Below are 57,671 nucleotides of genomic sequence, written 5' to 3' on the forward strand. Positions count from 1 at the left end.
AGCAGACATATTCTTTTCTTGCGCCATTACCGAACAAACAGCCATGCGAAGCAGGGCGGTAGCGCGCGATAGCGCGGGTTCGTGAGTATCATGTCCATGCACCAAATGAAGCCAGATCAAAGTCGAAAATTGATTTCGTATTTATTATAATTGACAACAATAATCCGCAAAAAGGAGGTTCCACCATGCCATCCCACATCATCCACCCAATCCCGCCTGTTTTTGACGCCGACTCCCGCATCCTGATCCTCGGTTCCTTTCCGTCGGTCAAATCCCGAGAAAGCTGTTTTTTCTACGGGCACCCACAGAATCGTTTCTGGAAGCTCTTAGCGCGCCTGCGAAAGGAAGACGTTCCATCCTCCATCGAGGAAAAGAAGGAATTTCTGCTGCGGAACCACATCGCCGTCTGGGACACCATCCATAGCTGTTCCATCGAAGGATCCAGCGACAGTTCCATCCGCGATGTTGTTCCAAACGACCTCGCCTCTATCCTGGATCACGCTTCCATCCAGGCGATTTACACAAACGGCGGGCTGTCCGGAAAAATGTACGACCGCTTCTGCCGTAAACAGACTGGCATTGAGGCAATCAAACTGCCGTCCACCAGCCCTGCCAACGCTGCCTGGAACCTCGACCGGCTGACAGATGCCTGGAAATGTATCAACCAGATCCTGGGGAAACCCGGATCTGAAACAAAAAACACTGCTTCCGATGGCAACGCACGCGAGGCAAAAACACGCATCATCTAAACAAACACCATCTGCACCAGAATCGGAACGGTTTTCGGAAATGCGTATGAGAGCGCCATTCTCACTCCCGAGCCATTTATCTTCCCGACTGCTGCCTGTTCTTTCATCGTTTGGGCTGACTCTTTTTTCTTTCTGTTTTTTCCATTTGTTCCTACTCCGCACGTGTAAATTCTTTCATTTCTTTATTTTAGGCAGCTATAACCTATCTGTCAACTAGAGAAATCTGCGTTGCTTCCTTTCCCATTCGGATTTCTTTGATTACAGCAGTATCCTTCAGTGAACTATACTCTGGCATTTGACACTGCTCATCTTTCTTAGTAGAATAAATACATTATAACGATCGATTTTTCAAATTCAACACAGATTTGAAACATGAAAAAAAGCTTTGAAGAAATTACCTTTACAAAAATTCTTATAAAAAAACTGTTGGTTGCCTCGTTATAAATTCGCACTGTAATGATTACTATATAGAAGGAAACAAAACTTATGAACACACATATTCCCATCCCTAACCCAGGTGCCGGCTTACCTGTCCAGTTCTCTGAACCAGCCGCCTATTCCTACGAAAGCTGCCATTGCTGTCCGCGAAATTGTCAGATCAACCGCACAAAAAAGCAGGGCTGGTGTCACAGCCCTGCCGGTATCCGGGCGGCACGCGCGGCGCTTCATCCATGGGAGGAACCGTGTATCAGCGGTCTTCACGGAAGCGGTACCATCTTTTTTTCCGGCTGCACGCTGCGCTGCTGTTTCTGCCAGAACTACCAGATCAGCAGCGAAGGCTTTGGAAAAGATATTTCCGAAACGCGTCTGGAGGAAATTTTTCTGGAACTGCAGACACAGGGTGCGCACAATATCAATCTGGTGACGCCGACTCAGTACCTTCCGTCGCTACTGCCCGTCTTAAAACGGGTCAAACCGCAGCTTTTCATCCCGATCGTCTACAACTGCGGCGGTTATGAGACGCTGGAGGCGGTTGATGCGCTGGCTCCCTATATCGATATCTGGCTGCCGGATTTAAAATATTACTCTTCCGAACTGTCCGCCCGCTATTCCGCCGCCCCGGACTATTTTCCGGTCGCCTCCGCAGCAGTCAAACGGATGATCAAGCACACCGGTCCGCTGGTATTGGAAGATTTCTCCGAAAATGGCCAGGCCTGCCAGCTCATGAAGCGCGGCGTGATCCTGCGGCATATGGTTCTTCCAAAACACAAAGACGATTCCATCCGCCTGCTCCACTGGATTCACGACAACCTCCCGGAGGGGCATTTTCTGGTAAGCCTTATGAGCCAGTACACCCCCTTCTACCAGAGCAGCAAATATCCGGAAATCAACCGTCGCATCACAAGCTACGAATACCAGAAAGTCGTCGATGCCGCGATTGAGCTGGGACTCACACAGGGCTTTATGCAGGAAAAAAGCAGCGCAAAAGAAGAATACACGCCGCCGTTTGAATTGCAGGGGATTTGATATTTATATAAGAAAAGATCCTTCTTGATGCCTTTCCATGAACCAGAAAAAGGGTATCGATAAATTGACATTTTATCGATACCCTTTAAACTATCTCGTCCATTGGATGATACCTCTTTCTTTGAACTTTTCCTTTATTCAATTTTGATTCCTTTTTCAACAATTTCTGAATCGTTCAATCTTATTTTTTTCTTTTTTCACTTATCTATCTCTCTTTTAAAAAACGCTTCTTTTTAATGATACTTTCTCGTCATATCACTAAACCGAATCCTGTTTCTAAATATGTATGATAGATGATTGACTGATTTTTACTTGTTGATTTTGGTTTTCCTTTGTTCAATTTTTTTATTAAAAAATTGAACCAGTTTTATGTTTTCGGTGGAATCAGCTCCCTTCTTTTTTTGTTTTATTTCTTGTTTCTTTTGATGGTTTTATTCTAATACATATGTCGCATTTTGTCAATACTAATTTTGTATTTTCTTGTTATTTTTCAGTTTTATTTCCACCATGAATGCCAGCTATTAGTTTTCATCTCGCAGTCGCGCCATCTTATCTCTTTATTTACCATCGTTCACACATTATGAGCGTCATGCAAACTTTTACTGGGAACGTATGCGTGAACAGCAACAAATCCGCAACCAGAACTTCACTTTTCCCCTGTTATTTTTCTTGCCAATCTTCCCATTTTCCAGTATAATCATGCTATCGGTGCATTTGGCACCTGCTTCTTTATATGCAGGCAATTTTTTCACATCTTACTGGTTCCTGCGATTCTCATGTTCAGTTTTTTCGATGATTTCCATGACCATTTTCATACTTACGCACTCAAAAGGTAAACGCTAAAACTCTGAACTTTTTATTTATTTTTTAATCACTAAGCAATCTTTCTTCACATCTCAAACTTCATGACTGCTTCTTGATTTGATTCCTTAAAACTTATTCACACGGGGAAACTGTTTCTCATTTTGCTGAAATTCATAACCTACATGAGCAAGCGGGCATCCCCTATCTGCAATTTTATTTCAGGAGGTACTCTATGGTCTATGAAACTTTTTTGAAAACAATCCAGTCGATGGTGCAGACGCGCCTCAATAAAAAGGCCAACGTCTCCCTGCGGCGGGTTCTGAAAAATAATGGACTGATGCTCGACGGGCTGAGCTTTACGAAACCCGGCTCACGGTTATCACCGACTGTCTATCTGAACGCCTACTATAATGAAGCGGAGGAAGGGATGCCGCTCTCCATTATTACCGATCAGATCCTGATGGTGTATGAGACAAATCCAGGATTTTCGGAGGATATCTGCGAGGAACTGCGTGATTTTGATGCCGTACGCGGCCGGATTGCCTACAAATTGATCCACGCCGATAAAAATAAGGTGCTTCTCTCCCACATCCCACATATTCCGTATCTCGATCTGGCGATCGTTTTCTATCTGATCCTCACTGACAATGAGGAGGGGCAGATGACGACCCTGGTACACAGCGACCATCTTGCCCTGTGGGATATTTCTCTGGAAGAGCTCGGCATACTGGCGGAAGAAAATACACCTCGCATACTGCCGTACCACATCAGCTCCATCGAATCCACCCTCAATCAGCTCGAAATGGAGGACATCGTTGAAACGGAAGCTCTTCCATCGGTCGCTCTCTACGTTCTGACAAATTCGCGCGGCATCAACGGCGCTGCCTGCATGCTCTATCCCCGCGTCTTAAAAGAATTTGCCGAAAGCCTGGGCGAAGATCTGATTATCCTTCCGTCCAGCATCCATGAAGTGCTTCTCACTCCCAGCAACGTCTCTCTTCCGCCGGAAGAACTCAATGAAATGGTTCAGGCGATCAATCAGTCGGATGTGCCCGCTGAAGACCGCCTGTCAGATCATATTTATTATTTTAGCAGGATTCAGGGCTGTCTCTACCTGCCGCCCAGTTCCACTACGACGCTTTATTCCGGAGCAGACGGAACAGTGAATCCACAATAAAGATGGCAACCGCCATCGCCCCCGCTATCTGGATCGTCTGGATCAGATAAAAATTGTACCATTTTGTCTGTCCCTGTATCAGAAAATAGACGCTCCGGTAGATCGATGCGCCCGGCACCGTCGGCAGGATTCCTGCCACCAGAAAGATCGTGACGGGCGCTTTTAACACGCGTGCAAATACCTGGCTCAGCAGAGCCGCTGCCAGACTGGAAAAAAATGCCGCCGCCACCTGCGAGGTTCCCACCTGCATCGATACCAGGTACGCCAGCCATCCGGCACCTCCGGTAATGCCCGCATAAACCAGATATTTCCGCGGCATATCGACCAGCAGGGAAAAACCAAAAACCGCCAGAAATGCCCCCACGCTCTGGATCATCAATTCTCTTATCATCTCTGTCATACCGATCCTCCCGCCAGCCGGACTGCCACGATCGCCAGACCGACGCCCGACGCAACCGCCAGCGCCACCACGACTGCCTCCGCCATCCGCGCGACTCCCGAACTGTAATCCCCATTCAGCGTATCGCGGATTGCCGCCGTAAATGTGACCCCAGGCACCAGCGGCATGATTGCGCTGATAATCACTACATCCAGGCTCATTCCCAGAAATGCCCCACGGCGCAGCAGATACGCCGCAACCGCCAGTGCAAACGAGCCAAGTGCATTTTGACAGAAATCATTCAGCATAAGGTTGGACGCCGCCCGCAGGACAAACGCAAGAACGACTCCCACGACAGCCGCCACCAGGCATTCGCCCGGACCGCCTCCAAACATCACCGCAAAAAATCCCGTCGTTGCCGCATAGCCAATGCATTTCTTCCAGAATCCGTATAATGTCGTATTAGCAATCCGATCCAGTCGTTCCTGCGCCTCCCCGACGGACAATTTTCCGCTGCAAAATTCCCTTGAAACATTGTTTACCTGATAGATGCGGTTCAAATTCGTTGCCCGGTTTTCCACCCTTTTTACCAAGGTAAGCGGCGGAAGTGATGCATCCGCAATCGTCGCCACGATCCCCGTCGTCACGACAAACACATCTGCCCGTGCAATCCCTGAATGCTTTAAAATACGGTGAATCGTGTCCTCCACACGGTAGACCTCCGCTCCGCTCGCCAGCATGATCTCCCCCGCCCGGACCGCCATCTCCATCAGCGCGCCATATTCCATACCAACCACCCTCTGATTTACGAATTTTCCAAATCCAGCAACATTTTCTTGACCTCTACCATACGGTCACGCAACACGACCGCTTCCTCGAAATTCAGCTCGGCTGCCGCCTGATTCATCTTCTTCGTCAGTTCCTTTACAAGTTTTTCTAATTCCTGGCGATCCATCGATTCCAGATCCTTCGTTACCTTATTCGTAACCGGTTCGGCTGCCTGCGAGATCGTGATCAGATCCCGGACAGCTTTCTTGATCGTCGTCGGCGTAATGTGATGTTCCTCATTGTACGCCTGCTGAATCGCGCGTCTTCGCTCCGTCTCCTCGATCGCCGCCCGCATCGAATCCGTGATCGAATCTGCATACATGATAACATGCCCCTCAGAATTTCGCGCTGCTCGGCCGATCGTCTGAATCAGGGACGTTTCCGAACGCAGGAATCCCTCTTTATCCGCATCCAGAATCGCCACCAGCGCAATCTCCGGGATATCCAGACCCTCACGAAGCAGGTTGATGCCGACCAGCACATCGAAGACATTCAGACGCATATCCCGGATAATCTGGGCGCGTTCCAACGTGTCAATATCCGAATGCAGATATTTGACGCGGATTCCCGCATCGCGCATATAGTCGGTCAGGTCTTCTGCCATCCGCTTTGTCAGCGTCGTAACAAGCACCTTAAACCCTCGATCCACCTCCCGGTTGACCTCCGAAATCAGATCGTCGATCTGTCCCTCGACCGGTCTCACCTCAATCGGCGGATCAAGAAGTCCCGTTGGACGGATCACCTGCTCTGCCCGCAGAAGCTCATGATCTGCCTCATACTCGCCCGGTGTTGCTGAAACGCAGAGAATCTGATCCAGTTTGCTCTCAAATTCTTCAAAATTTAACGGTCGGTTATCCAGCGCCGACGGCAGGCGGAATCCATATTCCACCAGCGTTTTCTTGCGCGACTGGTCGCCCGCGTACATACCGCGCACCTGCGGCAGCGTGATGTGCGACTCGTCCACAATCACCAGAAATTCATCCGGGAAATAATCCATCAGCGTACACGGCGGTTCTCCCGGTTTCGAACCAATCAGATGACGCGAATAATTCTCGATACCGGAACAGAAGCCTGTTTCCCGCATCATTTCCACATCAAAATTCGTCCGCTCCGCGATTCTCTGTGCCTCCAGAAGCTTATCCTCACTCTTAAAGTAAGCGACCTGCTCCTTCATTTCCTCTAAAATATTGTTTGCCGCAATCTCCATCCGCTCTTTCGGGATGACATAATGCGATGCCGGGAAAATCGCGATATGTCCTAACTGCGCCTTGATCTCGCCCGTCAGCGTGTCAATCTCTGTGATCCGGTCTACCTCATCCCCGAAAAACTCAATCCGGTACGCATCGCCGCCCGAATACGCCGGGTATACCTCCAGTACATCGCCGCGCACCCGGAACGAACCTCGCTTGAAATCCATGTCATTCCGGCTGTACTGAATGTCGATCAGCTTGTGAATGACCTCGTCGCGGTCCTTCTCCATGCCCGGGCGTAGGGAAATAACCATGTTTTTATAATCGATCGGGCTTCCCAGACCATAGATACAGGAAACCGATGCCACAATAATCACATCCTGCCGCTCCGACAGCGCCGCCGTTGCTGAATGCCGCAGCTTATCGATCTCGTCATTGATAGAGGAATCCTTCTCGATGTATGTGTCCGTGGACGGGACGTAAGCCTCCGGCTGGTAGTAGTCATAGTAGCTGACAAAGTATTCCACCGCATTATTGGGAAAAAATTCCTTCATTTCCGAATAAAGCTGGGCTGCCAGCGTCTTATTATGTGCAATAATTAACGTCGGCTTATTCAGCTTCTGAATCACATTTGCCATCGTAAACGTCTTGCCAGAGCCCGTTACCCCCAGTAATGTCTGGAACTGATTTCCTTCCTTGAAGCCCTCCACCAGCTTTTCAATCGCCTGCGGCTGGTCGCCGGTCGGGCTGTATTCTGATACCAACTCAAAATGATCCATTGCTTTCTCCTGATTTGATATAATTCACAAATAAAGAATGTGCCTTTTTGTGTAATAGGGGATTCCAAGGAATTTCCTAGTACACAAAAAATCCCATTAAGTATTTCTATTATACCAAATCCACCCATGAATGTATACATAAAAGCAAAACAAATCAGTACAAACGTTCGATTTCAGATAACTGTTCACAGGTAGGAATTTTCTGAATTTTCTAAACTGAAGATTCCGTACGATACAGTTCTGGTTGCAGATTTTGCCGTCATTCCTATTATTGGTTTACTGTATTATTTCTTTCTTCCCGTGACTACTATCAGAACGATTCCTAATACTCCCATCATCCCCGCATACCCCACAAACGGCACGCTCACGCCCTCACTGAATCTTCCCATCCATTTCAGCACAAACGGCGAACACGCCGCTCCCAGATTGCAGCCGACCAGCACGATTGATGTGGCTGTATTGATAGAAGACTGCGGAATCTGCTCGGAAATCTGGTGGAAGGAATAGGTAACCAGAACGGTATAGAAAAATCCAACGATACTAATGCCAATTCCAATCAGCGGCAGATTGCCCGCATATGCGGTCAGAAGCATCCCCGCTCCAAGCATCAGGCATCCAACCCCCGGCAATTTTTCCTTCCACCACATCGTCAGTTTTCCAAAATAAACACCGGCAGCTATTCCCATCAGCATCATGAGCGTGAGAATGATGCTGGCTTCCGACTCCGTTCCAAGTTTCTTCTCCAAAATCAGCATCGGGACACGCAGGGAATTGGAACAGTAGATGCAGATGACAAATCCCGCAAACAGTGCATAAGCAATGGGCAGGACTTCTTTTTTCCAGCATTCTCTTTTTCCATCTGCCTCCGCTTCCAGACTTTCTTTCTCTGCCCCTGCACTCTGTGAGCCCGCACTCTGTCCCATCTCCATATTCCCCGGAACCCATACAAGATACAGAAGTACAATCACAAATCCGAGCGCGTACACCCAAAATGCCAGATTCCACCGGATCAACACCAATTTTCCAGCAACCAGCGTCATAACCGCGCTTCCCAGCACCTCCGCCGATCCGCGGTATCCGAGCAGCGCCGCTTTTTCCCTGCCTTCATAATATTCACTGAAAATGCTGATTGCTTTCGCATTAATGAGCCCAATCCCGATCCCCAGGAAAATCCTGGACGCGAACATCACCGGATATTCCTGTACAAACACCGGTACCATGCCGCTGACCGATAAAAGAAGCAGACCGCCCACAATCATTGGACGGTCTTTCATATAACGCGACAGCCATGCATTCAGCACGATCATGACAGTGATCGCAAACGACGGTGCTGAGATCAACATCTCCACCTGTGCGGTTGTATATTCACTGAAATGCTGCAGCAGCGATGGCAGCACGATCGAAACAGAATACGCCGATGTCAGTATCAATGACAGCGATAGCAGCGCTATTTTCTTCATTTGTTCTTTCATATTAATTTCTCCCCGAATGTAAGTTTTATACTAGAATTCTGATTGCTTCTGTCCTATCCATTCACAATCGCAGGCAACACAATCCATGTATCGTTTCTTAAAACAATACTCCATTCCTTTTATCATAAATGAAATTCATTCAGAAAGAAATACTTAAATTTTTTTTATTCTAAGATTTTTATTCTAAGGTAGATGTTTCACTGTTCACACATGTGTTCCCAGTAACGGGATTTTCAGTTCAGAAAATTCCTGCCTGTGAACGGTTACGTTTCTTCGTTACCTATCCCCGCGCAAACCAGTCTTTCATGCACTGAAGCACCTGCACCAGCTCTTCTTCCTTGATAATATACGGAACCATCGCGTACAGATAATTTAAGAACGGACGGCTGAACACGCCGCGTTTGTACGCATATTCCTGATACCCTTTCAGGACTGCCGGATCATATACCTCGACACAGACACATCCGCCCATCATGCGGACCTCCCTGATTCTTGGATCGGCAAATCCTTCCATCTCCCGACGGGTGATAGCTTCGATCTTCTGAATCTTTTCCATATAGTTCTGCGTCTCAAACAGCTCAATCGAGGCAAGCGCCGCGTTGCACGCGAGGGCATTTCCCATAAAGGTCGGTCCGTGCATCAGCGCATGTTCCGGGTTATCATCGAAAAATCCATCAAATACCTTTTTATTTGCCACAGTCGCCGCATGACCAATGTAACCGCCGGTCAATGCCTTTCCGAGGACCAGAATATCCGGAAGCACCCGATCTGCCACAAAGCGGTTTCCGGTTCTGCCAAATCCGGTTGCCACCTCATCAAAAACCAGCAGCACGCCGTACTTATCACAGAGTTCCCTTGCCTTCTCCAAAAATGAAATGTCGTACATCCGCATTCCGCCAGCACCCTGTAAAAGCGGTTCCACCAGCACGCAGTTCAACTTGTCATGATACTGTTCAAATGCTTTCTCCAGCGCCGGGATCTCAGTCGGAATGTGAACCACATACGGGCTTGCACCATAGGCTTTCAGCACAAAATGGTAGTCCTCATCATCGCCTGCCTCCATCGTCTTAAAAGTATCGCCGTGGTACGCGTGTTCCAGCGCCAGAATCATCGTCCGCTTCTCATCGCCGCGGTTCATATAATACTGCAGCGCCATTTTCAGCGCTACCTCAACCGCCACGCTGCCGGAATCTGAAAAAAAGCAGTAGTCCAGATCGCCCGGCAGCCAGGACGCCAGTTTTTCTGAAAGCCTGCGCGCCGGCTCATGCGTCAGCCCGCCCAGCATCACATGAGAAAATTTTTCTACCTGTGAAATAATTGCCTGATTGATCACCGGATGTTTATATCCATGAATTACACTCCACCAGGACGAAACCGAATCAATCAGCTTCTGATCCTTCGTGTAAAGATATACCCCGTTCGCATCCACGATCTCATAAGGTGCTTTCATTGTTTTTAACTGTTCATATGGATACCAGATCATTTTTCTTCTCCTTTATCTTCTGTCTTACGCATACAGCCCTTTCAGCGTCTCCGCATCCATGGAAAGCTCCGTATCCCCATCCGCTACACAGGCAACCACCGGAATGCCAGTGTAATATTCACACATTTTCCGGTTATCCTCATGAAGCAGATTTCCCGCCTCATAATGGTTGAAAATAATTCCCTTCAGGGCAATTCCCTGTTGTTTCAGATAATAGGCAGTAAGCCCCACGCCATTGATCGTCCCAAGCCCCGCATCCGCAATCAGCAGGCAGCTAAGCCCGCACGCTTTTACTACTTCTGGAAGACGGATATCCACTTCATCTATGCAGAGTGGACAGAGGATTCCGCCGCTTCCTTCCATCGTCACATACTCATATTTTTCACAGACTTTGCGAAAATCTTCCAAAACCCGATCCATCCGAACCGGGGTGCCCTCGAGGCGGGATGCCAGATGCGGCGATACTGCCGTCTCATACACATACGGACACATTTCCTCAAGCGGCTGCCCGATTCCCGACATTGTTTTTACCTGCAGGGCATCTCCTGGAATCAGGCTTCCATCCGCACGCCGCTCATTGCCGCTCATTGCCGCTTTATAATACGCCGCATCCGCGCCGCTCTCCCGCAGTTTTTTCACAATCAAGCCTGTCACATACGTTTTTCCAATATCCGTTCCCGTACCTGTTATAAAAATCCCCTTGCTCATCTTTTATCCAAGTCTCCCTCCCTGAATCAGCGGAATCATCCGTTTTCCTATGATGGCAGCCACAATACAGAGCACGATATCGCCCGGAACTGCCAGAACAAAGCAATATAAAAACAGCGCTCCTACGCCGATCGGCGAATTCAGATAGAAATTGCTGATCACGTAGTAATAAATCATTCCAAATGCATAGACAATAAAAAGTCCCAGAAAATTAGCTCCCAGCAGGCGCCGGTAACTCGGATGCGTCTTGGCATTGGCAATCTTACCATTCACATACGCCGCAACCGCAAATCCGATGATATATCCAAAACTCGGCTGGAAAATATATCCCGGTCCGCCGCCCTGAGTGAAAATCGGAAGTCCAATTAAACCTAATACGATATAAACCACAACCGCCAGCGCCCCGTTGACCGGACCTAAAAGCAGACCCGCCAGCATCGTAAATAAAAACTGCAATGTAAATGGAACCACCGGAACCGGTATCTTGATAAATGCTCCCACTGCAATCAGTGCAACAAACATCGCGCACAAAACTAAATCCTTTGTCTTCATGTGTTTCAAACCTTTTTCCTCCTTGGTTATCTGAATGATTTCAGGCATCCGAAGCCATTCTATTCTCGCACATGTACATAAATTTCTCTCCGCAACCCCTGTTCCAACCATCTAAAACAGCAGCGGCCGTTCCAGATCCCGGGTAGTCGAAACAGATGCAGAACTGATTGCAAGCATAACATAGCCTTTTTCTATTGTCAACCTATTATTTTTATATAGTTAACAATTAGTTTTTTATCTGTTTTTATCTCTTTCCTCCCCATAATCTTGTTTCTTATATCCCTTGATATACATACGTTTCCCGTCCGTCCACACATTCACCGCCCCCGAATCCGCCGTTCTCCAGATCTCCGTCCCCGTCTGTTCCAGACGTTCCACCGCCTCCGGCGCCGGATGACCGTAAGTATTTCCCTCTCCATAAGAGAGCACCGTGAAAGCTGGGGAAAAGCACTCCAAAAACTCCTCTGAGGAGGAACCGTTCGAACCATGGTGTGCGGCTTTTAACAATGTCACTTTTTCCCTCTTTTTGTCCTCTTCCACCGCCAGAATCTTCCTTTCGTCCTCCACTCCAATATCTCCTGTCAGAAGCATACGAAACTTTCCATACGTGACATCAAACACCAGTGAATGACTATTTCGCTCCTCGCCCGGCTTTTCCCCCGCCTCCGGGTACAGGCACCGAAGCGCCAGGCGTTTCGCCCGCACCGTTTCTCCCCGATGCAGATAATAAACTTCCGCCCCCCGTTTTTTGGCAAGAGTTTCCAGTTTTTCATATGCCTCCTGCCCTTTTCCCGCCGCCGGAAGTGCCAGATTCCGCACCCGGATATCTGCCTCCTCCTTCAAAAGCCATTCGATCCCGTTCGTGTGATCCGCATCCGCATGGCTGACCAGAATCCAGTCCAGCGTGCGGATTCCCTGACTTTTCAAAAATGGTTCCAGCACATTTTTCCCGATTTTTTTATCCTGGCTGCTGCCACAGTCCGAAAGAATTGCCTCATCCTGCGTCCGCAGAAAGACGCCGTCGCCCTGTCCTACATCGAGAAACCAGATCTGAAAGCCATGAACAGGCTGAACTACTAAAAAGACTACCGCCACAGCAATAAATACACTATTTTTTCCCGGTGCATTCCATTCTTTTGGAAACAGAAAAATCCCTTTTCTCTCTAAATTATCTCTTGCTTCTCCCACACTCCACACATATCGAATCCCCAACGCCACATAAAACATCCCTATTTTCCACATTTCCGGGCGTCCTGCCACGATGGAATGAAACGGCACGCGTTCCACCTGGATGCAAAGCCATTCATACAACTGAAAAATATAATGCCCCGGGCCCGTACATGCACTTGCCGCTATTCTGAATATTTCTGGTATTTCTGATATTCCTGATATTCCCGATGCTGCACCTCCCAAAGCCGAAAGCGCTCCCACAATGCTGCTGCCTCCGCCCATTCCCCCCATTTTTCCTCCCACAAACGCTATACTGTAAATTCCAAGCGCCAGCAGACCGCTTCCGGCTGCATACGTGAGAAGCGGAATCACGATCAGGTTCAGAAAAATTCCCAACATCGGAAATGTAAAATAGTGATACAGCTGAATCGGCATCGTATAAAGCTGAATTGCCGAGCTGAGCATGAATGTTTCATATCCTTTCTTTTTTTCTTTCTCTTGTTCCTCCTCTTCCCGCTCTTTTCTCTTTTTTCCCACTTTCCGCAGCCGCTCCGTCTCCAGCCCAATCGCGGCAACCGCGCCATAGGAAAGCTGCAATCCCGCCGAAAAGAGCAGATACGGCGACTGCCACGCCTGTAAAATCAAAGACAGCGACAGCGCACTCAGCAGATCGTAACTCCGCCCCAGATATGCCGCCAGACAGGACACCTCTACCATAAATACCGCCCGGAATACCGATGCTCCAAATCCGGTTACTAAACCATAAAAGGTAAGAAGCGCTGAAGCACCCAGCCCCGCCCATCCATACGATATGCCCCAAAAACGCAGTGCGCTGTAAACGCTCATGCCAATCAAAGAGACATGAAGCCCGCTGACTGCCAGAATATGTGCAATACCATTATCCTGAAACCGTTCGCGCAGCTCTTCCGATAACCCGGATTTATCCCCCAGCAAAATTGCCTGGAAAATCCCTGCATCTTCTGGAACACAGATTTCCTGAAAAACAGCCGTCGCGTACGCCCGGAAGCATTCTGCCTGACTTCGGAGAGGGGAACTTTTTCCTTCTGAAATAAAAATCCGATCCGCCGTTACCCGGTTTCTGATTCCTAGTCCCCGATAATACATCCGATACGAAAACTGCCCCGGATTGCGCGCTTCTTCCAGAAACTCAGCAGTTCCCGTCAGATGAATCTGACTTCCGCAGGGTGGCAGAACTTTTTCTTCATACTTCTCCAGTAAATCTCTTTTACACGATATCAGTACCTTTCTTACACTTTCATCCTCTACCTCCACCTCCGTCAAAATCATCGTACACCACCCATTTTTTTCCGAAACAGAATCCAGTGTTCCCGATACCGCCACCTCTGCCGAACCGCCCTTCTGCGTTACCATCCGTTCCAGCGCATCCGGGCGCATTTCCACCATCATCCGTCCCCATCCTGCCAGGAAACAGAAAAACAGCAGAAAGACACGGCACATCATCGGATCTTTCCAATTCCAGACGCGTTCTGCGTCTGTCTGAAAGTCCGAATCTACCCGTCCTTCTGCTGTTTTTATGACTGCAAGCCAAAAAAACGCTGCTGCAATTATAAACCACACCGTCATGCCCATCTGGTACGCTGCGACCTCTCCAAGTACGAAAGCCACCATCATCCACATTACCGGTCGTTTGATATTCAATTCCTCTTTTCCTGTATTCTACAAAACATCAACAAAATCCCATTGCTGCTCTCTTCCAAATATGGCATATACATTCTGTCTGACAGTTACTTCACAATATACTTCTCCTCTCTCTCCAGAGGCTGCACCAGCGAAATCACATTCCGGTACGTCACATCTGCCGAGCCATTGACCGTGATCTGTACTTTATTTACCGTCTGAAGCTCTGTCAGCGAATCGACGATCGCGTAAATCGGAATATACTCCGCCACATCGATATCCCCGGAAATAAAACTGCTATCCAGGTTGACATAGCAGGTATTATCTGTCAGTGATACGTTTAATACCTTTGTATTTTTCGGCATCACTGAAAGCCCGCCATTCTGGGAACCTGCCAGCAGCTGTTCCACTACCAGGCGTTCCAGCGACGTGTTCATACTGTGAAATACTTCCCGTTTTTCTGCCACCAGACCATCTTTTTCTTCATTGGCAAAATACAGGGTCAGCTCTACTTTTTCATACGAATTGACATCCGAAATACTGTCTACAAAATCACTTCCTGCGATCGCGCCCACCGGGTTCCCATGTGTGTCCAGGAGCGGCTGTCCCTCGCAATTAATGCTGATATAATCGACTCCCTTAACCTGTGTAAAGGTCTTTGCCAGCGCCGCCCGGCACAGAATCTCCCGCGACGCTTTCGTATTCATATATTCCTGATTAAAATTCAACGTCAGCACGTTATTGTCCCGGTTAATATCCAGGAATTCAACCTTATCGCTTAAAACTGCCTGATACTCCGGGTTTTCCGGCGCCGCAAGGATCTGCCCCGCCAGCTCCCCGATCAGGATCTCAGCGTCCGCCGTCTCCGTCTGATAGGAAACACTCGCCAGCCCCGTGCGCGTCGAATTGAGATAATAAATCTGATAGACGCCGTCCTCACCCGCCGTCGGATGCACCTCTTCTTTTTTTCGGCATCCGCTCAGAAGAAGCAGACATGCCAGGCAAAGGATCAGCCACGAACTTACGCTTCCTGCCCGTTTTCCAGAGCTTTTTTTTCTTATTTTCTCCATTTATTATTTCCTGTTGTTATTTTGCAATCTATCTCACAATAGACATTTCCCTGACCTCACATTCGAACACTGCAACACTCAAATACCGCAACATTCAAACACTGAAACATTCGAACACGACAGCATTCAAACACCGAAATATTCGAACACTACAGCACCAGCAACCATCTCGAACCTCTAAACCGCCCAGAACCACGCTGTCTACGGAATATAATTCAACGGAATCCGCACCGTAAAGGTTGCTCCCTTGCCTTCTTCACTCTTCAGGCGGATCGCGCCCTGATGAAGAAGAATAATATTCTTCGTGATCGCAAGCCCCAGCCCGGTACCGCCTGTCTCGCGTGAGCGCGCCTTATCTACACGGTAAAAACGCTCAAATACGCGCTCCTGGAATTCTTTCGGGATTCCCACGCCATTATCCTCTACCTTCACATAAAAGAACTTGTGGTCAGCATCCAGCGTCACCCAGACTTTTCCCTCTTCGCGGTTATACTTGATCGCATTTTCCACCAGGTTCGAAAGTGCCAGGCTCAATTTTACCTCGTCCACATCCGCCGATACTTCCCGCTTGCTCTCATACGTGATCTCAATGTTCCGCCGCTTCGCGATCGGGGTCAGACGTTTTAAAATCTGTTCCAGAAGACCATTGATCGAAGTCTGGGCAATATTCAGATCCGGCGATGATTTATCCATTTTGACTAACGTCAGCAGATCATCGATAATCTTGCCCTCGCGGTCAATCTCCGCCGAAATATCCTGCATAAACTCCTGATATAACTCCGCCGGGGCGTTCTCCATCCCCATCAGAGAATCCGCCAGCACCCTTATCGAAGTCAGCGGTGTTTTCAGCTCATGCGACACGTTGGAAACAAACTCCTGACGCGACTGATCCAGGTTTTTTAGTTTCCGGATGGTCTGCATGACTGCCTCCGAAATGTCCCGCGTCTCCCGATATGTTTTTACATCAATATCCTGATCCAGATTTCCCTCTGCCACCATATCGAGCTGCTGCTGCAGGCGGCGGAATGGTTTCAGCAGGCAAGCCGCCGCCAATAAATCTGCGATCAGAATAAAACAGAACATAACGAGCTGCAAAAATCCCGTCTTCTGCACAATTTTCTCCTGCAAAAGCGCCGAATTTTCCGTGGACGCCATCAGAAGAAGGACTCCCTGCACGCCTGCCGTATTTTTCCCATTTCCGGCTGCCACATCCGAATCGATCGGCGCTGCATCCGTGCTTTTTGCCTGAATCGGCTGCGCTACATAGAAATACTTTTTCTTCTGGTTCAGATAGCTGGAAGTTTCCCCGTCAAATGCCTTTAACACATCCGATACAACCAGCGTTTTCCCTCTGGAAAGACCAAATGTGTCTTTCAAAATCTTAAAGCTGTCGTCCACCAGCACGATTCTTCCGTTCATCAGATCCGCCGTTGTACTAAGTTCCGCATCCAGCGCCGGATTTGGATTTCCCGACAGCAGTACATTGATATAATCACTGCTGCGTATCTTGTTTGCTAAAATCAGACACCGGTTCTGCGCTTCCGCCATCCGTTCTTCCACGTGGCTCTGGTAAAAATACCCCGATGTAAAACGAACCTGTACCAGAAGCGGAACCAGCGTCAGGATCAGAAAGGCGAGGAACAGCGGGATTCGCATCCCAATCGTGTGCTCCATCGCTTTCCATATCTTTCTTTTATGTTCTGCTATTCTTCTCATGTTCCTGTCCTGAACGATTACAGTTCACACGCTCTTTGCGTTGCTTAACTTACTGACATTGGCTGTGAACTTTAACCCCGAAATGCTGCTCCGTAACTGCGTTTCTCACAACAACGATCCGATTTCAAGCTTCTTCGTTGCCGCAATCGCCAGCGCTCCCGGTCCGATATGGCAGGCTACACTTAAGGACAGCGGCTCTACACGGACTTCCGTCTCCGGGAAAAGTTCCCGAAGCTCGGCTGCCAGCTCCTGCGCCATCTCATCATTGTCGGTATGCGCTACATCAATATACGTTTTTTCTCCCGTCACATCATCAAACCGATTTTCCAGATCGCGGGTGATCGCCGTGATCATCATGGAACGCGCCTGTTTCATCGTCCGCGCCTTCGCAAATGCGTCCAGCTTCTCGCCCTGTATCGTCAGAACCGGTTTTAAACGGAGAAGTGTTCCGAGCGCTGCTGCCGCTGGTGTGATTCTACCGCCCTTTTTCAGATATTTTAATGTGTCAACCGTGATATAAATAGTTGAATCCAAACCTGTCTCTTCCAGCTTTTTGCAAATCGCCTCCGCGTCCATGCCGGCTGCCGCCATGTCAAGCGCATCCTGCACCGAACGGCGCTGGGTCACGGAAATCCTGTGATTATCCGCCACCTGTACTTTTCCGTCGAAATCCTCTGCCAGCATCTTTGCCGTCTGGCAGGAGCTCGAAAGCCCGCTGGACATCGGGATGTGCACAACTGCATCGTATTCCTCCAAAAGTTTTTCCCAGAGATTTAAGATCGTCTCCGGAGACGGCTGGGATGTGCTCACATCGTGATCCCCGCTCAGATGCTCATAAAATTCCTTCTGTGTCAAATTTATATCTTCCAGATACTCGGTTCCATCAATCATAAACGGCATCGGCAGGACATATACGCCCATCTCTTTCGCCTGTGCCTGTGTAATTCCGCTGTTGCTGTCTGTAACAACCGCTACCTTCATGCTTGTTTCCTCCTGTTTCCCTGTAAATCCGCTGCCATCCTATTTTCCGCATAACACTTTCTTTTCTAAAAATGTCTGCCCTGGAACAGCCTCCGAGCGGTTCACATAGATGATTTTATTTTATCCTATTTTCTTATGAAATGGAAGAGAGAAGTAACGGGATTTTCACGGGATTTTCAGTTCAGAAAATTCCCACCTGTGAACAAAAAACTGCCACAAAACAAGCCCCGACCAGTCCTCTGTTCATGATCTTTTCTTGCTTTATGGCAGTTTTCCCGATTCTTATTGACGGTTATATTTATACTTTCCTAATATATTCGAAAATTCTCCCTATTTCACCAACAGCGACTCTCCCGTCATCTCCTTCGGCTTCTCAAGTCCCATCAGTTCAATCAGCGTCGGCACAATATCGCAGAGGCGTCCGCCCTCGCGCAGCTTGTACGCCGGGTCAGCGCCGACCAGGACAAACGGTACCTGATTGGTCGTATGAGCGGTCCACGGCTCGCCGGTTGCCTCATCGACCATCACCTCTGCATTACCGTGATCGGCGCAGATAAAGAGAACACCTCCGGCTGCCTTGATGGCTTCAACTGCACGTCCTACGCAGGCATCGACGGTCTCAATCGCCTTGATCGCAGCCGACTCCACGCCCGTGTGGCCTACCATATCCGGGTTTGCAAAATTGATGATGATGACATCATATTTGCCGGACTCAATCGCCTCCACCAGCTTATCGCACACGATCGGTGCGCTCATCTCCGGTTTCAGGTCGTAGGTCGGAACCTCCTTCGGAGACGGAACCAGAATGCGGTCCTCGCCCTCGTTCGGCTCTTCCACGCCGCCGTTGAAGAAAAATGTTACGTGTGCATATTTCTCGGTCTCGGCGATACGTGCCTGCGTCATATGGTGCGCCGCCAGGAACTCTCCAAACGTGTTCTTAATCTCTTCCTTCTTGAACGCAATCAGCTTGTTCCCGATCGTCTCATCGTAATCGGTAAAGCATACAAACGTCAGATCAAGCTTCTTCTCTCTCGCAAATCCGGTAAATCCCTCATCGCAGAATGCGCGGGTGATCTCTCTTGCACGGTCCGGACGGAAGTTGAAGAAAATGACGGAATCGCCATCCTGAATCGTGGCAATCGGCTTTCCGTCCTTCTCTACATAGAACGGTACGACGAACTCATCGTTTACCTCTTTATCATAGGATGCCTGAATGCCTGCACACGCGCTTTCTGCCTTCTCGCCCTCTGCCTTTGTCAGCACATCATAAGCTTTCTGGACACGATCCCAGTTTTTATCACGGTCCATCGCATAGTAGCGTCCCATCACGGAAGCCACCTCGCCGATGCCAAGCTGCTGCATCTTCTTCTCTAATTCTGCTACGAACTCCTTGCCGGAGGTCGGCGGTGTATCACGTCCGTCCAGAAAGCAGTGCACATACACTTTTTTAAGTCCCTGACGTTTTGCGAACTCCAGAAGTCCGAATAAATGAGTCAGATGGCTGTGAACGCCGCCGTCTGATACCAGTCCGAACAGATGCAGGGCGGAATCATTTTTCTTGCAGGTGTCTGCGGCTGCCAGAAATTCCGGATTTTCAAAGAAATCGCCATCCTCGATTGATTTCGTGATACGGGTCAGCTCCTGGTATACGATACGTCCGGCGCCCATATTTAAATGACCAACCTCCGAGTTACCCATCTGTCCGTCCGGCAGACCGACCGCCAGACCGCTGGCATTGCCGCGCACAAACGGGCACTGGCTCATCAGCTGATCCATGATCGGTGTCTTTGCCTCACACACGGCATTGTGCTCACAGGTATCTCTCATGCCGTATCCATCGAGAATCATTAATACGGTTGGCTTTTTTTTCATCTCTTTCTTCTTCCTTTCCTTCCATGAAATGAACCGTTTTTCTGAAACAACCGGATGAACCAACAATTTTGATTGTTTCAGGTCAAAACCTTCACCTTCTTTTTTTACTGGCAAAAAGGGGACTGCCACGCCTCACACGTGCGACAGCCCCCTTTTTCTCATCTCTTATTTATAATTTACAATCTTTCCAAAATCTGCCTTTAAGGATGCGCCGCCTACCAGACCGCCATCGATATCCGGCTGTGCAAACAGCTCCGGAGCCGATGCTGCAGATACGGAACCGCCGTACTGGATGCGGATCGCCTCTGCGGTCGCCTCATCGTACACTTCCTTGATGCACGCACGGATCGCGCCGCACACTTCCTCAGCCTGCTCGGTGGTCGCTACCTTTCCGGTACCGATCGCCCAGATTGGCTCGTATGCGATCACAGCTGTCTTTGCCTGCTCTGCGGTCACATTCTGGAATGCGATCTTGATCTGCTGACGGATCCAGTCAAGCGTGATGCCCTGCTCTCTCTGGGTCAGAGTCTCGCCGCAGCAGATGATCGGGGTCAGACCGTGCTCAAATGCTTTCAGTACCTTCTTATTGACCGTCTCATCGGTCTCTGCAAAGTATTCTCTGCGCTCGGAATGTCCGATAATCACGTATTTAACGCCTGCATCGGTCAGCATATTCGGGGAAATCTCGCCGGTGTAAGCACCTTTCTCCTCGAAATACATATTTTCAGCGCCGACTGCGATGTTGGTTCCCTCGCACGCTTTTACAACCGGGATAATATCAATCGCCGGTACGCAGAATACAACGTCTACATCTTCCGAAACAACGAGTGGCTTCAGAAGCTCTACCAGAGCTACTGCCTCCGACGGCGTCATGTTCATTTTCCAGTTGCCTGCTACGATCTTTCTTCTAGCCATGACTATTCTATTCCTCTTTTCTGTTTGTTTATTTGTTACTGTTCACGCATACGTGCCCAGTAACGGAATTTGCCGTGGCTTCGCATTTAAATACGGCAAATTCCTGCTGCCACCACGTTTTCTTACGGCACTTTCGGTTCCAAAAGTGCCTACCTGTAAACAGTAACATTTATTTATTATTCGCTGCCGCTACACCCGGAAGCTCCTTTCCCTCTAAGAATTCCAGGGAAGCGCCGCCGCCGGTGGAAATATGGGTCATCTTGTCGCCAAATCCAAGCTGGTTGACCGCTGCTGCAGAATCGCCGCCACCGATGATCGTGGTCGCTTCGGTGTCTGCCAGTGCTTTTGCAACTGCGATTGTACCCTGTGCCAGAGTCGGGTTCTCAAATACACCCATCGGTCCGTTCCATACAACTGTCTTAGCAGATTTTACGGTGTCTGCATACAGCTTTGCAGTTTCCGGTCCTATGTCAAGTCCCATCGTGTCAGCCGGGATAGCGTCAACCGATACATTCTGTACCTCGATCGGTGCATCGATCGGATCCGGGAAGGATGCTGCTACAGCTGCATCAACCGGAAGAAGCAGTTTCTTGCCAAGCTTCGCCGCCTTCTCTACCATCTCACGGCAATAATCTAACTTTGTATCATCGACTAAGGATTTACCAATCTCCTTGCCCTGTGCTTTTAAGAAGGTAAATGCCATGCCGCCGCCGATGATCAGCGTGTCGCACTTCTCCAGCAGGTTTGAGATAACGTTTAATTTATCGGCTACCTTCGCGCCGCCTAAAATGGCAACGAACGGGCGGACCGGGTTATCTACTGCATTTCCAAGGAAATCGATCTCTTTCTGCATCAGGTAACCAACTACTGCGGTGTCCACATACTGGGTCACGCCTACGTTTGAGCAGTGTGCGCGGTGTGCAGTACCAAATGCATCGTCCACATAGACATCACACAGGGATGCCAGATCCTTGCTGAACGCCTCACCGTTCTTGGTTTCCTCGGCACGGTAACGGGTGTTCTCAAGCAGAACAACCTCGCCATCCTTCATCGCCTCAACGGCTGCCTTTGCGTTCGGTCCAACCACTTCCGGATCGGCTGCAAATTTCACTTCCTGTCCCAGAAGTTCAGACAGACGAACGGCTACCGGTGCCAGAGACAGCTCCGGCTTCGGCTCTCCCTTCGGTTTGCCAAGATGGGAGCAGAGAATTACCTTTCCGCCGTCCGCAATCAGTTTTTTGATCGTCGGAAGCGCTGCCACCAGACGGTTTTCATCGGTGATCTTTCCTTCTTTTAACGGTACGTTGAAATCACAGCGTACCAGAACGCGTTTGCCCTTTACATTGATATCATCCACGGATTTTTTATTCAGCATATCCTGTCTCCTTTACATTATAAAAGAATAAAAAACAGGTCCGGTCCCGACCGAGGACCGGACCCATCTTGAATCCTTATGATTTTCTATCGAATCGATAAAATTATGCCAGCTCTGCGAAGTATTTGATTGTACGAACCATCTGGCTTGTGTAGGAGTTCTCGTTGTCATACCAGGAAACAACCTGTACCTGATATAAGTCATCACCGATCGGAGATACCATAGTCTGTGTAGAATCAAACAGGGAACCATAGCGGATACCTACGATATCGGAAGAAACGATCTCATCCTCGTTGTAGCCAAAGGACTCAGTCTGAGCTACCTTCATAGCCTCGTTGATAGCTTCCTTGGTAACGTCAGCTTTCTTAACAACAGCTGTCAGAATGGTAGTGGAACCAGTCGGAACCGGAACACGCTGTGCGGAACCGATGAGCTTGCCGTTTAATTCCGGAATAACCAGACCAATCGCTTTTGCAGCACCGGTGGAGTTCGGAACGATGTTGACAGCGCCTGCTCTTGCTCTTCTTAAATCGCCTTTTCTGTGCGGTCCGTCCAGAATCATCTGATCGCCTGTGTAAGCGTGGATGGTGGACATGATACCGGACTGAATCGGAGCATAATCGTTTAATGCCTTAGCCATCGGAGCCAGGCAGTTAGTTGTACAGGATGCTGCGGAGATAATCTTATCTTCTGGTTTCAGTGTCTTGTGGTTTACATTGTATACGATAGTCGGAAGGTCATTGCCTGCCGGTGCGGAGATAACGACTTTCTTAGCGCCTGCATCGATATGTGCCTGTGCTTTTGCCTTGGATGTATAGAATCCGGTACACTCCAGAACTACGTCTACACCAATCTCGCCCCACGGAAGTTCAGCAGCGTTTGCCTTTGCGTAGATAGTAATCTTCTTGCCATCTACTACAATATAATCTTCGCCAGCTTCTACCGTATGTCCATCGTATCTGCCCTGAGCAGAATCATACTTTAACAGGTGAGCTAACATTTTCGGATTTGTCAGATCGTTGATAGCTACGACTTCGTAACCCTCAGCGCCAAACATCTGTCTGAAAGCCAGACGACCAATACGACCAAAACCATTAATTGCAACTTTTACTGCCATGATCTCATTCCTCCTAGAAATTCATCTTCATGATTGTTAAATATTAATCAACCCTGCTTGTATTGTACCCAACTTTTCCTAAAATAGCAAGTGGTTTTTTGTAAATTTTACAGCAAATATTCAGTATTCTCTCTCTTTCTGCGCACAACTTCGACGGATTGTCATATATTAAATGGAATTTTGTGCTGACAGTCTTAATTTTGCATATTTTTTTAACCAAATGCTCTAATTCGAACTATTTTCATTTTAATCGATCTCTTCTTGTTTTTCAACCTTTTTCCGTGGCTTCGCATTTGAATACGGCAAATTCCTGCTGCCACCACGTTTTCTTACGGCACTTTCGGTTCCAAAAGTGCCTACCCGTGAACAATAACCCGGCCACTTTGCAACTCGCCATCCGGCGTCTTGTAAACCTCCACACTTTCTTGCAGATCGTTTCTTTTTTTACTATAATAACTTTAATCATCGTTTTGGTTTACACATTTTGCAGACCGGATCAACTCATTTCCTACATCAAATAAATTCCGGAGGTTTTATATATGAAGATAAAGGAAGGAAAATCAGCGCTGGAACAGAATCTGTACCGATCCTTTCTGCTCCTTTCCGCTACTCTGGTGCTCATCTCACTTGGTTTTACTCTGTTTTTTGATATTTCCAGACAGCGAAAGGATATGGACAAGCTGATCAGCGGCACTGCTTCTTATATTGCTGCAATTCCGGATGTCGCCGCCATGCTGGAAAACGGCTATCCTGATTCCACCGTGACCCGCGACCTGGATTCTCTTTCTTTGAATATACCAGATATCAATGTCATCCTCATCAGTGATAAAAACGGACTGCGCTTTTACCACACGAACCGTCTGAAAACCGGCGATTCCTACGTGGCAGGTGACGAGGACGCTATTCTGGCAGGAAGCGATCCATATATCACAACCGGCTACGGCACGCACGGCATGCAGCGGCGCGCCTTTCACGCAGTAAAAAACAGCGACGGAGAGATCGTCGGTTTTGTGATGGTTTCCCTGTTCACCGCTACTCTGTCAGCCCAGCACCGCAGTCTGCTGTTCTTTTATATAATTATATTCCTGATCATGATGATCGTCAGCATTTCCCTGACGCACACAATGTTCTCCCTGCTGCGCGACTCCCTGTTGGGATATGACCCGGAAGAACTCGTCAATATTTATACCCGCCAGGATGAGGTCATGAATATGATCGACGAGGGACTTGCCGCAACCGATCTGGACGGCAGAATTCTCTTTGCCAACCAGAAAGTTTCCACGATACTCGGTCGTCCTGCAAACGAACCTCCGCTCACCCACTTAACGATTCAGGAATTGTTTCCACAGACCGCTTTCGATCAGGTCATAAAAACCGGCGAAAGTGTAACGCACGAGAGCATCAGCTTCGCCGGACGCCAGCTCATCGTCAAGGAGGTGCCGATCCATGGACGCGGTAAACAGGCGCGCCGGGGTGTCCTGATCGTTTTATTTGACCGCACCGACCTCCTGCGTCTCTCCGACGAGCTTTCCGGCGCCCACAATATGTTGGACACGCTGCGCGCGTTCAACCATGAATTTTTAAATAAGCTGCACATCATTCTCGGCTACCTACAGACCGGGGAGATTCAGCAGGCGATGAATTTTATCACCAACAGCAGCCTTGTCTCCAGCCAGTCCGTCCGTGAGACAGCCAACTGCATCCGCGTTCCGAAAATCTGTGCGCTTGTGATCGGGAAAATGATGCACGCCGCCGAGCTTGGCATCCGCCTGCAGGTCAGCGCCGACAGCACCTGCCGCGACCATGATCTGCTGATCCCGGTGGAAGGATTTGTCACCATTCTCGGCAATCTGATGGAAAATGCCATTGAAGAGCTAAGCCACGATCACACCGCCAGTCCGGATGTCATTAACGCATCTGAAAGCCCGCGCGAGATCCACATCGGCATCTACTGCCGCCCAGACGTCAACATCATCACCTGCGAGGACACCGGGCACGGCATACAGCCACAGCTGCTCGATCATATTTTCGAAAAAGGTGTTTCCTCCAAGGGCGAGAACCGCGGAACCGGGCTTTTCCTGGTTCATGAGCTGATGGAGGAGTACGGCGGAACCATTGATATCGACACAGAGCCTGGCGAGGGCACCTGCTTCACCCTGACATTTACCCGAAAGGAGACAGAATCTAATGTATAAAGTCATTATTATAGAAGATGATCCGATGGTTGCATCCATCAATAAACAGTATGTCGAGCTGACCTCCTCTTTTCACGTGGAGGCAACTTTCAAAAACGGCATCCTTGCCCTGCAGTATCTGCAGAACTGCACGGTTGACCTGATTATTCTCGACTACTACACGCCTCAGATGAACGGTGACGAATTTATCGACCAGCTCCACGCGGCTGGCATGACCCCTGCGATCATCATGGTAACCTCTGCCAACGACGCAGAGACCGTCCGCCGGCTTATTTCCCGCGGCGTCACCGATTATCTCGTCAAACCATTTGAATATGACCGTTTCAAAGCTGCCCTGGAACGATTTGCGAAACGTCAGGAGGAATTGAAAACATCGGCGTCCGCTTCTGACCTGGGACAGGCGGAGATCGACCGCCTCTTCTCCGTCCCGGATGTCTCCTCCCAGAGCGCTCCGCTGACAAAGGGCCTAAATGAACGCACCCTTGGACTGATCCGTCTCTTTCTCTCCGAACATCCGGAGGAGGTCTGGTCCAGCGAACAGATTTCGGAACAGGTTCATTTGTCCCGTATTACAGTCCGGCGGTACTTAAATTACCTGGTTGAAACCAACGAACTGGTCAGCATGATCGATTACCAGACCGGTGGACGCCCTTCTATTAAATATAGATATTCCGGAAAATAAGAGCCACTTCGTTTTCCAGCAATATACAGGTTTTTCCTGCCTTTTCGCGGCTACAGCTGTACAGATTCATCATAGAACCGTATCTATACTGCAGTCGCTTTCTTATAGTCATTTTTATTTACAATACTTACAAAACTGTATTTAAAATTACATAAATTGACTTCCCTTTTTCAATCTTATAAACTGCTTATAAAAGAAATAAACAAATTCTTAAAAAAGAATGGAGGGAAGTTCTATGTTAGAACACATTATGGGGTACTTTGGAACTTACACACCGGCAGCGGACGGTGCGATTGCTACATTCCAGTTCGAGTATCTGACCACACTTGGTTTCGCAGCCATCGTTATCTTCTTAGGACGCGCGATTGTCGCTCACAGCGCCCTGCTCAGAAAATATGCAATACCGGCTCCGGTTATTTCCGGTATCATCTTTTCTGTTGTTGTATCTATCATCAAGGGTTCCGGAATCATCGGTTTTTCCTTTGATGCAAAAATCGTGAAAGACTTATGCCAGAACTTATTCTTCCTGTGCGTAGGTTTCGGCTTCAGCTACAAGATGTTAAAGCATGCAGGCGGAAAGCTTTGTATCGCAATCGCAGTTGCAGCCTGTGTCCTGATTACCTTACAGGATGTCGTTGGTTACCTGGTAGGCAGCGCCATCGGTCTTCATCCGCTTCTGGCTCTGCAGTGTTCTTCCTCAGCTATGTCCGGCGGTGTTGGTACTGCTTCTGCATTTGGTCCTATCTTCGAGAACATGGGTGCTCCGGATGCAACCACAGTCGGTGTAGCAGCCGGTACTATGGGCAACATCATGGGTTCCTTAATCGGTGGCCCGGTTGCAGCTTTCCTGATTTCCCGTCACGGTCTGAAATCTGACCCGAACGACAGACCGGAATCCGCAAAAGCAGGTTCAGCAGCTGTTCTTAACAACACCCGTATGATCAAAGCATTTGCCCTGTCTCTGCTTGTAGCAGCACTTGGTATGCCGATCTACTGCCTGTTAGACAACATCCCAATGATCGAGATGCCGAAATTCATCGGCTGTCTGTTCGCAGGTGCTATCGCAAGAAACATCATGGATGCAGCTGGTATCGAATTCCCGGTTCCGGAGATCGACGCTATCGAGCATATGTTCCTGGAACTCTACCTGGCACTGGTTCTGATGACCATCGATATCACAAAGCTGGCTCCGGTAGCTGGTCAGATGGGTATCATCCTCCTTGCACAGGCTATCCTGATGGCACTCTTTGCAATCTTCGTATCCTTCAACGTATTTGGCCGCGATTACGGTGCAGCTGTTATGGCAGCTGGTAACTGTGGATGGGGCTGTGGTTCAGGTCCGAACGCAGTAGCAAACGAGAAAGCCGTTATGGATCAGTATGGATGGCACACCGTTGCTTGGGTTCTGTATCCGTCCTTCGCAGTTATCATCGACGATATTTACAACCCGATTTTCCTTTCCATCTTCTCCAGCCTGATTACAAAATAATCACTGAGACGAGATAGGAACACTTCATATAAGACATCTTTTATATAACAACATACCTAAAGCTCAATTGAAAATGTAACCTGAAAGAAGAGCGTCCGGTTCCCCCACATAAACCGGACGCTCTTTTTTGTTACTGTTCACGCATACGTGCCCAGTAACGGAATTTGCCGTGGCTTCGCATTTAAATACGGCAAATTCCTGCTGCCACCACGTTTTCTTACGGCACTTTCGGTTCCAAAAGTGCCTACCTGTGAACAGTTACATTTATATTTTCCTCTTCCTTGGTCTTGTCTTATCACTGTTTTTTATGTTATACTTTTATAGAGTTTTAATATTCTTTTAATCGCTAAGGCAGCATTCGACAGAACCGCTGCGTTTTTTTCTATATACTGATAAACTACGAAAAGGTGAGATCTATGAAAATAAAAAAACTGGTAAAATTGGCACCAATGATGCTTCTTACCTTCCTGCTCGGACTTTCCGGCTGTTCCGGCAGCACCTCCGCAGATGCGCGGGTCAACGACCATCCCAACGAAGCAGACGAAGAGCTGCACGTTCTGACCATCGGAACTGCCGACAGCGGCGGAACCATGTACCCGGTTGGCAGTGCCATCGCCTCTGTTTTAAGCGGACATGATGAACAGCTCAAGGTCAATTTAAGCGCCTCCAACGGTTCCTACACGAACGTGGAAAATATCAAAAACGGACAATTTGATATGGGACTGGTCAGCGGCGATGTGGCATTTTCCGCCTATCAGGGAACGGACGAATTTTCCGGTCATCCGGTCGAATCCCTGCGGGCGATCGGGGCCGTCTATTCAAGCCTGTCCACCTGGATGGCGCCGGAATCCGAGCATATCTCCTACGTTCATGAACTCGCCGGACACCACATTGCCGTCGGACCAGAAGGATCCACCACGGAGCTTTCCGCCCGCACCGCTCTCAAGGCAGCCGGGCTCAATATTGCCAACACTGCCCTTGAAAACTACAGCTTCTCCGCCAGCGTGGACTCTGTCTTAAACGGTAAACTCGACGCCGTCCACAGCTTCGCCGGAATCCCGGTCCACAGCCTGACCGACCTGGCCAGCCAGACGCCCTGCCGCCTGCTGGAGTACACTGACGAAGAACTGCAAAAAATTCTTGCAGCCAGCCCCTTCTACGTCCGCGCCACCGTCCCAGCCGGTACCTATCCGGGACAAACCGAGACACTGAAAACCTTCGGAATCAAATGCCTTCTCTGCGTGGACGCATCCATGGACGAACAGCTGGTCTACACCATCACCAAGATTCTCGACGAATCCCGTGAAGAACTGATCAGCGCCCACCCCTCCTTAAGTAACTTATCTGATCCGGAATATATATGCAGCCAGCTTCCTATTCCGCTGCATCCGGGAGCTGAGAAATATTATACGGAACAGGGGCTGTTGAAAACAGAGTAACATGATAGCAAACAAAAACAGGTAACACCAAAACCTGGCGCATGGACGAATTTTCCTAAGACAAAAAACCAGGGCTGCAGCATTCCGCAGTCCTGGCTTTTTCGATGCCCGATTACCTGATTATTTTTACTTCCGGATCTCCCGCAGCAAATTCACCATCTCGATTGCTCCCATCGCGCAGTCAAATCCCTTATTTCCGCTCTTTGTTCCCGCTCTCTCGATCGCCTGCTCGATCGTATCCGTCGTCAGCACACCGAACATAACCGGCACGCTGCTTGCCAGAGAAACCTGTGCGATTCCTTTCGAAACCTCGCTGCACACATAATCATAATGGCTTGTGCTTCCACGGATAACTGCACCCACGCAGATCACCGCATCATACTTTCCGCACTTCGCCATCTCCGACGCAATCAGCGGAATCTCAAAAGCACCTGGAACCCACGCAACATCTACATCCTCCTCCGAGACATTGTGACGACGCAGCGCATCCTGCGCGCCTGCAACCAGTTTCGAGGTGATAAACTCATTGAATCGTGCCGCCACAATTCCGATCCTCATATTATTTTCCGCTACTACGTTTCCTTCAAATGTACGCATAAGTACCATCCTTTCCGACGATCTATTTTCGCCTGTCACTTTTTCTATTTAAAATTCAAAATATGTCCCATCCGCGCCTGCTTCGTTTTCAGGTAAAATCCATCATACGGCGTTGCCTCCATCTGAATCGGCACGCGCTCCTTGATTTCCATGCCAAAATCCGAAAGCTGATATACCTTATCCGGGTTATTGGTCAGAAGACGCAGCGTCTTGATTCCCAGATCCTTTAAAATCTGCGCCCCAATGTAGTATTCCCGCAGATCGCCCTTAAATCCCAGCGCCAGGTTCGCATCCAGCGTATCCATGCCGCCATCCTGCAGCTTGTAGGCGCGCAGCTTATTTAAAAGCCCGATGCCGCGTCCCTCCTGCCGCATATAAAGGAGAACGCCTCGTCCCTCTTTCTCAATCTGGGTCATCGCCGACGCAAGCTGCTGTCCGCAGTCACACCGCAGGGAACCAAATGCATCGCCGGTCAGGCACTCCGAATGCACGCGGCAGAGTACATCTTTCCCATCTCCGATATCGCCCTTGACGAGTGCCACATGGTGTTCTCCATTTAAGAGATTCAGGTAGCCATACGCGCGGAATTCGCCGTATTTCGTCGGCATCCGCGTCTCTGCCACACACTCGACCAGCTTTTCATGTCTCTTGCGGTACTCCTGCAGCTGTTTAATGGAAATCATCGCCAGACCCCATTGTTCTGCCATCGCAAATAATTCTTCCGACCGCATCATCGTTCCATCCTCGCGCATGATCTCGCAGCACAGACCGCATTCCGGCAGCCCTGCAAGCCGCATCAGGTCTACCGTCGCCTCTGTGTGACCGTTGCGCTCCAGAATGCCGTTTTTCTTCGCCATCAGCGGAAACATATGTCCCGGACGGCGGAAATCCTCCGGCTTTGTGTCCGGATCCACGCACGCGCGCGCCGTAATACCGCGCTCCTCGGCAGAAATACCGGTGGTCGTCGTTTTATGGTCGATCGATACGGTAAACGCCGTCTCATGGTTATCCGTGTTATCCATCACCATCTGTGGGAATTGCAACTTCCGGCAGATTTCTGCGCTCATCGGCATACAGATTAAGCCCTTCGCATGCGTCGCCATGAAATTGACATTTTCTGTCGTGGCAAAACTTGCCGCGCAGATAAGATCGCCTTCGTTTTCGCGATCCTCGTCATCCGTAACCAGGATTAAATGTCCCTGTTTCAGCTCGTCCAGAGCCTTTTCAACTGTATCAAACTGCTTCATTGTTCTCCTCCTCTATTAAAATCCATATCGCTGCAGAAATTCTCTTGTCATGCCCTTTCCTGCCTTATCCTCTTCTTCTACTCCCATCAGCTTCGCCACATACTTTCCAATGCAGTCATTTTCCAGATTGACGATATCGCCTGCCCTCTTAAACGCAAGCGCTGTCTCCTGCAGTGTATGCGGGATGATGGAAACGGAAAATGATACGTGATCCACCCGTGCGACCGTCAGGCTGATTCCGTCGATCGCGATCGATCCTTTTTCCACAATCAGCCGCAGAATCGGTTCTGGGGCCTGAATCGTATACCAGACGGCATTTCCGTCCCGGCGCACATCCCGGATGGTTCCAGTTCCATCGATGTGACCGGAGACGATATGTCCGCCAAACCGTCCGCCCGCCAGCATCGCCCGCTCCAGATTGACCGGGCTTTTGACACCCAGCGCCCCCAGGGACGAACGGTTCAGCGTCTCATGCATTACATCCGCACAGAAATAATCTCTCCCAAATGACGTGACCGTCAGACACACACCGTTGACCGCAATGCTGTCGCCCAGATGAACATCCGAGAGCACCTTGGACGCAGCAACCGTCAGCCGTGCCGAGACTGCCTGGCGCTCAATCGCACGGATCCTTCCCACTTCCTCTATGATTCCTGTGAACATCTTTTCTCCTTTTCAAATCAGCGATTTTTTCCCGTTCTAACACCGCCTCATGCATCTTGACCGGACACCTCATATTCCAGCAGCAGATCCTCTCCCAGCCACACTGCCTCCGGCTTTTTAAGAAGAAATGCCTCCGGCGGCGCATCCACACCGGTTCCCCTCACCGGGGTCGGGGCGCCTGCACCTCCGAAAATCTTCGGAGCAATGTACGCCTGCACCCGGTTCACAAGCCCTGCCTTTAAAAACGACCATGCCAGCGTCCCGCCGCTCTCGACCATCACGCTGTCCACTTTCTCCTCGCCCAGCCGCTGCATCATCGCCTGCAAATCCAGTTCTCCCTCTTTTGCCGGGACACTTAAAACACGACAGCCGGCGTCCTCATATGCTTTCTTCCTTCCGGCATCCGATACCGCCGTCACAATCCAGGTCGGTGTCTCCCGCGCGGTCTGTACCACGGTCGATGAAAGCGGTGTCCGAAGCTTCGTATCTGCAATCACCCGGATCGGATTTTTTCCTCCCGGAATCCGGCAGGTCAGCTGCGGATTGTCCGCCAGCACCGTCGAAACGCCAGTCAGAATCGCCATATAACGCCCGCGGTCCTCATGCACCCGCTTCCGCGCCGCCTCGCCCGTGATCCACTGGGATTTACCCGACACCGTCGCTGTCTTTCCGTCGAGTGTCATCGCGTATTTCAGCACCGTAAACGGAAGTTTCGTCCGCATGAAATGAAAGAACACCTCATTCTGCCGTTCACACTCTCCGCGTAAAACTCCGGCCACCACTTCCAGCCCCTTTTCCCTCAGAAGCCGGATGCCGCGCCCTGCCACCACCGGATTCGGATCCGTGCAGCCGACAATCACGCGCTTCACCCCGGATGCCAGCACCGCTTCCGTGCACGGCGGCTGTTTTCCGGTGTGGCAGCAAGGTTCCAGTGTCACATATAAATCCGCTCCCGCCGTCTCTTCGCCCCGCTCTGCCGCATTCTTAAATGCCTCCCGCTCTGCATGAAGCTGTCCATATCGTGTATGATATCCCTCGCCGATGATGCGTCCATCCTTTACCAGCACCGCGCCGACCATCGGATTCGGATTGACCCATCCGTGCCCTTTTTCTGCCAGTGCTAACGCCTGCTTCATATATTCCCGATCCTGTGGCTGCTCACCGGGAACCTTTACATGGATTCGTTCCATCTTTTTCCCCACCTTTCTATCAAAAGAATGTGCCAAGGCACATTCTCGCACCGAACGCGGTCGCCTGCGACATATTTCTGCTTCGCGCAAGTGTGCATCCTCACGGAGCGTTTTTTGTTTCATATGATACAATTTTCTATTGAAACAAAAAAGCCCTGAAATGTGAAATACTTTTATTTTCACATCTCAGGGCTTATAATTTCTATTTTATAATATCTTTCATGATATTAATTATCGTAAATATTTTTTATACATCCTTTCTCGATGACTTTTCTCCCTCTTTTGCCATAGCGGTATATATCCGCCATATCCATCATCCGGGGGAGTGTATCTGGAAGCTTCCCGGCACCGCCGTTTTTATTTACGTTTTTTCTTCTTTCATCCAGACTATACAGTCGGTTTTGGAATTGCACCAAATCATGCGCCATGCGCTCGCGGACTTTACCGCCGGTCGGGAATTACACCCTGCCCTGAAGATATCGTTATTTTGTTGTCATTCATTATCTGTATTGCATTATAGATCCAGAGAATCCGTTTGTCAATCCATTATTTTTTTCATTTATTGATTGATGACAACGTTATCTGACACACATTTTCAGCCATTTTAAGCGCCGCTTCAAGTGTCTGCTTCCACTGCTTTCCCGTTCAATTTAGCGCGCTCTACACAGCGCCCCATAATGCGCCCAATCAAAAGAAGATACACGATCACCGACACCGTCGTTCCGCCGAAATCCGATACCACTTCTGCGTAGAAAACATTTTCAACTCCCGCAAACACCGGAATCAGGAACACGCTGACCAGGTACAGCAGCTTCCGGAACATTGACAGCGAGATCGCCACCGACGGCACACCCATTCCGGTAAATCCATCCACGACCTCATACTGGACTGCCAGCGGAATAATCCCCATCGTGTAGACCCGGATCGCCCAGACGGTTAATTCCACATAGGAATCATTGCGCGTAAAGAGATAGACAAAATACCTCGCCAGCGTCCGGGAAAACAGGAACATGATGCTGCACTGCACCACCGCCAGCAATGTGATATACCTCTGTGCGCTCCGGATCCGATCCGGGCGTCCCGCGCCGAAATTGAAGCCCAGGATCGCCCCCGTTCCCGATGTAATGCCTCCGAGCGGCATCGTCACGATCAGCATAAAGCTCTGCACGATTGTCGTACAGGTCAAAAGCATATCCGACTCCGCGCCGCCATGCATCTGAATCACTGTATTAAGCGAAATGATCAGCACATTGTCAAATGCGATAATCAGAAATGGCGACAGTCCCATCAGCGCAATCTTACAGACTGTCTTCACCTGCGGACATTCAAATTCAAGCCGCAGAAGCACGCGATTTCCTCGCAGAAAACGAAGGACAAAGGCCGCCGACGCAAACTGTGACAGAACCGTGGCAAACGCCGCCCCCGCCACGCCCATGTCAAACACAAAAATAAACACTGGATCCAGCACAATATTCGTTACCGCACCGAGCGCCACCGAAATCATTCCGATCCGCGCAAATCCCTGGCAGATAATAAACTGGTTCATTCCGATCGAAAGCAGCGCAAAGACCGTTCCCAGCAGATAGATCGTAAAGTACGATTCCGCATACGGCAGAATCGCCTCACTCGCACCAAACCGCGTCAAAATTTCTCGTTTAAATACAAACAGAACCAACGTCAGAACCGACGACAACCCGACAATCATCCAGAAGCTGTTTGCCAGAATCTTTTTCGCTTTCTCATCCTGCCCCTCGCCCATACGGATGCTCATGAGCGGCGAGCCGCCCAGACCGACCAGATAGGCAAACGCGGAGATCAGCGTCACAATCGGTCCGCTGACGCCGACGCCCGCAAGCGCCGTCTCCCCGATCACCGGGATATTTCCAATATAGATTCGATCGACCACGCTGTAGAGCACATTGATAAACTGCGCCAGCATCGAAGGAATCGCCAGACGGAGCACCAGCCGCCGGATATCGTCCCGCCCCAAATCATTTTCTATCTTCATATGTATCCCACCTCCGTATGAAACCCGCCCTGCTGTTTTGTTTTCATGTTTTCTTAACTTTTCCTCCCAGAACTGGTTCCATGCGTGTTTCTATCGCCAGAGTCTACTCCCTCTTCTGTCGTTACTGTTCACACACGTGTGCCCAGCAACGGGATTTTGTCGATGCTGCGCATTCCAAATCGGCAAAATCTGCTGCCAGAACTGTATCGTACGGAATTTTCAGTTCAGAAAATTCCTGCCTGTGAACAGTTACCCTCTGTCCTTTATACCGTCTGCCCGCCAAAATGTCAATGAGATATTCCTGATAAAAATTACCCCTTTTTTGTACAGTAAAAAGCGCCGGCACTGCAAGCAGGTCCGGCGCTTTTTACCCAATATCGGTTGCTGGTTGTCAACCGATACCGAAAAGATCCCAGCAGAAAATCTTGGACAGTTCGTAACGGAGTGTAATGCATCAAGGAATTTCGAGTAACTTGATTTTTTTTGTTCGTCTCTGTCCGCGTTCTTCCGCGCGGGAATGATTTTCATCCGTTCAATAAGTTAATGCGCTGCATACGCATTTTATTGCACGTTAATCAAAAAAATTTTAAAAACTTTTTTTGATATAGACTATTTTATTATGAAAACCTGTTTTCGTCAAGTTTTCAGGGGTTAAATTATTACAAGTTGTTACAGGAAAATGTATTTGAGAACGAAGAGCACCGCCAGCACATACATCAGCGGAGTGATCTTCTTTGCTTTTCCTGCTGCCACATTCAAAAGCACATAAGAGATAATTCCCATGGAAATACCCTCGGAAATGCTGTAGAACAACGGCATGGCGATGATTGCCAGATATGCCGGGATTGCCTCGGTGATATTGTCCTCATCGAAACGAATTTCGGTTACAGTTCCCACCATCAGGAAGCCAACCATGATTAATGCCGGAGCCGTCGCAAAGGACGGGATCGCCGTAAAAATCGGTGCAAACAGGGTGGAAAGCAGGAACAGGAGTGCCGATACCAGGGCAGTCAGACCGGTACGTCCTCCGACTGCAACACCCGATGCAGACTCAACGAAGGTAGTCGTTGTGGAAGTACCTAATACCGCACCAAAGGAAGTTGCGATCGCATCTGCCATCAGCGCCGGACGGATACCCGGAAGACGGCCTTCCTCGTCCAGCATGTCTGCCTTGGTTGCTACACCAATTAATGTACCAAGTGTATCAAAAATATCTACAAACAGGAATGAGAAAATAACTACGATAAAATTGATAATTCCAACTGCATCGAAGTCAACGGTAAAGCATTTACCAAATGTCTCTCCCAGTTTGGAGAAATCGGTGATTCCCAGGGTCGGGAACAGGGTGTAGAAACCATTCTCTACGTCCGGTGTGTAAATGCCGGTTACCTGGCACAGCATACCGAGAATCCAGGTTCCCAGAATGCCGTACAGAATCGCGCCCTTTACACGGTAGGTGTATAAAACCGCCATGATAAACAGACCGATCAGCGCCAGCAGCGCGCAGATACCTGCGGTATGGAAATTTTCCGGGAAGCTGATGATCGTTACCAGTGTGGAAGAGTCTACTGAAAGTCCCGCATTCTGAAGACCGATAAATGCGATGAACAGACCGATGCCGACGGACACACCGCGCTTTAAAGTCAACGGAATCGCATTGAAGATCGCCTCGCGCACGTTTGTCAGAGACAGCACGATGAAGATCAGACCCTCTGCAAATACAGCCAGCAGTGCAACATGCCAGCTATAGCCATAGCCCGCGCACACCGTATACGCCATATACGCGTTGAGCCCCATGCCTGCGGACAGAACGAACGGCAGGTTCGCCATAAATGCCATGCAGGCAGTACCGATGAATGATGCCAGAGCCGTAGCCAGAAGCACCGCAGTCGGGTCCATGCCGGTCGATCCGAGGATGCTCGGATTAACTGCCAGAATGTACGCCATCGTCATAAAGGTCGTAATTCCAGCCATGACTTCCGTCTTTACGGTCGTCTGATGCTCGGATAGCTTAAATACTTTTTCAAACATCTTTTCTTCTCCTTGTGTTTTTCATTCTATGATTCAACCGCTACAAAATCTCATGAAGCGGACGGCGCACCTTTTTGCGGGTGATCTCCACCAGCCCAAGCCGCGTCATATCCACCAGGATCGTTTTGACCGGATCACGGGAAAGCTCTTCCCCGAGCGTCCGCATCAGCGTCTCCTGATCTTCTTTCGATTCCATATCGATAAAATCCACAATAATAATACCGGAAAGATTCCGCAGGGAAAGCTGGCGCGCCACCTCATGCGCCGCCTCCAGATTAATCTTAAGAATGGTCTCCGCCGGTGTCTTCTTGCCGGTGTATTTCCCCGTATTGACATCGATAACTGTCAACGCTTCCGTAGGTTCAATCACAAGATATCCACCGGATTTCATCCAGACACGGCGATCCGACGCACTTTTAAGCACCGATTCCAGGCGGTACAGCTTCATTAATGGAAGGTTCTCATCTGTATATAGGGACAATTTCGGAACCGCCTGTTTTATGCTTTCATTTTTATCTGCCTGGGTCTGATTTTCTTTTTGTTCCTTGTCCTCTTCCTTCTCTTCCTCCAGCCATGCCTCAATCTTCTTCGCATACTCCGGCACATCTGTGATGATCTCCGAAAGGGTTCCTTTCTTCGCATCCCTAAGACTCTGGATATAGGGCGGCGTACCCTGCTCTAAAAGGCTGTAACAGGTGCGGCAGGCTGCCCGGGCAAAAAGTTCTTCCATCTGCTGTTTCAGCTTCTCCGTCTCGGCACAGAGTGTTTCGATGGAAGCCGACGCCCCGTTCGTCCGGACAATCAGTCCAAAACGCTCATCCTTATGTGTCAGAAGTTCCTCCCGCACCTTCTCTTTCCAGGCATTATCCTTGATTTTTGCCGAAAATCCGATCTGCGGTTTTCCAACCGTCAGAACCATATAGGTTCCCGGAAAATTCAGACAGCAGGTCACGGACGGATCCTTGGTTTTCAGGGCGTCGCGGGACACCTGGACGAGAAGCTCGTCTCCAGCTTTTAGTTTCCGTGGACTTACTTTCTTCTCAGAATTTCCAGAATATCCGAATGAACATAGCTGGTTCAGCTCGTCTGTATAAAGCGGAACCGGGTTTTCCGCCAGGCTGAAATATCCGGTTTTTCCACCGCCGAGGTCAATAAACGCGGCGTTGATGTTTTTTACCACATTTTTCACCTTGCCGATGTAAATATTCCCCAGCAGGCTTTCATCGCCAGATTCCAGCGTCAGCGACCGGCAGTGCCCGTCCGAGAGGAGCGCCGTCAGGCTTCGATCCTTCCATTTTGTCACTATTAACTGATCCAAACTCTTCGTCTCCTCTCTTTTTTGCTGCCGTTCACACTTTGCGCTACCTGCAGCCGGATTTTGCCGGCGCTTCGCATTTCATCTCTTAATGAACATTGAAGCATTTACACAATCTCGCTTCCATACGCCTCCAGCGGCACATACTCCGGTGCACCCTCGGCGCCCTCGTCCGCATACAGCTCCTCGCGCTGGACCTGAATAGCAAACGGGCGGTAGGTCAGCCCCAGGCTCTCATAGAATGCCTGCAATACCTGCTCCGGCTTTCCGTTTGCCGCACTGCCCGATAAGAGGCGCAGGAAGACACAGATTCCTTCTGCCTGTTTTTCCTCCTCAACCGTCTCATTTTCCAGATCCGGATACCAGTCTGCGACCATCGCCGGAACATACTCTTTCCGCTCTGCGATTCGCGCCTCACAGATCAGCGGACGCAGATCCACGGTTCTCTCGCCCTTTTTCGTCTGCTTCACAAACGGAATTGTCTCGCTTTTGCAGAATGTCAGGAATTTCCCGAAAAATTCTTCTACACTGCTGCCGTCCTCCGGTTCAAATCCCTCTTTAAACCAGAATGTGTAATCAGCAGCTGCCACCAGCGACATCGCATTCTTTGCCGTCTCCGGAAGCTCGCGGTAGCTGAGCACCTCCAGCCCCTCGGCGCTGACCTCATTTAAGCGGCGCACCATCCCGGTCGAATTTCCGCTGGAATTGACATCAATATCCACATACTCCGCATGGCTGATAAGCCCCACGCTGAGCGGAGACGCAAAGGACATGATCTGGTGCGGGCTGAATCCTTCGCTATAACGGATATCCACTTCCGCCCGGCGCATCACCTTCTGGAAGTAACGCATCACGTCCAGATGACCGATAAAACGCACCGTTCCCTGTTTTTGAAATTTAATTCGTATTTTCATGACCGCTCCTTCCTCATGCCCGTTCTTCGAAACAGACTCCGCCGCCGTACTTACGGACACCACATCCCGAACAGCGCATCCGGCAGTTCGGCGTTACCGTTTCCGCCTGTGCGTTCGCCCACTCGCGTTTCAGGAAATCCTTCGTCACACCCGCGTCGATGAAATCCCACGGGAACACTTCATCAAGGCTTCGCTCACGCGTCGTATAGAAATCAATGTCCACGCCGCAGGTCTCAAAGGCCTTCATCCAGATATCATTGTTGAAATACTCGGACCAGGAATCGTAGATTGCACCTTTGCGGTACGCCTCCTCGATCACAGCTGCCACCTTGCGGTCGCCGCGCGCCAGAACACCTTCCAGCACGGTCACATCCGCCTCATGCCAGTTATAGCGGAGACTCTTCTTATTTAACATCTCCTTCATGCGGTGGTTGACGATGCTTGCACGCTCCAAGAACTGCTCTTTCGTGCACATCGGCGCCCACTGGAACGGGGTAAACGGCTTCGGCACAAAGAACGAGGTGCTGGCGGTTACCTGCACCTTGCCATGGCGCTGTTCCTTCGGAACCGTGTCATAGTACACTTCCGCCACCTTCTCCGAAAGCTCGGCAATGCCCTGCATATCTTCCACCGTCTCGGTCGGAAGTCCCAGCATGAAGTAGAGCTTTACGCGGTTCCAGCCGCCCTTGAACGCCTCGGCGGAACCATTTAAAATATTTTCCTCGGTCAGACCCTTGTTGATAACGTTACGCAGACGCTGGGATCCCGCCTCCGGTGCAAAGGTCAGGCTGCTCTTCTTCACGTCCTGCACCTTGCTCATGACATCGAGGGAAAATGCGTCAATACGCAGGGACGGCAGGGACACATTGACGCCCTTTCCGTCAAACTCGTCAATCAGGAAATTGACGATTCCCTCCAGCTTCGTGTAATCACTGGAGCTCAGCGAACTCAGCGAAATTTCTTCATGTCCGGTGCTCTTTAGCATCGTCCGTGCCAGACGTTTCAGTTCCTCCAGGCTGCGCTCGCGCACCGGGCGATATACCATGCCCGCCTGGCAGAAACGGCATCCACGAATACAGCCGCGCATGATCTCAAGAACCACACGGTCCTGCGTCGCGCGCAGATACGGAACCACCGGCTTCTCCGGATACCAGGTATCGCTCATATCCATGACAAGCTGCTTGGAAACGGTCTGCGGCGCGTGCGGGTTGTTCGGGATCATAGCCTCGATCGTGCCGTCCGCTTTATAGGACACGTCATAAAATGCCGGTACATAGATTCCTGGAATCTGTGCCGCCATCTCTAAGAATTCCTGACGGCTGCCGCCGCGCGCCTTGATCTCCTTGTAGCGGTCGATGAGGTCATAATACACCACCTCTCCCTCACCCATGTAGAAGAGATCGAAAAATGGTGCAATCGGCTCCGGATTGTAGGTACACGGACCGCCGCCGATAACGATCGGATCCTCCTCGGTACGATCTTCTGCATGGAGCGGAATCTGTGATAATTCCAGCACCTGCAAAATATTGGTGTAGCACATTTCGTACTGGATTGTAATTCCAAGGAAGTCAAATTTTTTGATCGGATCCTGGCTTTCAACAGCAAACAGAGGAATCTTCTGCTCCCGCATGATCGGATCTAAGTCCATCCACGGGGAATAAACACGCTCACAGTAAACGTCATCCCGGCGGTTGAACATATCATAAAGAATCTGGATGCCCAGATGGGACATACCGATCTCGTACACGTCCGGAAAGCACATGGCAAACCGGACTGCTACCTTCGACGGATCCTTCTTCACCATATTCACCTCGCCGCCAATATAACGCGCCGGCTGGGAGATCTTGAGAAGGATTTCATCACTTAATGCTAATTTTCTCATAAAATTATTTTTACCTACATTTCTCATTTTTTGCGATGTGTTCATCGCTGTTTTTTAGTTCTTTTTTTGTTCTTCTCCGTAAGCGTAAAAACACAAATTCTTGTCAAGTATTTTTTTGCAGACAGTTTACATAACTTTTTTCACTCTTACAGCAAAAAATTGTTTCTGAAATACGCACAATTCTGATTTTTCATTTTTTTACGGACAAATCTGTTGCATATGTGCAGATCAGACCGCATTATTATACGGTATTTCCCGCGTTTCCGCAACAGATTCTTTCCCGAAAGAAATCTTTCGAACTCCTATCATCGAACTTTTTATCAAGTTTTCCGAATATTCATCAAATCCAGGAACCTCAAATAACATCGGCTCGATGAGCTTTGCCGTTCCCATGACCAGTACGCTTTTCAGCGCACCAAAGTCCGGGGGCTTTTCAAAGACAGCAAGACTGACATTTTTATTCCTCTCAAGTCCTATGAACTTCTCGCCGCCTTCTGTAAAAATCCAAAACTGGCCATCGTGATAGCTATATTCCAAGAGAGTACATCGCACATAGTCACCGATTCCGGCAGCTAATGCACATACTACATTGCCGTGAAGGGACTCCAGAACCTCCATTTCATTAGTTCGCTTAGCGCGAACTTCTGTATTGTCTGATTCAGAACAAAAAATACCCCGTTGGTTTTGAGGTAAATTGTTATCAGCTTACCACATATATTGTTCTTTTCAAATATTCCGCAAGCATATATAACGGAACATTTGTCAGCCAGTCTTCCTGCTTATAATTTGACATACTGCTACGAATCGCCATGCCCGGCTTATATTTATCGCAAAATGCCCTCAAACTCCTGGCACGGAGATTCTGTTCTGCCTTCACCTCAATCGGAACGCAGTCTAAATCTCCCTGCAACATAAAATCTATCTCTCCAGTTGATCGTGCTGTTGCAAAATAATAAAGCGGATATCCTGCAGCGTGTAACTCCTGTGCAACATACTGTTCCGTAAGTGCCCCCTTGAATTCTTCAAAGATCCGGCTTCCCTCCAATAGAAGTCTTGCTGATAGTCCGGCCTTTGCGGTTAACAATCCCACATCGAACATGAACATTTTAAAACTGTTCATTTCCATGTACGCAATCAGTGGAATATCTGGCTTTGATACTCTATAGCTTTTCAGGATTAACCCTGCATCTTCCAACCACTGAATTGCAAGTTCAAAATCTTTTGCCCGTGCACCCTCTCGTAGTACTCCATACATAAACTTACGATTTTCCTTAGCCAATTGGGAAGGAATCGAATTCCAGACCATCATGATGCGCGGAACAACTTCCTTTGGCGCATGTTTGCTAAAATCCTCTTCATAGTACTGCAGAAGATTGTTTTGGATCTCACGTACCTCAAATAGATCATCGGAATCAATATATGTCTGGACTACTTCTGGCATTCCGCCCACATAATAATACTTTTTTAACAAATCCGTATATTTCCCGGCATATGCATTGATCAGTTCATAATCTTGGGACCTCAACGCTTCATGCAACCCCTTTTCACCAACTGCCAAAATGAATTCATTGAAGCTCATAGGGCATAATTTTAAAAAATCAACTTTCCCAACAGGAAAGGATGTTCCCTGATGTAATGCAACACCGAGCAGGGAACCAGCTGCAATGATAGAATACTGCGGTGCATTCTCATAGAAATATTTTAAAGATGCCAGCGCCTTTGGTGCTTCCTGGATCTCATCAAAAATAATCAATGTATTTTCAGCCTGAAAACTCTTTCCGTACTCAATTTTGATTGCAGAAAGGATCCGCTTTAAGTCAAAGTCTAGGTCAAATACATCCTTCATTGCTTTATTATTATCAAAATTGATATAGACTGTATTTTCATAGAACCTGGCTCCAAATTCCTTCATAATCCAGGTTTTTCCGACCTGGCGCGCTCCTTGTATGATCAGCGGCTTTCTGTTCTTTTTATTCATCCATCGTTCCAGTTTCGTAAACAGCTCTCTTTCCATTAAGAAACCTCCTGCGCAACATATACATCCAAAAGCATCTGCATTCTATCTTAACACTTTTCAGGGCATATTTCCATTGCTAAACAGCATTTTTGCGGACATTATTTTATTATAAATCACATTTTTTCGATTAATATTATTATAATTCCAACATTTTTTCGGACATATTCATTCTTCCAGAAGCGCCCATTTGACGGCCTCCAGATAGACCGAAAGCGTTTCTTCTTTTTCGTGTTCCAGAAAATGGGGGAAGGTTCCGCTTGGAATACAGTTGATTTTTATAGCCATATGTAAAGTCTTTTTGTATTGCAAAAAGCTATACCATAGATATAAGGATTCCAATCAGTATGCTTCCCGCACCGTCCAAAGACATCAAAAATGAGGTGTCCTATACAGCCTGATTGGGTAAAAAAATACCCCTTTGGCTTCCCAACGAGGCATCGAAGATTATAATGTTTTAATTTGATTTCTGATTTCAGAATGTAGATGCATTCTTGGATTTTTATTCACTTTACAGTCCAATCATATAAAATTATCCCTGGTATCACTCCAGGAATCACTGAATCAGAAACAGGCAGAATACACAGAAGATGAATTATTCTTCCATACAGAAAATAAAAATGGTCGTATTTTTCTCGAGACGACACCGGAAGAATATCTGATTCTCAGCGATCCGATTCATACAGATGACCATCAGAAAATCATCCAGGCTCTTTGCCGCCACATCGGTTACTGCAATGCCCACGCTCTAAATGCCGGTCATCCTTATGGAGCCATGCTGGATGTGGCAGATTTACGAAAAAATCATCTGAATACCTATGCTTATTTTTTCACAAAAGTTATAACAAAACCGAAAAATCACCCCTATCACTTAAAACCGACCGGAACCTATGCAGTTGCTTACTTAATGGGAAATTACTATGACTCGAAAGACACCTACGAAAAACTCTTTGATTGGATCGATGAACACAAGTTTAAAACCGGCAAATACTCTTATAAAGAGGCTGTGATCGACGAATTGGCCACAGCCTCTCCCAGTGAATATCTGACGAAAATATCGATACAAGTGTTTTAACCCTGCCGCTTCATCGCGTTTCCTCCGCACTGCCTTTACATTTCTCATAAGCAAATAGCGCCGCTCCCAGCGCACCGCAGAGCTGCGCCTCATCACAGATATAAAGTTTAGCACCAAGCTTCTCTTCCAATGCCTGGATGATACCCTGGTTCTTCGCCACACCGCCGGTCATCATATATTCGCCTGGATGATCCTTTCCAAGGCGGGCTGCCAACGCGCCGACTTTTGAGGCAACTGACACATTTAAACCGTGGATAATATCTGCCACATCCTTATTCTGTGCCACCAGCGACACGACCTCCGACTCTGCAAACACCGTACACATGCTGGAAATCACGATATTATGCTTCCATTCCAGCCCTTTCACACTCATTTCCTCCAGGGAAAGTCCCAGCGTTTTCGCCATCATTTCCAGAAAACGTCCCGTTCCGGCGGCACATTTGTCATTCATCAGGAAATTTTTCACGGCTCCCTGCCCGTCGATGCTGATCGCCTTGATATCCTGCCCGCCAATGTCGATGATAGTGCGGACATTCGGATTCAGATAATTTGCGCCCTTGGCATGGCAGGTAATCTCCGTGATGCTGTCATCCCCGCTGTCAATGTAGGATCGTCCATATCCGGTCGTATCGATCCGCACGATCTCCTCTTTCTTAATTCCCGCTTTCTCAATCGCCAGATCCAGACTCTTCTCGGCGCTCATCATCGCACCGCCGCCGGTCGGAATAATCATCGTCGATTTAATTTTTCCATCCTGATCCAGTATGACCACATCCGTACTTGTCGAACCGCTGTCGATTCCCGCTACATAAAAAATGCCCGACTCCATCTTCTTTCTTGCCTCCTCACTGATACCTTTTCCCGGATCCATATCCTCTGATCCCTCGATCGTCTCCTCAAATGCCTGAATGCGCGTCAAAAGCTGCCCCGCGCTCTGGCTCGTAAAATCAGTCTCAATCTTAAGGAGCGGAACCTTGATATCCCGCTTGATACTCGCATACTCAAATCCATAATAATCACAGAACTTGATCGTGTGATAAATAATTCCCTTTAAATTCGGATCCAGATACAGACGGTTTCTGCGGATCGAACGGTTCATGCGGAAACACGGCATCTGTCCCAGCAGGACGTCCGCATAAGAAAGAAACAGCTCCTCTTCCTCCATATTCCACATTTCATCCTGTACGACCGACAGTTTCCGACCACCCGTACAGGTCAGATTTTCCACATCCATCTGGATGTTGTTCCGGATCATATCCTCCAGAATGCCGCTGACCCGCACGCCCAGCACACCAATGTACGGCTCCGTGTTCATTTCCGGCGTAATAAAGGACTTGATAAAAGCGCGTTTATCAAACACTTTCCCGGAATATGCCTCATATGCCTTTTTAAGCTTCCGGATCGTGCCCGCAAATTTCACTTTTTCACATTCATTATCATCATGCGGCAGATCCAGCATATATAAAAACTTACATTTTCCCGTGCTCTCCACGATATCGTAAACGCGCCGCATCGAATCGCAGCAGTTTACCAGCACCAGCTGTTCAACCTTTCCTTCCAGCACTGCCTGAATGACCGATTTTCCAAAGCCGCACAGATTTGCATGTGCAATCTGATCCGACTGTTCGAAATTTTCCGGCATTTCCTCCAAAACAGAACATTCTTCTCCAAACCCCCGGAACAGCTCGATCGGGGTGTACTTACAGACGTAATAAATCATGCGTGTTTCTCCTCCTTGCCCTTTTCCAGCATTTCCACAAACGCCTGAAGCCGCGTCGATACCTGACCGTCGCTGGTATTAGCAGGGTTGCAGCCGTCACCGTCGAGAATCATCGTCGGAAGTCCTGTCTTTTCTAAGGACTGCTTAATCAGGCTGGATGCACCGATCGTTCCCTTACAGCCCCAGTGGGCAAATAAAACAGCACCATCCGCTTCCGTGATTCTGGCAAGCCGTTCCGCTTCCTCAATTCTCTGTTTCACACTGCCGTTGTAAATGCAGTAGACCATTTTCTCTGCCATCGCCTCATACGGGTCTTCCGCATGCATCTCCTGAAAACCATCTGCGATGAAATCACAAGCGCGGATGTGCATTTTCTTACTATAATTAAAAATATCCTTAACCGGCTCCTGTAAAAATGGCATGATGTGCATCCAGATTACCGAAAGACCATCTCCCCTCGGTGACATCCGCACATCGCGCAGAAGTTTTTCCGTATAGGTAACCGCCGTCTCTGAGCCAGCCATCAGATGGCACATAAAAAGCGCATACAATTCATTCGTCAGAGAGGTCACCGGGTCATGCGCACACCGCAGGGCAAGCTGTTTTTTATAATTCGCTGCCGCTTTCCGGCTGTTATCTACCGCACTCCGCACTGTTTCCTCCGAAATCCGTCTGCCCGTCGTCTCCTCCAGAAACCGTTTCAATTTCCGCAGCTGATCCGCCACATACAGAACCGATTCCCGGTTTTTCTCATACGGAACATCAATATAAAAGCCTGGACATTCAAATTTATCCTTTAAATAAGGAAACGTCATCATATTTCCATCACACGCAAGGTTCGTATAAATCATGCAGTTCGGTTTTGGCAGAATTCCCGTCAGCGCCGCCCCCAGAAACACCCTGTGGTACGAACACATCGTCTCCGGAAATCCTTCTTCCTCCGTTTTCCGAAGAAACGTCTGCTCACACTTCGTTCCCGCCATAAAACAGGACATCGCCTCCACTGAGTACGGCGTCAGCCCTGCCGCCATCACCAGCTCTCCCGGCACAAATATGCTGACCATCGCCGCATTCTCTGGTTCCGACAGCGACTGAATGATATTTTTCATAACCACCCGCGCCACATACTGTCCCGACGACGGCAGCCCCCGATCCGGCAAAAACTGAAGCTTCTTTTCCTGCAGGCGGTATCCCGCAAGAAGCAGCCGACGCGCTTTTTCCGGATCCTTAAGCGCCTGGCTGCTCACCCTATTTCCAAATTTTTCAATTACATCCATTATTCTTTCTTCCATTCTTTTAAGTTCATTTTTCTGTCATATCGCCCTGATGCAGATGGATATGGTTCCGCGCCTTTGCAGGCAAACGGACATTCTTTATTATAGTCAGTTGGATGGGAATTGTAAATATATCGGATATGAAATGCGAAACAGCGGGGGAGAAGAGCTTTACGCCTGTGACAAAATCATCTATATTCCAAAAAACTGAGCAAACAACCACTTATCATTTCCCACAAATTCTGGTGACCGTTTTTCAATTTTTAAGACCTCAATATGATCAAAGAAAAGCGGCTGACCTCCCGATCAACCGCTTTAAATAACTCTTTTACCTATTATCTTCCCGCCTCTTCATCCCAGCTGCCGTCTTCTTTCACGTACCAGCCGTCCGGTGTCCGGCGTTTTGAATACATGATGCCGGCACTGCCGTCTTGATTTGAATTCAGATAATACCATTTTCCATTGATGAACTGCCATCCTGTAAGCATACCCTGGTTTTCGTCCATATAGAACCATCCCTGGTACAGGGTGTCATAGATCCAGCCGGTACTCAGATATCCCTCAGCGCCAAATGCCCACCATCTGCCGTTGACTTTTTCCCAATGAAATGCACCGGTATTGCCCATAGGCCAGGTGCCGTCACTGTAGCGGAGCCACCAGCCTCTGGCATCCTTTATCCAATGGCTGTAACCGTCATTCACTGCCTGATTCGATGCACCGGTGATAACCCCCTGCTCCTCGCTGCGGTAGCCTTTCTGGCTATCTTTGGTTACTGTGCCGGAACTTACGCTGCTGCTTTTTCCACTGCTGCCTTTTCCGCCGCTGCCTTTTCCGCCGCTGCCTTTTCCGCCGCCTGAATGACTGCCTGAGCTTGAAGGCGCTTGCTGAACCGTCACATTGACTGTTTTTACAGCATCATTGAAATTGGCCATCGAAGCTTTCACATATACCTGATAGGTTCCCGCATCTGTAAAGCCCGGGATCTCACTCTGGTAATCCACTCCATTCTTAGAATAAGTAAATACCACTGCATCCGGACTCACATTTGAAAGACCGGTTTCCACAGATGCATGGATCTGCGGTTTCTGTTCGGTACCATTATAGGTAAGCGGATCTGCCGATACAGTCATGGATGCAAAATCACGTGCTACGATATTGCCTTTGATAGATGTGCTATTTTCTGTCAGCTCATAATTCTTTGCATTGTCACCTGCTAACGTGATATTTGCCGCCTCAATATTGTGCTCTCCAACATCCGCACTCTGATATGCCAAATTCACCTGGTCAGCACGAACATCCTGAGAATCAGGAGTACCGGAATCACTGTAAAGCTGAACGGATAAATTCTGCTCCTCCCTAATATCTGTCGTTCCATCATAGACTTTATCGAAAGAGCCTCCGGTTATCCGCGCATTTAATTTACACTTGTCGATTGTAAATATAGCTGTATTCGATTCATTCTTATAATTTCCCTGTCCCAACAGATGGACAGTGTATGTTCCAGCATCTTTTCGCTCTGTAACTTCCCTATTATCAGTTCCTGTCCAATATGTCCAATATTTGATTGTATAATCCGCCTTATTCACTTCATCTCTGGAAGCTCCCTGCCAGTTCTCAACCACTTTGATCTCCGGGTTCCGGGATTGACCATTATAAATGACGTTCTCTGGTTCAAGTGTTACTTTTGTATCTGTAAAACTCCGTTGGGTAATATTTGTTTGGTTGCGAGAGCAAAATATCTTCGACTTGTAATTATCTACTGTCACTCTTACAAATACAAACTGATCAGACTCTGCAACCTTCACAATCCTCGGACACTCCGACTTCCACTGAGCTTCTTGTAAATCACCCGTACTATTTGTACTCTTCAGCTGATATTCATATCCTGCACCATTAGGAATACCACTTACGCTAATGGCAGCTGCCGGATATCCTTGGCCTCCCCTATATTCACCGCTGGCAGCCGTTACGCTCAAGTTCCAGGAATCAGGAAACTTTGCTTTATTAACCGTCAATGTTATATAAACCGGTTTTTTTCCGGCTTCATATAATCCACTTTCCTGTGTATTCACCTTGATTTTAAATACACCAGCCTTGGTCACCGTCAACTGACCCGTTTTCTCGTTAATCGTTCCTTCTCCTTTATCACTTCCTGTATATTCAGCAAGTTCATATTGCAGGTTTCCGGCTCTATCCGGTTGATGAATACCCGCAAGGCTTGGAACATCGATCGACATATTTTCGCTATAATCTCTACTAATTTCCGCTGTATAACCTGTAATTTGATCCGGTTTCTGCTTTAAATCATCGGGCAGACTTCCGTTTCCGCTGATTGTGCCTTTATTGATAAATGTTCCGTCTTTTTCTTTTACAAATGGACCGTTTGAAACAAATTCTCCTTCATTGGTAAGTGTGCCACTATTAATTGTCGTACTTCCGGAGGTTACCTTTCCGCCACTTGCAACAGTGAAGGAACTATCCTTAGTAATATATAATCGATCCGTAATCAGTTCGTTGGCTCTGATCATTGCAGGTTTACCCCTCTGCACAAATCCTGTTCCACCATTATCAGCACTTGTTGAAATTGTTCCACCTGAAAGTTCAAAACTACCCTCATTCTCAATTCCGGGTTTCCCACTTCCAGTTGCCGTTAATGATCCACCCGTCATCCGGAAATTTCCACGGACAAGCACGCCATTCTTGCCTGTTCCCGCAGCAGTAACAGCGCCTCCGTTAATATTTAAAATTCCATCGCTTCCCACAACAATGCCTCCTGAGAATGGATCGCTATTGTTTCCCGCATCGGCAGTTGCTTCTATCGTTCCACTTTTTATCGTCAAGATGCCTGCGACCACTATTCCGCTGGATCCATCCCTACTTGTTCCTGTCGTTGGAGAATTCTTAGCTGTCAAAGAAGCGGGTGCTGTTCCTTCCTTAATCGTCGCGCTTACATTTTCCTTAATTTTGAGGCCAACTCCTCCAACACCTTTCCCTTCTCCCTCTAATACATTGCTTCCATTTAATACTATCTCCCATGTTCCCCTGCTTAACTCAAGATTCTGTATGGAAGCACCCGTCATTATTAATCGAAACCTATCATTTTCTAAACTAGTAACCCTTATATTATGCTGATTCAATAGATCCATTACATCGTTCTTATAACTAGAAAACCCACTCTCATCATAGGCAAGGCCTTTAGAAGGTTCCCCTTTTTCAAAATTTACATTTAACACAACATTATTAGGATTATATACCGTCAATGCCGCCTGGTCTCCTGTCACAGATACTTCCACCACCAGCGCCTCTGCATCTTCCGCCAGTTCATATGCCTCCGGCAGCTCTGCTGCAAACTCATAGGTGCCTTCCAGCGGCCAGCGGCCTTCTTCATCCTGCACATACTCGTTACAGCTCCAGCCAGTGATCGAAAGTTTTTCCTCTTTACCAGCTTCGCTTTCTTCTCCGACCTGGGCAACAATAGCCTCTGGTAAGTACTCCGTGACTTCTTCGAAGGATGGCTGGGCTTCCTCGGTAACTCCGCTAAGCTCTAATTTTCCATCCAGCAGGTTCTCTTCCGGATCATACCAGGATCAGGAGAAGATCTGGGACTTCACAGCCGGTATCACTGTTCCGCCTGGAACTGTCGTATCTTCCATATCCGATGGTGTACTGACGGAAGGTGCATCCTCCTGTTTCTCGTCATCCTCTGCTTTGTCGGCAGAATCCTTCTGATCATTGGTTTCTTCATCATCCGGCCCGGTTTCAGAATCGTCCTCGTTCGTACCGGAAGACGAGGCTGTATTCCGTATGCATCCGCTTTCTACAGTGCAGACGTGGGTACATTCCGTCGGCTCTTCTCCTATCTGGGACGAGGTTGCTTCCTCATCCGGCTCGCCGTAGCACTCCTCGGTATGCACATGGACACATTTTTTCCTCTCCGTCTTCTGCGGCATATCCGCCCATGCTGTATTTCCAAATAATGTCGATACTGCCAATGTCATTGTCAGACACACCGCTGCCGCCCTTCGTATATCTTTCATTCTCCCATCTCCTCTCTGTTTACCTTTCATCTCTTGTGACGCCTATGAAGATTAATTCTCATGATGTTATTATTAAACAATTTTCAAAAAATGTCAATAAACCGTACACAATATATGTTTAATACCGTCATTTATATGATTTCCCGATTTTCATTGTGAATTTCGTTACCTGCTATCTCCATCCCGCCCCAGATACTCCCACACAAACCGCGATACTTCCGCCTTTTTATGGTACCTCTCCCGCACCGCATATACATGCAGCCGGGTCTTTGCACGCGTCATTGCCACATAGAACAGACGTCGTTCTTCCTCCATATCCTCGTCCAGCATCGCGCGGCTGTGCGGCGTGATGCCCTCATTGGCATCGAGAATATAGACAATGGGAAATTCCAGCCCCTTGGCGCTGTGCATCGTCGCCAGCGTGATCGCGTCCGTCTCCGTCCGCCGCTGCGCCGCCTGCCGGAGCAGTTCCTCCTTGTACGCCTCGATGTGTGCAAACCACTCGTCAAAGGTCTTGAAACCCGCCGCACTTTCTTTTAATTCATCGGCAGTCTCTAAAAGTTCCTCCGGCCGCATCCGCCGGAATGCCGCATACTCGATCAGATATTCGTCGTATCCCATGCCCTGGCGGATATAATTGACGGCCGCCAGAGGTGACATCCGGGCGATGGCCCGCAGATCGCCTTCCAGACTCTCGATCCGCTCGGCAATCCAGTCTTTCTCCGCATAGAATGCCTTCATCTTCTCGAACGAAACCGTCTCATCCAGCATCGCATCCCGGCTGATATAACGCTTCGGACGGTTGATGACCTGCAAAATATCTTCCCGCGCCCGGCTTCCCATGGCGATCCGGATATAGGTCAGGATATTTCGCGAAATCCAGTGTTCATAGAGGTTCGGCACCGTATCCCTTGTCCGGAAGGGAAGGTTGTATTCCATCAGCTTTTCCATCAGAAAACGAGGACCAGCATTGGTCCGGTATAAAACTGCGATATCCCCCGGCCGCACTCCCGACTGCAGATACAGCTGTATCTCCCTGGCAATGGCCAGATTTTCTTCCCCCGGATCCTGCCAGAGCTTCGTGATCACATTCTTTCCATGCCGTCCCGTTGTATGGATGGCCTTTGAAAAACGTTTCTGGTTTTCTCCGATCAGCCGCAATGCCGGTGCCACGATCTCCTCGGTACTGCGGTAATTCACATCCAGAAGAATCCGTCCGGCACCCGGATAATCCCGCTCAAACCCCAGCATAATCTCCGGTTTTGCTCCCCGGAACCGGTAAATCGACTGATCATCATCGCCCACGATAAAAAGATTATCTTCCGGCTTGGCTAACATCCGCACGATCTCATATTGAAGCCGGTTGATGTCCTGAAACTCATCAATCAGAATGTACCGATACCTCCTCTGCCAGGCAGACAGGATATCTTTTCTTTCCGTAAAAAGTTCCAGACACAGCACCATCATGTCATCGAAATCGATGAGTCCGGCCCGGCGCATTTTCTCTTCATAGCCTGCATAGAGCTGACGGAAAACTGCATCCGGACAGTTTTTGGAATAGTAATGTTCCAGTGCAATCCTCTCTCCCTTGACAGAGCTTATCTCACTTAAAATGGAGGCTGCAAACTCATTTTCATCCTCCGGCTCCAGACCTCCGGCCTGAGCCAGCTCCCGGACAAACTGCATCTGCTGCTCTTCCCGGACAATATTGTCAGCGGTATATCGGTATGCCAGCTTTAAGATCCTAAAAAAGATCGAATGAAAGGTGCCGAAGGTGACTCTGGAGCCGCCGCCGGTCAATGCTTCATACCGCTCCCGCATCTCCTCGGCTGCTGCCCGGGTAAAGGTAATCACAAGAATATCCCCCGGATCGATTCCGTACTCCTTCGTCAGATACTGGACCCGATGGGTGATCACCGTTGTTTTCCCTGATCCCGGTCCCGCCAGAACCATCATGGGACCATCTTTATGCATGATTGCCTGTGTCTGTGCTTTACTGAATGCCATTTCCTGTTTCCTTACTCCACAATTCAAGAATATCTCGGCATATTTGCTTCGAAATTCGCATTTTGATGTGCAAGACATCCTTCTGCCGCGCATCTGAAGCAAATCTGTCAAGTACAAATGTAAGAAAAGTGCGCCTTGGAATGTATTTCTCACAAAGCGCACCTTTTCACTGCTTTTCATGCATCTACGATACATGAAAAAGCAGTTGTTTATTTACTACCTACTGATTTAATCTGCGAAGCCAAACTTGCTTCAAGTCGAACATCGACGGTTACGACAGCCTACTGCTGTGCCTCCAGAAGTTCAATCCCCTTCTTGATACGGCTGATCGACTCCTCCTTGCCAAGCACTTCCATGATCTCGGTCGCGCCTGCCGGCGTCATCTGCTTGCCGGATACAGCGGTACGGATCGGCCACATTACAAAGCCGGTCTTAACGCCCTCTTTGGATACATACTCGGACAGCGCCGCGTACAGGGCGTCGTTGGAGTAATCTTCCTGTGCTTCCAGAATCGGCAGAACATCTTTTAATACCTTTAAGGATGTCTCCAGATTGGTCTTCATCTTCTTGTGAACATACATCTGCGGATCATACTCCGGCAGTGTCTCAAAGAAATCGATGTGTCCCTCGATATCCGGGAAAATCTCGATTCTCGTCTTAACCATCGCCGCGATCTTCTTCAGATCCAGATCCTTGGTGATTACTTTCTTGATGTACGGCTCTGCCATCTCATAGAACTTATCAAAATCCATCGCCTTGATGTACTCGCCGTTCATCCATTTCAGTTTTACCATATCGAAAACAGCCGGAGATTTGCTGATATTCTTGTAGTTGAACTCTTTTACCAGCTCGTCTAAGGAGAAAATCTCCTGATTATTTTCCGGTGACCAGCCAAGCAGAGCAACGAAGTTGACAACTGCCTCGGAAACGAAGCCCTGATCGATCAGATCCTGATAGGAAGAATGACCGCTTCGCTTGCTCAGCTTCTTGTGCTCCTCGTTCGTGATGGTCGGGCAGTGCACATAAACCGGAACCTTCCATCCGAATGCGTCGTACAGACGGTTGTACTTCGGTGAAGAAGACAGGTACTCGTTACCGCGGACTACATGGGTGATCTGCTGTAAATGATCGTCCACCACATTTGCGAAATTGTAGGTCGGGAATCCATCCGATTTGATTAAAACCATATCATCCAGCTCGGAGTTATCTACGGAAATATCCCCGTAAATCTCATCGTGGAAGGTAGTCTTTCCCTCGGTCGGATTGTTCTGACGGATGACAAACGGCTTTCCTGCCTTTAAGTTTGCCTCTACCTCTTCCTTGGAAAGGTGCAGGCAGTGCTTATCATAGGTCATGATCTCTTCGCCGTTTACTTCTCTCTTTAAGCTGTTTAAGCGTTCCTGATCGCAGAAACAGTAATAAGCTTCGCCTTTATCGATCAGCTTCTTCGCATATTCCATGTAGATGCCCTGTTTCTGACGGTCGCTCTGTACATACGGGCCAACCGGACCTCCGATGTCCGGACCTTCGTCATGCTTCAGTCCGGTATCGCGCATCGTATTGTAAATGATCTCGGTCGCGCCTTCAACGAAACGCTCCTGATCGGTATCCTCGATTCGCAGGATAAAATCGCCGCCCTCATGTTTTGCAATCAGGTATGCGTATAATGCAGTTCTTAAGTTTCCTACATGCATTTTGCCTGTCGGGCTCGGTGCGTATCTGGTTCTGATCTTTGTCATACTTTTCACACGGCTGTCTGGAAGCTTATGTTCCAAACAGTTTTTCCTTTCCTAGAAATAATTAAAATATTGGAATTATAAAATAAAGTAACTGTTCCGTAAGTCTGCGCATTTACTGCGCTGACCATACGAAAACATGGGCCAGCAGGCAGGTAATTTATATCACGCCTTCATATTCAGCAGATGGCACGCCAGCTGGAAATAAATCATCAGGCTGCACGCATCCACGATCGTCGTGATCATCGGCGACGCCATGATCGCCGGGTCGAGATGGATCGTCTTCGCCGCAATCGGAAGCACACATCCGATCGTCTTCGCGATGATAACCGTGCAGAACAGGCTGATAACTACCGTCAGGCAGATGAGTACCTGCCCCGGATACTGGATCATCAGGCGCACGAAATTGACAAGCGCCAGAGAAAGTCCACAGAGCATTCCCACGCGGATTTCTTTCCACATAACTTTCAGAATATCCGCCGGTTCTACCTCGCCGACCGCCATACCACGGATGATCATCGTGCTCGCCTGGCTGCCGGAGTTTCCGCCCGTATCCATCAGCATCGGAATAAACGTAACCAAAAGCGGAATTACCGAAAAGGCATTCTCATATTTTAACAAAATACCGCCGGTCACCATACTGCTCAACATCAGGATCATCAGCCACGGAATACGATTTCTCGCGAGCTGGAACACGCCCGTCTTCAGGTACGGCTTCTCACTCGGCAGCATCGCCGCCATCTTCTCGAAGTCCTCCGTCGCCTCCTGCTCCATGACATCCATGACATCATCGACCGTGATAATGCCGACCAGACGGTCTTCGCCGTCCACAACCGGTAAACTCAAGAGGTTGTACTCATTGAACGTCTCCACGACCTTTTCCTGGTCTTCCGTCGTATACGCCTTGATCACATGCGGATCCATGATATCGCCCATGAGCGCCGCATAATCATTCATCAGAAGATCCTTGACCGTCACAACGCCCTCTAAGCGGCGCTTTTCATCCATGACGTAGCAGGTGTAAATCGTCTCCTTGTCCACGCCATATTTCCGGATATAATCAAATGCCTGCTCCACCGTCATATTTTTCTTGAGTCCCACGTACTCCGCCGTCATGACGCTTCCGGCGCTGTTTTCCGGATAATTGAGGAACTGGTTGATCAGTTTTCTCGTATCCGGGCTGGAGTTCTGAAGTACGCGCCGCACGATCGTCGCCGGCAGCTCCTCCAGCATATCGACCGCATCATCGACATACAGGTCATCAATGATGGCGCGCAGCTCATTATCCGTGATACTGGTAATGATGTGCTGCTGCTGTTCGACTTCCAGACAGGCAAATACCTCCGATGCCAGCTCTTTCGGCAGCATACGGAATACAACGACCGTCTTCTCTGAATCCAATTCTTCGATAAATGAGGCAATATCCACCTCATTCATCTCGACCAGCTGGCTTTTCAGCTCCCGGTACTTCTTCCCGGTCAGCAGAGCCAGCAGCTCTTCTTTCTTCTCTTCTTCTAACATTCCCGTCTCCTTCCAAAATATTGTCATTTTGGAAATCGGACAGGCTGCTCCTTTCCTGCTCCTGCACACAGGCAGAATGCCGGAAACTTATCCACAGATGCGGCAGTGTACACAAGGAATCCGCTGTTTGCAGCTGTCATTCCTGCAAATGCATGTGTACGCTGCCTTCGGTTCTGGGTAGCTGCCGTCTGATTCCGCCTTATGACTCCGGCTTTCCATTGTGTTCACTCCTCTCCTGATTTTCTCGCATGAAAACATCCGGCAGATTGATGCTCGATACCGGATGTCTCTTTTTATTATAATAATTGAATGAAAAAATAGCAATCTTTTTATCGAAGTTATCCAAAAAAACGTTGTTAAAAAGTAATTATTCACGGGTAGGCACTTTTGGAACCGAAAATGCCGCTCAGATACCACCACGGCGGCAGCAGCTTTCGCACACCCGCGGCTCCCGGCAAAAAGAGCGAAGCGTCAAAAAAGATCGGACAGAGCAGGAGGCTCGCAAGGATAAACACCGGAATCAGCGCCGCCAGAAATCCCGGTTTCCGGCAGACTGCCAGGCATCCAAAGGCATACATGGTCACGAAGAAGAGATAAAAAAGCAGCTTTCCCGCCTCTAAAAGCGGCTCTGCCCCATTTCCCGATACCAGAAGCGCCGCATACGCCGAAATGGTTGCTAAAAAGACAAACGCCGCGATCTCCGCCGTCTGCAGCAGCCAGCGCTCCCGGCTCCGGACCGCCGCATAAAGCCCGCGCTCTGCATCCTCGCCCGCCATGACAGCTGCCGCCAGCCCCATGATAAAAAGGAAAACCGCCGTCAGCCCGCGCACCGGAAAGACCACCTTCATCGCCCCTGTCTGCAGTGCCGTTCCTCCCTGTAAGGTCTGATAATCAAAGGTAAAGGTGCTTCCGTTGCTGCGGTATTTTTCATAGAGTTCCATCAGCACGCCGCACGCCTTTTCCCGCGCCTCCGTCGTCTGGCAGCGCGCCATCACCGTCTGGAATGCCGCTCCATTTTTCCCATAGTCTGCCAGCAGTTCCCGCCCATACACCTCGAACAGTTCAGAAAATATCTTTTCTGATATAATTTTCTCTGCCACCGTGGACGGCGACACCAGCACGCGAACCGAACGGGTATAATGCCCCTCGTCCAGCCGTTCCTTTAATCTCTC

At 48.9% G+C, this 57,671-nt stretch carries 43 protein-coding genes and 1 riboswitch (1 of these 44 running past the window's edge); of the genes, 8 read left to right on the forward strand and 35 right to left on the reverse strand.

Annotation, left to right across the window (positions count from 1 at the left end):
* Positions 1–185 precede the first annotated feature (185 nt).
* From DXB70_RS11045 to DXB70_RS11055, 3 genes are all read left to right on the forward strand, one after another.
* The gene (locus DXB70_RS11045) at positions 186–749 is read left to right on the forward strand and encodes a DNA-deoxyinosine glycosylase (RefSeq protein WP_118467285.1); all 564 of its coding nucleotides are present in this window, start codon (positions 186–188) and stop codon (positions 747–749) included.
* 486 nt (positions 750–1,235) lie between these two features.
* On the forward strand, positions 1,236–2,216 hold the full coding sequence (locus DXB70_RS11050; RefSeq protein ID WP_118673320.1) for a radical SAM protein: 981 nt from the start codon (positions 1,236–1,238) through the stop codon (positions 2,214–2,216).
* Positions 2,217–3,252: 1,036 nt separating this feature from the next.
* Complete coding sequence (locus DXB70_RS11055; protein ID WP_118673321.1) at positions 3,253–4,197, forward strand: DUF5688 family protein; 945 nt, start codon at positions 3,253–3,255, stop codon at positions 4,195–4,197.
* Here DXB70_RS11055 and DXB70_RS11060 read toward each other — a convergent pair.
* From DXB70_RS11060 to gap, 15 genes are all read right to left on the reverse strand, one after another.
* On the reverse strand, positions 4,151–4,597 hold the full coding sequence (locus DXB70_RS11060) for a threonine/serine exporter family protein (RefSeq protein ID WP_227589434.1): 447 nt from the start codon (positions 4,595–4,597) through the stop codon (positions 4,151–4,153). The two genes, DXB70_RS11055 and DXB70_RS11060, sit on opposite strands and share 47 nt — an antisense overlap.
* Positions 4,594–5,364, reverse strand: coding sequence for a threonine/serine exporter family protein (locus tag DXB70_RS11065; RefSeq protein ID WP_107001060.1), 771 nt, complete (start codon positions 5,362–5,364; stop codon positions 4,594–4,596). Before DXB70_RS11065 ends, DXB70_RS11060 begins: the two co-directional genes overlap by 4 nt.
* Positions 5,365–5,381: 17 nt before the next feature.
* The gene (gene uvrB / locus DXB70_RS11070) at positions 5,382–7,373 is read right to left on the reverse strand and encodes an excinuclease ABC subunit UvrB (protein WP_118467275.1); all 1,992 of its coding nucleotides are present in this window, start codon (positions 7,371–7,373) and stop codon (positions 5,382–5,384) included.
* Between the two features lie 284 nt (positions 7,374–7,657).
* The gene (locus tag DXB70_RS11075) at positions 7,658–8,845 is read right to left on the reverse strand and encodes an MFS transporter (protein ID WP_118467273.1); all 1,188 of its coding nucleotides are present in this window, start codon (positions 8,843–8,845) and stop codon (positions 7,658–7,660) included.
* 280 nt (positions 8,846–9,125) lie between these two features.
* On the reverse strand, positions 9,126–10,328 hold the full coding sequence (bioA, locus tag DXB70_RS11080; RefSeq protein WP_118673322.1) for an adenosylmethionine--8-amino-7-oxononanoate transaminase: 1,203 nt from the start codon (positions 10,326–10,328) through the stop codon (positions 9,126–9,128).
* 24 nt (positions 10,329–10,352) lie between these two features.
* Entirely contained in the window at positions 10,353–11,036 is a 684-nt protein-coding gene (bioD, locus tag DXB70_RS11085) for a dethiobiotin synthase (RefSeq protein ID WP_118673323.1), read from the reverse strand.
* A gap of 3 nt (positions 11,037–11,039) precedes the next feature.
* The gene (locus DXB70_RS11090; RefSeq protein ID WP_233430256.1) at positions 11,040–11,588 is read right to left on the reverse strand and encodes a biotin transporter BioY; all 549 of its coding nucleotides are present in this window, start codon (positions 11,586–11,588) and stop codon (positions 11,040–11,042) included.
* A gap of 234 nt (positions 11,589–11,822) precedes the next feature.
* Positions 11,823–14,438, reverse strand: coding sequence for a ComEC/Rec2 family competence protein (locus DXB70_RS11095; protein ID WP_147354051.1), 2,616 nt, complete (start codon positions 14,436–14,438; stop codon positions 11,823–11,825).
* Positions 14,439–14,524: 86 nt separating this feature from the next.
* On the reverse strand, positions 14,525–15,487 hold the full coding sequence (locus DXB70_RS11100) for a GerMN domain-containing protein (protein ID WP_118570818.1): 963 nt from the start codon (positions 15,485–15,487) through the stop codon (positions 14,525–14,527).
* A 201-nt stretch (positions 15,488–15,688) separates the two neighbouring features.
* Entirely contained in the window at positions 15,689–17,203 is a 1,515-nt protein-coding gene (locus DXB70_RS11105; RefSeq protein WP_118673325.1) for an ATP-binding protein, read from the reverse strand.
* A gap of 105 nt (positions 17,204–17,308) precedes the next feature.
* Positions 17,309–18,184, reverse strand: coding sequence for a DegV family protein (locus DXB70_RS11110; RefSeq protein ID WP_118673326.1), 876 nt, complete (start codon positions 18,182–18,184; stop codon positions 17,309–17,311).
* A 330-nt stretch (positions 18,185–18,514) separates the two neighbouring features.
* Positions 18,515–20,056 carry a 2,3-bisphosphoglycerate-independent phosphoglycerate mutase gene (gene gpmI, locus DXB70_RS11115; protein WP_118524470.1) on the reverse strand — a complete coding sequence of 514 codons (1,542 nt, stop codon included), beginning with the start codon at positions 20,054–20,056 and terminating at the stop codon, positions 18,515–18,517.
* A gap of 165 nt (positions 20,057–20,221) precedes the next feature.
* Positions 20,222–20,971 (reverse strand): triose-phosphate isomerase, encoded by a 750-nt coding sequence (gene tpiA, locus DXB70_RS11120; protein WP_022359187.1) that lies wholly within the window; start codon positions 20,969–20,971, stop codon positions 20,222–20,224.
* 169 nt (positions 20,972–21,140) lie between these two features.
* Positions 21,141–22,346, reverse strand: a complete 1,206-nt coding sequence (locus tag DXB70_RS11125; protein ID WP_107001070.1) for a phosphoglycerate kinase — start codon at positions 22,344–22,346, stop codon at positions 21,141–21,143.
* Between the two features lie 103 nt (positions 22,347–22,449).
* Complete coding sequence (gene gap / locus DXB70_RS11130; RefSeq protein WP_117795942.1) at positions 22,450–23,463, reverse strand: type I glyceraldehyde-3-phosphate dehydrogenase; 1,014 nt, start codon at positions 23,461–23,463, stop codon at positions 22,450–22,452.
* A 539-nt stretch (positions 23,464–24,002) separates the two neighbouring features.
* Between gap and DXB70_RS11135 the strand changes: the two genes are divergently transcribed.
* The 4 genes from DXB70_RS11135 (at position 24,003) to DXB70_RS11150 (ending at position 29,268) form a co-directional block, all read left to right on the forward strand.
* A complete protein-coding gene (locus tag DXB70_RS11135) occupies positions 24,003–25,658 on the forward strand; it encodes an ATP-binding protein (protein WP_117795943.1) in 1,656 nt (551 codons plus the stop codon).
* Complete coding sequence (locus DXB70_RS11140; RefSeq protein WP_117795944.1) at positions 25,651–26,340, forward strand: response regulator; 690 nt, start codon at positions 25,651–25,653, stop codon at positions 26,338–26,340. Before DXB70_RS11135 ends, DXB70_RS11140 begins: the two co-directional genes overlap by 8 nt.
* A 235-nt stretch (positions 26,341–26,575) precedes the next feature.
* The gene (locus DXB70_RS11145; protein ID WP_107001073.1) at positions 26,576–27,829 is read left to right on the forward strand and encodes a sodium/glutamate symporter; all 1,254 of its coding nucleotides are present in this window, start codon (positions 26,576–26,578) and stop codon (positions 27,827–27,829) included.
* Between the two features lie 416 nt (positions 27,830–28,245).
* Entirely contained in the window at positions 28,246–29,268 is a 1,023-nt protein-coding gene (locus DXB70_RS11150) for a TAXI family TRAP transporter solute-binding subunit (RefSeq protein WP_117795945.1), read from the forward strand.
* Positions 29,269–29,394: 126 nt separating this feature from the next.
* On the opposite strand, the gene ribE is transcribed toward DXB70_RS11150, so the two are convergent.
* The 12 genes from ribE to DXB70_RS14175 form a co-directional block, all read right to left on the reverse strand.
* On the reverse strand, positions 29,395–29,865 hold the full coding sequence (gene ribE, locus DXB70_RS11155) for a 6,7-dimethyl-8-ribityllumazine synthase (RefSeq protein WP_022359479.1): 471 nt from the start codon (positions 29,863–29,865) through the stop codon (positions 29,395–29,397).
* Positions 29,866–29,909: 44 nt separating this feature from the next.
* Entirely contained in the window at positions 29,910–31,112 is a 1,203-nt protein-coding gene (locus DXB70_RS11160; protein ID WP_107001076.1) for a bifunctional 3,4-dihydroxy-2-butanone-4-phosphate synthase/GTP cyclohydrolase II, read from the reverse strand.
* 15 nt (positions 31,113–31,127) lie between these two features.
* Positions 31,128–31,775 (reverse strand): riboflavin synthase, encoded by a 648-nt coding sequence (locus DXB70_RS11165; protein WP_118471970.1) that lies wholly within the window; start codon positions 31,773–31,775, stop codon positions 31,128–31,130.
* A 47-nt stretch (positions 31,776–31,822) separates the two neighbouring features.
* Positions 31,823–32,965 (reverse strand): bifunctional diaminohydroxyphosphoribosylaminopyrimidine deaminase/5-amino-6-(5-phosphoribosylamino)uracil reductase RibD, encoded by a 1,143-nt coding sequence (gene ribD / locus DXB70_RS11170; RefSeq protein ID WP_118673327.1) that lies wholly within the window; start codon positions 32,963–32,965, stop codon positions 31,823–31,825.
* Between the two features lie 366 nt (positions 32,966–33,331).
* Positions 33,332–33,447: riboswitch (FMN riboswitch) on the reverse strand.
* A gap of 134 nt (positions 33,448–33,581) precedes the next feature.
* Positions 33,582–34,973, reverse strand: a complete 1,392-nt coding sequence (locus DXB70_RS11175) for an MATE family efflux transporter (protein ID WP_118673328.1) — start codon at positions 34,971–34,973, stop codon at positions 33,582–33,584.
* Between the two features lie 669 nt (positions 34,974–35,642).
* Positions 35,643–37,004 carry an NCS2 family permease gene (locus DXB70_RS11185; RefSeq protein WP_022359656.1) on the reverse strand — a complete coding sequence of 454 codons (1,362 nt, stop codon included), beginning with the start codon at positions 37,002–37,004 and terminating at the stop codon, positions 35,643–35,645.
* 40 nt (positions 37,005–37,044) lie between these two features.
* Positions 37,045–38,322, reverse strand: coding sequence for a ribonuclease E/G (locus DXB70_RS11190; protein WP_118673330.1), 1,278 nt, complete (start codon positions 38,320–38,322; stop codon positions 37,045–37,047).
* Between the two features lie 104 nt (positions 38,323–38,426).
* Positions 38,427–39,233 carry a TIGR03936 family radical SAM-associated protein gene (locus tag DXB70_RS11195; protein ID WP_118673331.1) on the reverse strand — a complete coding sequence of 269 codons (807 nt, stop codon included), beginning with the start codon at positions 39,231–39,233 and terminating at the stop codon, positions 38,427–38,429.
* Positions 39,234–39,246: 13 nt separating this feature from the next.
* Positions 39,247–41,115, reverse strand: a complete 1,869-nt coding sequence (locus DXB70_RS11200) for a TIGR03960 family B12-binding radical SAM protein (RefSeq protein ID WP_118673360.1) — start codon at positions 41,113–41,115, stop codon at positions 39,247–39,249.
* Between the two features lie 228 nt (positions 41,116–41,343).
* Positions 41,344–41,733, reverse strand: a complete 390-nt coding sequence (locus DXB70_RS11205; RefSeq protein ID WP_118492320.1) for a pyridoxamine 5'-phosphate oxidase family protein — start codon at positions 41,731–41,733, stop codon at positions 41,344–41,346.
* 82 nt (positions 41,734–41,815) lie between these two features.
* Positions 41,816–43,129: an ATP-binding protein gene (locus tag DXB70_RS11210; RefSeq protein WP_118673332.1), complete on the reverse strand. Its 1,314-nt coding sequence runs from the start codon at positions 43,127–43,129 to the stop codon at positions 41,816–41,818.
* Between the two features lie 595 nt (positions 43,130–43,724).
* Positions 43,725–43,874, reverse strand: coding sequence for a hypothetical protein (locus DXB70_RS14175; RefSeq protein WP_181357220.1), 150 nt, complete (start codon positions 43,872–43,874; stop codon positions 43,725–43,727).
* Between the two features lie 39 nt (positions 43,875–43,913).
* On the opposite strand from DXB70_RS14175, the gene DXB70_RS11215 reads away from it, so the two are divergent.
* A complete protein-coding gene (locus DXB70_RS11215) occupies positions 43,914–44,204 on the forward strand; it encodes a hypothetical protein (RefSeq protein ID WP_147354052.1) in 291 nt (96 codons plus the stop codon).
* A 10-nt stretch (positions 44,205–44,214) separates the two neighbouring features.
* On the opposite strand, the gene DXB70_RS11220 is transcribed toward DXB70_RS11215, so the two are convergent.
* The 8 genes from DXB70_RS11220 to DXB70_RS11255 all read right to left on the reverse strand — a co-directional run.
* Entirely contained in the window at positions 44,215–45,924 is a 1,710-nt protein-coding gene (locus DXB70_RS11220; RefSeq protein WP_118673334.1) for an acyl-CoA dehydratase activase, read from the reverse strand.
* Positions 45,921–47,201: a 2-hydroxyacyl-CoA dehydratase family protein gene (locus tag DXB70_RS11225; RefSeq protein ID WP_118673335.1), complete on the reverse strand. Its 1,281-nt coding sequence runs from the start codon at positions 47,199–47,201 to the stop codon at positions 45,921–45,923. The genes DXB70_RS11220 and DXB70_RS11225 overlap by 4 nt, the downstream gene beginning before the upstream one ends.
* 332 nt (positions 47,202–47,533) lie before the next feature.
* Positions 47,534–50,593, reverse strand: coding sequence for a YDG domain-containing protein (locus DXB70_RS11230; RefSeq protein ID WP_118673336.1), 3,060 nt, complete (start codon positions 50,591–50,593; stop codon positions 47,534–47,536).
* Positions 50,594–50,785: 192 nt separating this feature from the next.
* A complete protein-coding gene (locus DXB70_RS11235; protein ID WP_118673337.1) occupies positions 50,786–51,235 on the reverse strand; it encodes a hypothetical protein in 450 nt (149 codons plus the stop codon).
* 165 nt (positions 51,236–51,400) lie between these two features.
* Complete coding sequence (locus DXB70_RS11240) at positions 51,401–53,242, reverse strand: ATP-dependent helicase (RefSeq protein ID WP_118673338.1); 1,842 nt, start codon at positions 53,240–53,242, stop codon at positions 51,401–51,403.
* A 281-nt stretch (positions 53,243–53,523) separates the two neighbouring features.
* The gene (gltX, locus tag DXB70_RS11245) at positions 53,524–54,981 is read right to left on the reverse strand and encodes a glutamate--tRNA ligase (RefSeq protein WP_118467759.1); all 1,458 of its coding nucleotides are present in this window, start codon (positions 54,979–54,981) and stop codon (positions 53,524–53,526) included.
* Between the two features lie 162 nt (positions 54,982–55,143).
* Complete coding sequence (gene mgtE / locus DXB70_RS11250) at positions 55,144–56,499, reverse strand: magnesium transporter (RefSeq protein ID WP_022360674.1); 1,356 nt, start codon at positions 56,497–56,499, stop codon at positions 55,144–55,146.
* A gap of 371 nt (positions 56,500–56,870) precedes the next feature.
* On the reverse strand, positions 56,871–57,671 hold the 3' portion of the coding sequence (locus tag DXB70_RS11255; RefSeq protein ID WP_118673339.1) for a hypothetical protein. The gene runs 309 nt beyond the window's last position; only the last 801 of its 1,110 coding nucleotides appear in the window; the start codon falls outside the window, past its right edge; the stop codon is at positions 56,871–56,873.

Origin of the sequence: Clostridium sp. OM05-5BH, assembly GCF_003481505.1 — a bacterium.
Lineage (GTDB): Bacteria > Bacillota > Clostridia > Lachnospirales > Lachnospiraceae > Otoolea > Otoolea fessa.

Excerpts from the sequence above, each read along its gene's own strand:
- DXB70_RS11075 (WP_118467273.1), bottom strand. The coding sequence starts at position 8,845 with ATGAAAGAACAAATGAAGAAAATAGCGCTGCTATCGCTGTCATTGATA.
- DXB70_RS11050 (WP_118673320.1), top strand. The coding sequence starts at position 1,236 with ATGAACACACATATTCCCATCCCTAACCCAGGTGCCGGCTTACCTGTC.
- DXB70_RS11045 (WP_118467285.1), top strand. The coding sequence starts at position 186 with ATGCCATCCCACATCATCCACCCAATCCCGCCTGTTTTTGACGCCGAC.
- bioD (WP_118673323.1), bottom strand. The coding sequence starts at position 11,036 with ATGAGCAAGGGGATTTTTATAACAGGTACGGGAACGGATATTGGAAAA.
- tpiA (WP_022359187.1), bottom strand. The coding sequence starts at position 20,971 with ATGGCTAGAAGAAAGATCGTAGCAGGCAACTGGAAAATGAACATGACG.
- DXB70_RS11165 (WP_118471970.1), bottom strand. The coding sequence starts at position 31,775 with ATGTTCACAGGAATCATAGAGGAAGTGGGAAGGATCCGTGCGATTGAG.
- DXB70_RS11100 (WP_118570818.1), bottom strand. The coding sequence starts at position 15,487 with ATGGAGAAAATAAGAAAAAAAAGCTCTGGAAAACGGGCAGGAAGCGTA.
- DXB70_RS11220 (WP_118673334.1), bottom strand. The coding sequence starts at position 45,924 with ATGATTTATTACGTCTGTAAGTACACCCCGATCGAGCTGTTCCGGGGG.
- DXB70_RS11200 (WP_118673360.1), bottom strand. The coding sequence starts at position 41,115 with ATGAGAAAATTAGCATTAAGTGATGAAATCCTTCTCAAGATCTCCCAG.
- DXB70_RS11145 (WP_107001073.1), top strand. The coding sequence starts at position 26,576 with ATGTTAGAACACATTATGGGGTACTTTGGAACTTACACACCGGCAGCG.
- DXB70_RS11055 (WP_118673321.1), top strand. The coding sequence starts at position 3,253 with ATGGTCTATGAAACTTTTTTGAAAACAATCCAGTCGATGGTGCAGACG.
- gltX (WP_118467759.1), bottom strand. The coding sequence starts at position 54,981 with ATGACAAAGATCAGAACCAGATACGCACCGAGCCCGACAGGCAAAATG.
- DXB70_RS11090 (WP_233430256.1), bottom strand. The coding sequence starts at position 11,588 with ATGAAGACAAAGGATTTAGTTTTGTGCGCGATGTTTGTTGCACTGATT.
- DXB70_RS11240 (WP_118673338.1), bottom strand. The coding sequence starts at position 53,242 with ATGGCATTCAGTAAAGCACAGACACAGGCAATCATGCATAAAGATGGT.
- ribD (WP_118673327.1), bottom strand. The coding sequence starts at position 32,965 with ATGGAACGAATCCATGTAAAGGTTCCCGGTGAGCAGCCACAGGATCGG.
- uvrB (WP_118467275.1), bottom strand. The coding sequence starts at position 7,373 with ATGGATCATTTTGAGTTGGTATCAGAATACAGCCCGACCGGCGACCAG.
- DXB70_RS11135 (WP_117795943.1), top strand. The coding sequence starts at position 24,003 with ATGAAGATAAAGGAAGGAAAATCAGCGCTGGAACAGAATCTGTACCGA.
- DXB70_RS11175 (WP_118673328.1), bottom strand. The coding sequence starts at position 34,973 with ATGAAGATAGAAAATGATTTGGGGCGGGACGATATCCGGCGGCTGGTG.
- mgtE (WP_022360674.1), bottom strand. The coding sequence starts at position 56,499 with ATGTTAGAAGAAGAGAAGAAAGAAGAGCTGCTGGCTCTGCTGACCGGG.
- DXB70_RS11160 (WP_107001076.1), bottom strand. The coding sequence starts at position 31,112 with ATGAAGCAGTTTGATACAGTTGAAAAGGCTCTGGACGAGCTGAAACAG.
- ribE (WP_022359479.1), bottom strand. The coding sequence starts at position 29,865 with ATGCGTACATTTGAAGGAAACGTAGTAGCGGAAAATAATATGAGGATC.
- DXB70_RS11195 (WP_118673331.1), bottom strand. The coding sequence starts at position 39,233 with ATGAAAATACGAATTAAATTTCAAAAACAGGGAACGGTGCGTTTTATC.
- DXB70_RS11125 (WP_107001070.1), bottom strand. The coding sequence starts at position 22,346 with ATGCTGAATAAAAAATCCGTGGATGATATCAATGTAAAGGGCAAACGC.
- DXB70_RS11110 (WP_118673326.1), bottom strand. The coding sequence starts at position 18,184 with ATGAAGGTAGCGGTTGTTACAGACAGCAACAGCGGAATTACACAGGCA.
- gap (WP_117795942.1), bottom strand. The coding sequence starts at position 23,463 with ATGGCAGTAAAAGTTGCAATTAATGGTTTTGGTCGTATTGGTCGTCTG.
- bioA (WP_118673322.1), bottom strand. The coding sequence starts at position 10,328 with ATGATCTGGTATCCATATGAACAGTTAAAAACAATGAAAGCACCTTAT.
- DXB70_RS11235 (WP_118673337.1), bottom strand. The coding sequence starts at position 51,235 with ATGAAAGATATACGAAGGGCGGCAGCGGTGTGTCTGACAATGACATTG.
- DXB70_RS11225 (WP_118673335.1), bottom strand. The coding sequence starts at position 47,201 with ATGGATGTAATTGAAAAATTTGGAAATAGGGTGAGCAGCCAGGCGCTT.
- gpmI (WP_118524470.1), bottom strand. The coding sequence starts at position 20,056 with ATGAAAAAAAAGCCAACCGTATTAATGATTCTCGATGGATACGGCATG.
- DXB70_RS11065 (WP_107001060.1), bottom strand. The coding sequence starts at position 5,364 with ATGGAATATGGCGCGCTGATGGAGATGGCGGTCCGGGCGGGGGAGATC.
- DXB70_RS11060 (WP_227589434.1), bottom strand. The coding sequence starts at position 4,597 with ATGACAGAGATGATAAGAGAATTGATGATCCAGAGCGTGGGGGCATTT.
- DXB70_RS11205 (WP_118492320.1), bottom strand. The coding sequence starts at position 41,733 with ATGGAGGTTCTGGAGTCCCTTCACGGCAATGTAGTATGTGCATTAGCT.
- DXB70_RS11105 (WP_118673325.1), bottom strand. The coding sequence starts at position 17,203 with ATGAGAAGAATAGCAGAACATAAAAGAAAGATATGGAAAGCGATGGAG.
- DXB70_RS11210 (WP_118673332.1), bottom strand. The coding sequence starts at position 43,129 with ATGGAAAGAGAGCTGTTTACGAAACTGGAACGATGGATGAATAAAAAG.
- DXB70_RS11140 (WP_117795944.1), top strand. The coding sequence starts at position 25,651 with ATGTATAAAGTCATTATTATAGAAGATGATCCGATGGTTGCATCCATC.
- DXB70_RS11150 (WP_117795945.1), top strand. The coding sequence starts at position 28,246 with ATGAAAATAAAAAAACTGGTAAAATTGGCACCAATGATGCTTCTTACC.
- DXB70_RS11185 (WP_022359656.1), bottom strand. The coding sequence starts at position 37,004 with ATGTTTGAAAAAGTATTTAAGCTATCCGAGCATCAGACGACCGTAAAG.